The organism is uncultured Succinatimonas sp. (assembly GCF_905203285.1).
In the GTDB taxonomy this organism is placed as follows: Bacteria; Pseudomonadota; Gammaproteobacteria; order Enterobacterales; family Succinivibrionaceae; genus Succinatimonas.
In genome coordinates, this window is record NZ_CAJKVK010000006.1 from 1 (window position 1) to 45,261 (window position 45,261).

General features: G+C 42.0%; 41 protein-coding genes and 1 tRNA gene. 21 read left to right on the forward strand and 21 right to left on the reverse strand.

The genetic code is table 11. The annotated features are described in order from the left end of the window. The first annotated feature begins 62 nt into the window (after positions 1-62). A complete protein-coding gene (locus QZ019_RS01440) occupies positions 63-992 on the forward strand; it encodes a hypothetical protein (protein WP_295481816.1) in 930 nt (309 codons plus the stop codon). A 3-nt stretch (positions 993-995) separates the two neighbouring features. Here the strand turns inward: QZ019_RS01440 and QZ019_RS01445 are convergent, their stop codons facing one another. Next, positions 996-1,892 carry a site-specific tyrosine recombinase gene (locus QZ019_RS01445; protein WP_295481817.1) on the reverse strand — a complete coding sequence of 299 codons (897 nt, stop codon included), beginning with the start codon at positions 1,890-1,892 and terminating at the stop codon, positions 996-998. Further along, positions 1,892-2,389 carry a pullulanase gene (locus QZ019_RS01450; protein WP_294564545.1) on the reverse strand — a complete coding sequence of 166 codons (498 nt, stop codon included), beginning with the start codon at positions 2,387-2,389 and terminating at the stop codon, positions 1,892-1,894. The genes QZ019_RS01445 and QZ019_RS01450 overlap by 1 nt, the downstream gene beginning before the upstream one ends. Positions 2,390-2,603: 214 nt before the next feature. Here QZ019_RS01450 and coaE point away from each other — a divergent pair, with 214 nt between their 5' ends. From coaE to QZ019_RS01490, 8 genes are read left to right on the forward strand one after another with little or no spacing between them, the layout of a single operon-like run. Then, positions 2,604-3,239 (forward strand): dephospho-CoA kinase, encoded by a 636-nt coding sequence (gene coaE / locus QZ019_RS01455; RefSeq protein WP_295481820.1) that lies wholly within the window; start codon positions 2,604-2,606, stop codon positions 3,237-3,239. 4 nt (positions 3,240-3,243) lie between these two features. Further along, positions 3,244-3,990, forward strand: a complete 747-nt coding sequence (gene zapD / locus QZ019_RS01460) for a cell division protein ZapD (RefSeq protein ID WP_294564539.1) — start codon at positions 3,244-3,246, stop codon at positions 3,988-3,990. A gap of 38 nt (positions 3,991-4,028) precedes the next feature. Continuing rightward, complete coding sequence (gene yacG / locus QZ019_RS01465) at positions 4,029-4,295, forward strand: DNA gyrase inhibitor YacG (protein ID WP_294564985.1); 267 nt, start codon at positions 4,029-4,031, stop codon at positions 4,293-4,295. Between the two features lie 21 nt (positions 4,296-4,316). Beyond that, positions 4,317-6,905, forward strand: coding sequence for an LPS assembly protein LptD (locus tag QZ019_RS01470; protein WP_295481823.1), 2,589 nt, complete (start codon positions 4,317-4,319; stop codon positions 6,903-6,905). A 49-nt stretch (positions 6,906-6,954) separates the two neighbouring features. After that, the gene (locus QZ019_RS01475; protein ID WP_295481825.1) at positions 6,955-8,292 is read left to right on the forward strand and encodes a peptidylprolyl isomerase; all 1,338 of its coding nucleotides are present in this window, start codon (positions 6,955-6,957) and stop codon (positions 8,290-8,292) included. Then, positions 8,282-9,271, forward strand: coding sequence for a 4-hydroxythreonine-4-phosphate dehydrogenase PdxA (gene pdxA / locus QZ019_RS01480; protein WP_366936809.1), 990 nt, complete (start codon positions 8,282-8,284; stop codon positions 9,269-9,271). Before QZ019_RS01475 ends, pdxA begins: the two co-directional genes overlap by 11 nt. Continuing rightward, positions 9,271-10,080: a 16S rRNA (adenine(1518)-N(6)/adenine(1519)-N(6))-dimethyltransferase RsmA gene (rsmA, locus tag QZ019_RS01485; protein WP_295481829.1), complete on the forward strand. Its 810-nt coding sequence runs from the start codon at positions 9,271-9,273 to the stop codon at positions 10,078-10,080. The genes pdxA and rsmA overlap by 1 nt, the downstream gene beginning before the upstream one ends. A 3-nt stretch (positions 10,081-10,083) precedes the next feature. Continuing rightward, positions 10,084-11,145 (forward strand): methyltransferase, encoded by a 1,062-nt coding sequence (locus QZ019_RS01490; protein WP_295481831.1) that lies wholly within the window; start codon positions 10,084-10,086, stop codon positions 11,143-11,145. A 163-nt stretch (positions 11,146-11,308) separates the two neighbouring features. Here the strand turns inward: QZ019_RS01490 and QZ019_RS01495 are convergent, their stop codons facing one another. From QZ019_RS01495 to QZ019_RS01505, 3 genes are all read right to left on the reverse strand, one after another. Next, positions 11,309-12,622, reverse strand: coding sequence for a TRAP transporter large permease (locus QZ019_RS01495; RefSeq protein WP_295481833.1), 1,314 nt, complete (start codon positions 12,620-12,622; stop codon positions 11,309-11,311). 11 nt (positions 12,623-12,633) lie between these two features. Then, positions 12,634-13,143 carry a TRAP transporter small permease gene (locus QZ019_RS01500; protein WP_294564519.1) on the reverse strand — a complete coding sequence of 170 codons (510 nt, stop codon included), beginning with the start codon at positions 13,141-13,143 and terminating at the stop codon, positions 12,634-12,636. A 73-nt stretch (positions 13,144-13,216) separates the two neighbouring features. Continuing rightward, on the reverse strand, positions 13,217-14,203 hold the full coding sequence (locus QZ019_RS01505) for a TRAP transporter substrate-binding protein (protein WP_294564517.1): 987 nt from the start codon (positions 14,201-14,203) through the stop codon (positions 13,217-13,219). A gap of 634 nt (positions 14,204-14,837) precedes the next feature. Here QZ019_RS01505 and QZ019_RS01515 point away from each other — a divergent pair. The 3 genes from QZ019_RS01515 (at position 14,838) to glgA (ending at position 17,078) form a co-directional block, all read left to right on the forward strand. Beyond that, positions 14,838-14,948, forward strand: coding sequence for a hypothetical protein (locus QZ019_RS01515; RefSeq protein WP_294564514.1), 111 nt, complete (start codon positions 14,838-14,840; stop codon positions 14,946-14,948). A 325-nt stretch (positions 14,949-15,273) separates the two neighbouring features. Then, positions 15,274-15,552 (forward strand): hypothetical protein, encoded by a 279-nt coding sequence (locus QZ019_RS01520; RefSeq protein WP_295481836.1) that lies wholly within the window; start codon positions 15,274-15,276, stop codon positions 15,550-15,552. 71 nt (positions 15,553-15,623) lie between these two features. Then, a complete protein-coding gene (gene glgA / locus QZ019_RS01525) occupies positions 15,624-17,078 on the forward strand; it encodes a glycogen synthase GlgA (RefSeq protein WP_295481838.1) in 1,455 nt (484 codons plus the stop codon). 102 nt (positions 17,079-17,180) lie between these two features. On the opposite strand, the gene rplT is transcribed toward glgA, so the two are convergent. The 4 genes from rplT to thrS form a co-directional block, all read right to left on the reverse strand. After that, entirely contained in the window at positions 17,181-17,540 is a 360-nt protein-coding gene (rplT, locus tag QZ019_RS01530) for a 50S ribosomal protein L20 (RefSeq protein ID WP_009142873.1), read from the reverse strand. A 13-nt stretch (positions 17,541-17,553) separates the two neighbouring features. Next, positions 17,554-17,766, reverse strand: coding sequence for a 50S ribosomal protein L35 (gene rpmI / locus QZ019_RS01535; protein ID WP_009142872.1), 213 nt, complete (start codon positions 17,764-17,766; stop codon positions 17,554-17,556). Positions 17,767-17,833: 67 nt separating this feature from the next. Beyond that, on the reverse strand, positions 17,834-18,367 hold the full coding sequence (gene infC, locus QZ019_RS01540; protein ID WP_232196231.1) for a translation initiation factor IF-3: 534 nt from the start codon (positions 18,365-18,367) through the stop codon (positions 17,834-17,836). A gap of 109 nt (positions 18,368-18,476) precedes the next feature. Then, a complete protein-coding gene (gene thrS, locus QZ019_RS01545) occupies positions 18,477-20,411 on the reverse strand; it encodes a threonine--tRNA ligase (protein WP_295481839.1) in 1,935 nt (644 codons plus the stop codon). A 294-nt stretch (positions 20,412-20,705) separates the two neighbouring features. On the opposite strand from thrS, the gene QZ019_RS01550 reads away from it, so the two are divergent. Both QZ019_RS01550 and QZ019_RS01555 read left to right on the forward strand, forming a co-directional pair. Continuing rightward, a tRNA-Val gene (locus tag QZ019_RS01550) sits at positions 20,706-20,782 on the forward strand. Positions 20,783-20,947: 165 nt separating this feature from the next. Next, positions 20,948-22,165, forward strand: coding sequence for an MFS transporter (locus QZ019_RS01555; RefSeq protein WP_295481841.1), 1,218 nt, complete (start codon positions 20,948-20,950; stop codon positions 22,163-22,165). A gap of 56 nt (positions 22,166-22,221) precedes the next feature. Here QZ019_RS01555 and QZ019_RS01560 read toward each other — a convergent pair whose 3' ends face one another. The 11 genes from QZ019_RS01560 to QZ019_RS01610 form a co-directional block, all read right to left on the reverse strand. Beyond that, entirely contained in the window at positions 22,222-23,727 is a 1,506-nt protein-coding gene (locus tag QZ019_RS01560) for a tripartite tricarboxylate transporter permease (RefSeq protein ID WP_295481842.1), read from the reverse strand. A 10-nt stretch (positions 23,728-23,737) separates the two neighbouring features. Then, complete coding sequence (locus QZ019_RS01565) at positions 23,738-24,193, reverse strand: tripartite tricarboxylate transporter TctB family protein (protein ID WP_294564491.1); 456 nt, start codon at positions 24,191-24,193, stop codon at positions 23,738-23,740. Between the two features lie 46 nt (positions 24,194-24,239). Next, positions 24,240-25,217 carry a tripartite tricarboxylate transporter substrate binding protein gene (locus tag QZ019_RS01570; protein WP_295481844.1) on the reverse strand — a complete coding sequence of 326 codons (978 nt, stop codon included), beginning with the start codon at positions 25,215-25,217 and terminating at the stop codon, positions 24,240-24,242. A 911-nt stretch (positions 25,218-26,128) separates the two neighbouring features. Then, positions 26,129-27,640: an amidophosphoribosyltransferase gene (gene purF / locus QZ019_RS01575; protein ID WP_294567491.1), complete on the reverse strand. Its 1,512-nt coding sequence runs from the start codon at positions 27,638-27,640 to the stop codon at positions 26,129-26,131. A 1-nt stretch (position 27,641) separates the two neighbouring features. Further along, positions 27,642-28,142: a CvpA family protein gene (locus QZ019_RS01580; protein WP_009142683.1), complete on the reverse strand. Its 501-nt coding sequence runs from the start codon at positions 28,140-28,142 to the stop codon at positions 27,642-27,644. After that, positions 28,142-29,452, reverse strand: coding sequence for a serine--tRNA ligase (serS, locus tag QZ019_RS01585; protein ID WP_294567493.1), 1,311 nt, complete (start codon positions 29,450-29,452; stop codon positions 28,142-28,144). The genes QZ019_RS01580 and serS overlap by 1 nt, the downstream gene beginning before the upstream one ends. Positions 29,453-29,583: 131 nt before the next feature. Continuing rightward, positions 29,584-30,903 (reverse strand): HipA domain-containing protein, encoded by a 1,320-nt coding sequence (locus QZ019_RS01590; RefSeq protein ID WP_295481845.1) that lies wholly within the window; start codon positions 30,901-30,903, stop codon positions 29,584-29,586. Next, entirely contained in the window at positions 30,897-31,151 is a 255-nt protein-coding gene (locus QZ019_RS01595) for a helix-turn-helix domain-containing protein (RefSeq protein WP_294567497.1), read from the reverse strand. Before QZ019_RS01595 ends, QZ019_RS01590 begins: the two co-directional genes overlap by 7 nt. A 110-nt stretch (positions 31,152-31,261) precedes the next feature. After that, positions 31,262-32,611 (reverse strand): hypothetical protein, encoded by a 1,350-nt coding sequence (locus QZ019_RS01600; protein WP_294567499.1) that lies wholly within the window; start codon positions 32,609-32,611, stop codon positions 31,262-31,264. Then, positions 32,608-33,738 carry a bifunctional chorismate mutase/prephenate dehydrogenase gene (gene tyrA / locus QZ019_RS01605; RefSeq protein WP_294567501.1) on the reverse strand — a complete coding sequence of 377 codons (1,131 nt, stop codon included), beginning with the start codon at positions 33,736-33,738 and terminating at the stop codon, positions 32,608-32,610. The genes QZ019_RS01600 and tyrA overlap by 4 nt, the downstream gene beginning before the upstream one ends. A 3-nt stretch (positions 33,739-33,741) precedes the next feature. Continuing rightward, positions 33,742-34,551: a VacJ family lipoprotein gene (locus QZ019_RS01610; protein ID WP_295481848.1), complete on the reverse strand. Its 810-nt coding sequence runs from the start codon at positions 34,549-34,551 to the stop codon at positions 33,742-33,744. Positions 34,552-34,700: 149 nt separating this feature from the next. Between QZ019_RS01610 and QZ019_RS01615 the strand changes: the two genes are divergently transcribed. Further along, positions 34,701-37,184 carry a hypothetical protein gene (locus QZ019_RS01615; RefSeq protein ID WP_295481849.1) on the forward strand — a complete coding sequence of 828 codons (2,484 nt, stop codon included), beginning with the start codon at positions 34,701-34,703 and terminating at the stop codon, positions 37,182-37,184. A gap of 43 nt (positions 37,185-37,227) precedes the next feature. Here QZ019_RS01615 and mrcB read toward each other — a convergent pair whose 3' ends face one another. Next, positions 37,228-39,654, reverse strand: a complete 2,427-nt coding sequence (mrcB, locus tag QZ019_RS01620) for a penicillin-binding protein 1B (RefSeq protein WP_295481850.1) — start codon at positions 39,652-39,654, stop codon at positions 37,228-37,230. Positions 39,655-39,998: 344 nt separating this feature from the next. On the opposite strand from mrcB, the gene dksA reads away from it, so the two are divergent. The 6 genes from dksA (at position 39,999) to ychF (ending at position 45,219) form a co-directional block, all read left to right on the forward strand. Next, positions 39,999-40,430 (forward strand): RNA polymerase-binding protein DksA, encoded by a 432-nt coding sequence (gene dksA, locus QZ019_RS01625; protein ID WP_294567554.1) that lies wholly within the window; start codon positions 39,999-40,001, stop codon positions 40,428-40,430. Between the two features lie 35 nt (positions 40,431-40,465). Further along, complete coding sequence (gene gluQRS / locus QZ019_RS01630) at positions 40,466-41,335, forward strand: tRNA glutamyl-Q(34) synthetase GluQRS (RefSeq protein ID WP_295481852.1); 870 nt, start codon at positions 40,466-40,468, stop codon at positions 41,333-41,335. Positions 41,336-41,638: 303 nt separating this feature from the next. Then, on the forward strand, positions 41,639-43,030 hold the full coding sequence (pcnB, locus tag QZ019_RS01635; RefSeq protein ID WP_295481862.1) for a polynucleotide adenylyltransferase PcnB: 1,392 nt from the start codon (positions 41,639-41,641) through the stop codon (positions 43,028-43,030). Between the two features lie 4 nt (positions 43,031-43,034). Then, positions 43,035-43,532, forward strand: coding sequence for a 2-amino-4-hydroxy-6-hydroxymethyldihydropteridine diphosphokinase (folK, locus tag QZ019_RS01640; protein WP_295481854.1), 498 nt, complete (start codon positions 43,035-43,037; stop codon positions 43,530-43,532). Further along, positions 43,522-44,115, forward strand: a complete 594-nt coding sequence (gene pth, locus QZ019_RS01645) for an aminoacyl-tRNA hydrolase (RefSeq protein WP_295481856.1) — start codon at positions 43,522-43,524, stop codon at positions 44,113-44,115. The genes folK and pth overlap by 11 nt, the downstream gene beginning before the upstream one ends. Before the next feature lie 9 nt (positions 44,116-44,124). Then, positions 44,125-45,219: a redox-regulated ATPase YchF gene (ychF, locus tag QZ019_RS01650; RefSeq protein WP_295481857.1), complete on the forward strand. Its 1,095-nt coding sequence runs from the start codon at positions 44,125-44,127 to the stop codon at positions 45,217-45,219. The last annotated feature ends 42 nt before the right edge of the window (positions 45,220-45,261 follow it).

The following is a 45,261-nucleotide window of genomic DNA, read 5'->3' on the forward strand; positions in this document are numbered from 1 at the left end:
TAAAAATTAAGAGCTTTTTTCAGGTAAAAAAGAAGGTGACTTTTTAGTCACCCTCTTGCTTTGTGTTTCAAAATTCTCTTACAATACGCCTGAAATTCACCAACTTAAAACATCTTCGGCTTTTTATGGTTTTAATCGGCATCATTGCCAGTATTTTTGCGGCAATAGGACAGGCACTAAATTACGCTCTAACTAAAGACTGTCAGGAAAAGCACCGTATCTACGGTTTCAGGATGCTGATAGGAGCACATATCGGCATGGGCTTTATCATGCTGTGGCCATTTTTATTCTGCTCTTATTACACCTACTTTGAGTGGGAACATTTAATCGATTTATTTAAAATCAACCTGCCTTTTTTGTTTGCCCAATATTGTATGATGCAGTCCATAAGAGTCAGTGACGCTTCAATCGTCTCGCCTCTTTTGGTTCTCAAAATACCGGTACTTGCCGCAATTTCCATCGTTTTATTTAAAGACAGTTATGCTGTTCACCAATATCTTGCCATTGCTGCTATTCTGCTTTTATCCTGGTATTTTTCATCTTTATCAGGACAGATAAAATTAAAAGCCCTGATGTTTGTTTTCCTTGCAAGCTTCTGCTACGTACTTTCGGATATCGCCATTACCGGTTACGCTAAAAAATTTGCAGCTCACCCTATTGAGCAGGTAATGATAGCCAACAGTTTTAACTATATAGCAGGTGCCATTTTCTTCCTTCCCTGCGCTTTTATGAAAAAAGTAACGGCTAAAGACATCTACAACTGTAAATATGTAGCGTTATCTTGGATCATTGCCGTAACCCTCATTGTGATAGGCTTTAATTTAAGCGGTTTAGTGTCAGGTACAATCATTCAGTCGCTGCGCGGAGCCTTCGGCATTATCATTGCCCTTATCTTCTTTCGCAATGAAATAATGGATCACGGAGCAAGATGGCAGCTTAAAGTTGCAATCTCAATTTTAATGACTCTTTCGGTTGCGTCTTTTTATCTTTAAGCTTTAAGCACGCCGATGCGCCTTCTTGTAAATCTCGTGCATGCGCGCTGTAGCCACGTGAGTGTAGATCTGTGTCGTGGTAAGTGAGCTATGGCCCAGCAAAAGCTGTACCGAACGCAAATCAGCGTCATGATTTAAAAGATGAGTTGCAAAAGCGTGACGGAAAGTATGGGGAGAAGGAGCCTTTGCCATACCGATTTTAAGCGCATAATATTTAACCCGATACCAAAAGCCCTCACGGGTCAGCGGGCCTATTCCCTTTCCAGACAAAAAAACATAAGGACACTGTTTTTTCGGATCTTTTCTTTCCCTGCCTTCCGTCAAATAACGGTTTATCCACCATACCGCATTATCACCAAGCGGCACCAGGCGTTCCTTATCCCCTTTTCCGCAAATAATGAGATAACCGTCAACGAGATTTAAAGACCCAAAAGTAAGATTTACAAGTTCGCTTACCCGCAATCCGCAAGAATAGACGGTTTCAAACATAGCCCGGTCTCTAAGACCGACATCGGTATCCGTATCTATGGCATTTATAAAAGCATCAACCGTTTTTTCACTCATTATCTTAGGCAGACTTTGAGGAAGCTTGGGATTATCTATAAGCGCCAAAGGATCATCATCCCGATAATTTTCAAGCTTTAAAAAGGCTGAAAACGCACGCATGGAACATAAAAAGCGTGCGGTTGAACGCGGTGACAACCTTTCTTTTGCTGAAGCTAAAAAACCTTCGATGTCATTACTTGAAAAGTAAGCAGGATTTTTTACGCCCACGGAATCTAAATAACACAAGAACTGATGCAAATCCCTTAAATAAGCATCAATTGATTTAGGTAAAAGACCGCGCTCTAACAAAAGATAATCGTTAAAATCCCGGCGCAGCCTTTCATCTTCAGACATTAACGCTCCTCAAGACGTCTGAAAAAGTCATTGAAGAAACCTACTTCTTTATCTGAGGCTTTTTCCACAGTGGCAAAATACTCATTGCCGTTTTGAACTATGCAGAATTGATAAACGGCATCTTCTTTAGGGAAATAACGCAGCTCTTCAAACTGAGAATTAGGATTTAACTTCATGGGCGCAGATCCGGCACGCATTACCCCGGGAGGGTATGCATAGCCAAAATTACTGCCCTGCGACCAGTTGTCATCGGCAAATTTAAAGCGATAAGGCGTCCAATCCGATCTTAACGCAGCAAGAGTACAGTACATTCCTTCATCGCGCTTAATAAGACGATTTGACGAAATCGCGGCATAATCATTCATTTCACCGCGCAGATAAATATCTTTTCCGTCAATCTTCATGGCATTGACGGAAATTAAATCCGGTACCGAACTGCAGGCAGACAAAGCTACGGCAGCCGCGGCAAAAAGCGAAGCTAGAACAGTAGTTTTCACATTTTTCTCCTTTGTCTCAATTATAGGGCAAAAGTAAGTCAATGTGGACAATAGAGCTTAACAACTTAAAGTTTAATCTTAGGCAAAACCAAAGATCATCGTACTTTAGCTTTCCCGTATAAGCGATAAAGACGGGGTTTTAGCCGCTGATCTTTTTTGATAATATCGGCATTAATTTAGAAAACTACTAACGATAATTGGCGCTTAACAGAAAATGTCTTCAAACACCGTACAAAATCATATACCGCTGCGTATCGGAGTCACCGGAGGGATAGCCTGCGGCAAAACCGCAGCATCAAACGTATTCAGATCTCTTGGCATCACCGTTATTGATGCCGATATCATCGCGCGCCAAGTCGTTGAACCGGGATCTAAGCTTTTACCTAAACTCGTCGAAGTTTTCGGAAGTGAGATTTTAAATAAAGACGGATCTTTAAACCGCAAACACCTTCGTGAAATAGTTTTTTCAGATAAAAAAGCGCTTGCTGCCCTAAATGCCATGATCCATCCCGCGATTCATGCGGAGCTTGAACGGCAGGCAAATCTCGCAACTTCCGCTTATACGGTTTTAGTTATTCCTTTGCTTTTTGAACATCATCTTGAAAGTTTCGTCGACAGGATTTTAGTGCTTGACGTTAAAGAGGAAACCCAAATCAAACGGGTTATGGAACGCGACGGTTCATCACGAGAAATTGCCAAAGAAATTCTTAAAAATCAAATAAGTCGCGAAAAAAGACGTGAGCTTGCTGACGATCTTATCGAAACGGACGGACTTTTACTTAGTGAATTAAAAGAGCTCGTGTTAAACTTACATAAAAAATACTTACAATTAGCCGCGAAGAGAAACTGATTTTATGTTGACTTATGATTTTCCCCTAAGCTCAAAATCACGTATTTATTTAAAATTCGAAACGTTGTTTAAGCGTATTGAAAACTGTAAGAATCTTGATTCTGAAGCTGAGCTTTTCTGCATTACCCGCGGCGTTATTGATTTTATGGATATGCTTGACGGATCCGGCACCATTAAAATCGAAATTCTAAAAGATATCGACAGAATGGACGGCAAATTCAAGCAGTGGGAACAGGATCCTGAGGTAAATACCGCTTTAATTAAAGATCTGCGCAAACAGCTTGCCGCTGCGCGCAGTACTATTGACCAATTTACCCGTCAGCGTACCGTCCTTAAAGACGATCTTATCTTAGAAAGTATCAAGCCGCGCTTTTTGACTCCGTGCGGAGTTAATAATTTCGATACTCCGCTTTTTCTGTTTTGGCAAAATCTTCCTAAAACCGAAAAACTTGAAACCATCAGCAAATGGCTTCATGAACTTGATATTCTGCGTACGCCTATAAGTACTATTTTAAAAATGTGGCGTCTTTGCTCCGAGCCGCAAAAACGCATCGCCAAAAACGGGTTTATGCAGGAATCAGGGGATAACTGCGAATTCATTGAAATAAAATATCCTAAAACCGTACGCGCCTATCCCGTGGTAAGCGGTTTCCAATCAAGTATTAATGTCCGCTTTATTCCTTACGATAAAGGACAGCGCTGCGGCGATATCGAATTTGAACTTACTTTCATTAAAGGAGCACTTTTGTGAGCTTAAAAGATTTACTGCCGCCGGGCACCTTTGATGAAATAGAATCCGAGGTCAAGCACCATAAAGAAACAGCCCGTTTTGACGGCAATACTTTAAAAGTAAAATGCCCAATCTGCGGGAAAGAAATTATCTATTCAAAAGATAATCCGTTCCGTCCTTTTTGTTCCGAACGGTGTAAACTAATTGATTTAGGAGCTTGGGCAAATGAAGAGCGTACCGTAGCAGGACGCGCGGTTAACGAAGACGAAGATGCCGATCTGCTAAACGATCCTAATTTGCCTAAACGTTTTGATAAAGAAGACTAGAAACTCTTTTAAGGATTAACCTTGGCACGCATCGAAAAGAAATCAGTCGTTTTAAGTGCTGTCGCATTAGCGGTAGCTCTTGCGCTATATGCGCCGTGCCACTCTTTTGCAAACGACGATACCGAAAGTTTTAACGTAAAAACCGAAGTTAAAGAAACTACGGCACAAAGACATCTGCGTCTTACAAGCAGTCTTGCTACCGATACCGTAATAGTTATGCAGGAAGACAGCTCTCAAAAATACCTGCAAAATCCCCATTTTGGCGACAGCGCCACTTTCCCGCTGCGCTTATTTGCAAAACTTGAAAAAAATCCTTGGCATCCGGCTCCTTTCATGCCGATTTTAGAACGGGATTTAGGCTGCTTTTACGGTGTTCCTCCATATAGAGTTCCACAGGATTATGACGTCAACACCACACCGATCAACGTCACTGCCGATACCCTGCAGGGAACTATCGATCAAAATCTTCTTTATAAAGGCAACGTCGTAATCACTCAGGCGGATGTAACTTTAAACGCAGACTCTACCGAGTATGACCAAAGCAACACGACCTTAACGTCTAAAGGCAACGTTCTATATAAGGCCCCTACTTACACTCTTTCAACGAAAGAACAGGTGGAGTCAAACCTGTCATCCAATATCACCACGGTACAAAATGCCGCGTACATTCTCAACGGTTCGGTCGGCAGCGGCACAGCCGAACATTTGAAAATAGACGATGCCAACAAAACGGCAAATATTGACGGATTTACTTTTACCGGCTGCCCTCCTGACGATAAAGTGTGGGAAATTACGGCAGGAGATGTCGAACTCATTCAAGGCGAAGCCTTCGGTGAAGCGCATGATGCGACATTAAGAGTCAAAGGAGTTCCCGTTTTCTGGACTCCTTATATTAACTTCCCGATTTCAAATAAGCGTAAAACCGGTCTTTTGTACCCGAGTATGTCTTATTCCTCTTCAAAGGGATTTGATTACGCTCAGCCTATTTACTTTAATATTGCGCCTAACTATGACTACACTTTCACTCCTCGAGTCATGGGATTTCGCGGCGCCATGCTGCAAAATGAGTTCCGCTACATGCCGTTTGCCGGAACCCGCGGTGCAATAACTTTTGATTTCCTGCCAAACGACAGGCGCTGGGATTTAGCAGGAGACAATCATCAGCGCTGGATGTTCGGTATTAAGCATTTTTCCGGTTTTTTAAATAACGATTTAACTTTTAATATCGACTTTAAGCGCGTTAAGCCTCATGACTATGATTATCTTTCCGATATCGGCTCCGATAATGCCCATGTCACCGATAATCATTTAGTGCAGACATTCCGCAGTGCCTACAATAAAGAAAAATACGATGTCTCGCTGGAACTGCGCAAATATCAAAGCCTCTTGCCCGATTACGCTTCCGTAATCAAACCTTTTTCCATGCTGCCGCAGCTTAAAGCGTCTTATTACGATACCTACGGTAATTTGTTTTTTAGGACCGACGGAGAATTTACCTACTTTAATGCGCCAAATGAAAACCAATACCACAATTTCAGTTCGTCCCGCTTTCATTTAGAGCCGTCGGCAAAATATCTTATTTACAATAACCGCGGTACCGAATTGTCCGCAGGCGGACGTTTGTTCCTTACTCATTATGAGCAAGGAGATCTTAATGATTTGCCAAGCCGCTACCGCAATCAATTAGGCTTTACATCTTTTGATGACTCGGTCAATCGTGCCTTATACCTCATTGAAATGCGCGGAAAAACCACTTTTGAGCGCAAGGTATTTGATTTAAGGCATACCCAGACTTTTGAGCCGGAAATCCAATATCGTTATATTCCTTATAAAAATCAAGATCACATCGGTCTTTACGATACTACCGACCGTCTTGAAGACTATTACTCAAACTTCTCTTTCCGTCACTTTGCAGGTATCGACCGTATTGCTGATACCAATGCCGTCACCGTCGGCGTAACCAGCCGTATTCTTGATCCGCACGATCGTGAAATGTATCGCGTAGCTTTAAGCCAAACCTACAGCTTCGTGCCGACAAGAGTCACTTTAAATCCGAGCGATCCGATAAACCGTTATCCGAGCTCACCATTGTCCGCAAGCTTTGATGCAAGTCCAATCGAACCTTTAACCATGCACGCCATGGCTTCTTACGATAATGAAACTAACGAGGTTACCGCTTGGAACGCAATGAGCGAATATGCTACCCGTGACGGATTTAAAGCCCAGATAAGCTATCGCTTTGCCAAAGACGGCAACCGCACTCTTGACAGTCGTTATGTCGATTTAAAGCAAATCGGGCTGCAGCTTGTTTATCCGATAACTCCTGACTTTAAGATTATCGGAGCCATGTACCGGGACCTTGAGCAGGAAGAAAATATCGATCGTAAAATCGCCCTGCGCTACGAGGACTGCTGTTATGCACTTACTTTCATGTACGAAGATTACAACACTCCTGACTGGAGCGATTTGACGCGCGAACATGAAAAGCGCTTCGGCATCCAAATTGAATTAAAAGGGTTAGCGACCATCAACGTAAGCGGAGATGATAATCCTGCAAGTACCGACACGTACTTAATCGATCCGTTTAATCCGACTAACCTTAATCGTTAAACTTAGGATTTTGATGGTATATTTAGAAAAAAGCAAAAAAGGATTCAACATGTTCGGCAAAAGAATAGCTCTTGCGTTAACCGCCGCTTTAGGAATTGTCTTTAACGCTAATGCTCAAACCTTAGACACGACCGCCGCTGTCGTCAATAACGATATTATTCTGACAAGCGAACTTGATGCCATGCAAAAAGAAATGGCGAGAAATTTCGCTTCCCGCGGCCAAAAAGTCAGCCCTGTCACCGCAAGAAAAGCAGCTCTTGAGCAACTTATCACCAAAAGTCTTATTCTGCAGCAGGCAAAATCTCACGGCTTGAATCTTAACGACATGCAGCTTGATCAAGCTCTTGCACAGTTTGCCGCCCGTAACGGAGTCAGCGTCAAAACTCTCTTAAATCAGATGGGCCCGGGTCTTAACGAAGCTGCCCAACGTGAAAGATTCCGCGAAGATTTGATTATCGGTGAAGTCCGCCGCAATCAGGTAAGAAACCGCATAAAAATCTCAGACAGTGAAGTAAAGCTTCTTGCCAAAAACCTTAAAGAATTGGGCTCGGTAGAACCAAGCTATCATCTGTCGCAGCTTATTGTCCCTCTTTCTGCCAAAGCGACTCCCGCCCAAATCCAAAGAGCGGTAAATACCGTCGATAAAATTAAAGCGGATTTAAGAAAAGGAGCTGATTTTAACGATTTGGCCGCACGCTATACCCAAGGCTCGCTTGCCGCCCAAGGAGGAGATCTCGGATTTATTCCCGAAAGCCGCGTGCCGGTTCCTTTTTTACCGTCTCTTTTAAAATCAAAGCCCGGCGCAATCATCGGACCGATTCGCTCTCCATACGGATTGCATCTTATTAAATATGTCGGAGTAACCGACGGAGCCGTTAAAACAATCACGATGTACGACGCAAGCCATATTCTGCTTACCACGTCTATCGTCTATCCTGATGCGACGGCCGTTAAAGAACTTAATCTTTTACGCGATGAAATTTTAAAAGGTTCAATAAGTTTTGCCGATGCCGCCAAAAACTTCTCTGAAGATCCGGGTTCGGCAATTAACGGCGGAGATTTAGGCTATGCCACACCGGACAGATACGATCCGGCATTTGCCGCCGCCATGGTGCGCCTAAAACCGGGTGAAATCAGTGAACCTATCCGTTCATCATTTGGCTATCACTTAATCAAGTTAAACGATATCAAAACCGATCTTGATTCTGACGCTTCTTATGAAGATCAGGCACGCAATCTCATTTTCGAACGCCTGTTCAGAGAAGAATCAGTAGCTTGGGAAAGAGAACTGCGCGATACCGCCTATATTCATGTCTCCGATCCGGCACTGTTAAACGCCGGCATCAATATCGATCAGGAACAGAACAATCCTTCAAATAATGGTTAATCGTATTGTTGTTACTCCGGGCGAGCCTGCAGGCGTAGGTCCGGAGCTTATGTATCATCTTGCAAAAAAAGACTTTGATGATGAGCTTGTCATTATCGGCTCAAAGTCTTTGCTAAAAGAACGCTTTGATGCACTTAACCTTAACGTCACTTTTAAAGACTTTGATAAATACGCAAACCCCGTCCCCTCTAAAAAAGGCGAACTTACCGTCTTAAACGTGGATCTGGCAGTTTCTTCGGCTCCGGGAAAACTTGATCCTAAAAACGGACCTTATGTTTTAAAGTGCCTTGATATCGCGCACGAGCTCTGCATATCCGATAATGCGCAGGCCCTTGTAACAGGCCCCGTTTCCAAAGCCGTTTTGGATTCAGGCTCTTTGCACTTTACCGGACATACTGAATATCTGCAGCAAAAATCAGGGGTAAAAAAAGTCGTTATGCTCCTTGGCAGCCGTGAACTGCGCGTTGCTTTGGCTACCACTCATTTACCTTTAAACGAAGTCAGCAAAGCCATCACCAAAGAGTCGCTTACCGATGTTATTTCTATTTTGCATCACGACCTTAAAGAAAAATTCGGCTTTGCCGATCCTACAATTTATGTTGCAGGACTAAATCCGCACGCCGGAGAAAACGGACATCTTGGAAGTGAAGAAATCACCACCATCATTCCTGTTTTAAATAAATTGCGCAAGCTTGGAATGAAACTTGAAGGTCCTTATCCTGCCGATACTATTTTCCAGCCTAAATATTTAAATAATGCCGCTGCGTTTTTAACCATGTACCACGATCAGGGATTGCCGGTTTTAAAATACGCGGCATTCGATCATGGCTATAACACCACTTTAGGCTTACCCTACATAAGAACTTCTGTCGATCATGGAACCGCTTTAGATTTAGCCGGTTCCGGCAAGGCAGATCCCGGCTCGCTTTATGCTGCAGTGGATCTTGCTTCTTTCATGGCAAAAGCTCGGAGAAAATAATGGCTTTACCACCGCCCCATCTTAAGGCCCGCAAACGCTTCGGGCAAAATTTTCTTGTCGACGATTTCATAATAGGAGCTATCGTCGACGCCATCAACCCTAAAGAAGGCGACTATCTTGTTGAAATTGGACCAGGTCATGCCGCATTGACCCGTCCGGTGCTGGAACGAGCCAAAGCGCTTACCGCCATTGAGCTTGACAGGGATTTAGCCGCAATTTTACGCTCCGACCCTTTTTTAAAAGGTCTTACGTTAATTGAAGCCGACGCTTTAAAAGTAAATTTCGAAGCATTGCCCGGTGCCGGCAATCTGCGGGTTTTCGGTAACCTGCCCTATAACATTACTTCCCCTATAATTTTCCACCTGCTGTCACAGCGCGGAATAAAAGACATGCACTTCATGCTGCAAAAAGAAGTAGTGGACAGATTATGCGCAGGCCCTCATTGCCGTGACTACGGACGTCTTACGGTTATGGTTCAATATCATGCTCAGGTTATTCCGGTATTGGACGTCCCGCCCGAAGCATTTCGTCCGCGCCCTAAAGTAAATTCCGCCGTAGTAAGACTCAAACCCAAAGCATTAACCGATGATGAACGCGCATTAGCTCCTTTTCTTAATACCGTAGCATTAAATGCATTTAATACGCGTAGAAAGACTCTGCGTAATTCTTTATCGACATTATTCAGCGCAGAGGAAATGCAAAATCTCGGCATTGACATCACTTTACGTGCAGAAGATTTAAATCTTGAGTCTTTCATCGTTTTAGCAACGGCTTTGCGTGATAAAAAGCAAAATGAGGCAACGATATAATTAATGGCAAATATTAATCATCCGCTTACCGAGCTTTATTTAAGAAATCACGATCTTCTGCAGGGCAAAGACGTTGTTTTTGCAGGAGACATTGACTCAATGCAGGTTCTGCATCTTGCTAAAGGCTGTAAAAGCGCAATATTCATCATCGATAATTACGCCGTTGCCTGTCAATGTGCGGCAGCTTTAGGCAAAAAACTCAGCCATGAAATAAATCAAAGCGTAACCGTAGGTTTTATTACCGTAATTTTTGCGCCCCTTGCCTTGGCTGTAGAAAAAATTACAAAATTTTCCTGTCTTACGCTGTTTTTAAGTAAAGCCAAGCAAAAAAGCGCTGAAATTTTAAGAACGCTGGCGCCTAAACTTGAACAAGACGCCCTCATTCTCATAGCAGGAAGCAACGACGGCGGCGGTAAAAGCGCTGACGGACTCTTAAAAGAATGCGGCAATCCCTATAAGGTTGATACCGCCCGCAAATGCACGCTCTTTGCAGTAAAACCTGAAAAAGCTTTCTCTTCCATAAAAAACTGCTCTGATATTGCCTATGAAAATTTACAGTTAAAACAAAAGTTCGGAGTATTCTCGCAAGGCAGAGTTGACCAAGGGACTGCTCTTTTACTTAAAAATCTGCCTCAAGATTTAACCGGTCAAAAAGCTCTTGATTTAGGCTGCGGCTGCGGCATTATCGGTCTTTTCCTTGCTAAAAAAGCAGCTTTCGTCACTTTAAATGATATAAGCGCCGAAGCCTTATATTTGGCAAAAAACAATGCCGACATTAATCAGCTTTCTGAAAATTGTGAGTTTAAAGCTGCTTTTATGCTTAATGACGCTGAAAAATTTGACATAATCGCCACCAATCCGCCATTTCATGAAGGCATCAAAAAAGCTGAAAAAATCACTATAGAAATGATAAAAGAAGCCCCGAATCATCTTAACGCGGGCGGTGCTTTATATTTAGTCGGCAACAGCTTTTTAAATTACGGACCGACGCTTGAAGAAGCGTTTAAAAAAGTTACCGTACTTGAAAGCAATAAACGCTTTACGGTATTTAAAGCCGAAAATTAAATAAGATCCTAGAAAACTTGAATTGCCGAAACGGCGTTTTAGCTTTCCTTCAAATCTGTAAAGCTAAAAAACCTCGTATGAAAAACCCCGCCAGTAGTGTTTACCAAACGGGGTACAGTTCAATACGAGGTTTTTTATTATTTACCTACACTCAAAGTAAATATTACTCTACCGGACTTATAAGTCCTGCCGACTCAGGCAGATAGAGGGAGAACCACGGTACCAGAGTAACTATTACCAATGCTACGATAAGAGCAAAGAAGAACGGCAGTAATCTGGTGAATACTGATTCGATGGTTTCACCCGCCACACGACATCCTGTAAACAAAATCGGTCCTACAGGCGGAGTGATGGCACCTAATGAGAGGTTAAATACCATCATTACACCGAAATGAACCGGATGTACGCCAAGCTGCATGGCAACAGGCAGGAAGATCGGAGTAAAGATGAGCACTGCAGGGGCAGGATCCATGACGCAGCCGACAAGCAGCATAATAACCATCATACCAAGCAGAATTACTGACGGGGTATCGGCAAAATTAATAAGGGCGGTTGCAATCATGTTCGGGATCTTAGCGTAAGCCAAAACCCAGCCTAAAATTGCGGAAACACCGATAAGGAACACGATTAAAGCAGTGGTCTTTGCGGTGTTAAGCAGCATTGCAGGAACGTCCTTCCAATGGAAAGAACGATAGAAACCTGACAAAATAGCCGAGTACACTACAGCGACGCAGGATGCTTCCGTCGGGGTAAACCAACCTGAAATAATACCGCCGATAATGATGATAATAAGCAATATTGCAGGAATAGCTTCAATCAATATCTGCAGACGAGTTCCCCAACCGCTAATCGGCTGTGCCTTATACTTTAATTTCCAGGCATAGTAAGCAGTTACGATAATAACGGCAAGTCCCCACAAGATACCGGGCAGGTAACCTGCAACGAACAATGCGGCAACTGAAACACCGCCGGAGGCCAATGAATAAATAATGAAGATGTTTGACGGCGGAATAATCATGCCTGACGGAGCAGATGCAATATTAACTGCGGCAGACAAACGCGGCTCGTAGCCTTCCTTCTTTTCAATAGGAAGCATTACGGATCCGATAGCTGCAGCTGCTGCTACGCCTGAACCTGAAATGGCGCCGAACATCATATTTGCTACGGTGTTGGTATGGGCTAAAGCTCCCGGAATAAAGCCGATGAAAACTTTAGCAAGATTAATCAGCTTTTGCGCTATACCGCCGGTATTCATGATCACGCCGGCTAAAACGAAGAACGGAATAGCGATAAGAGCAAAGCTGTTCATACCGGAATAAATACGGGTTGCAGAAACCAATGTCGCGTTCATGCCTAAAATGGCACCCATCGACAATACAGAACCCACACAAATACTGGTACCGATTGGACATCCGATGATTAATAAAATCGGAGTAAGTACCAAAAGATAAATAAAAATATCTGCTGTTGCGAACATATTCTTACTCCTTACTGAGCTTTCACGGCATCTTTTCCGGCAAGCAATACTTTAATTGAAGTCAGGATGTTGTAAATTGCATAGAAAACAATGAAAGCACCTGCAATAGGAACAACTGAATAAATCTGACCTATCTTAAGCCACAGCATGGCGGCATTGGTCTGGGACATAGCGTTCTGAGCGATATGATAGCCGCCGTAAGTCAAAACCAGCAAAGCCATGCCTAAAGTAAACAGTTCACTTACGATAGTAAGAATATTTGACCAGTAAGGACCTAATTTCTCAGGAATGAAATTAATATTCATGTGGCCCTTTTCGCCATAAAGCAAGGCTGAGCCGAGCATTGCGGTCCAGACGAAGCAAATATTTGCAAGCTCTTCGGAAATTGCACTTGGATCCTGCAAAACAAAGCGAGAAATAACCTGCCAGGAAACCAAAACAACCATCGCACCGCATAAAAAAATGCACAGGACCTTTAAGATATTGTCAAAAATACCTTTTATCTTGGTTAAAAATTCCATAATTTTTATCCTTGATGAATTCACAACAAAAAAGGGGCTTTCGACCCCTTTTTAAGTCATTCACAGTTCAAAATTAAAGGTCGCGAGACTTCTGAACTGCCTCATAGAGTTTCTTAGCGGAATCGGTTGATACCTTCTCATCGATAAGAGGCTGTACGGCTTTCTTGAATGCGTCTTTATCAGCTTCGATAACCTTGGTGCCTTCTTTCTTTGCCTTCTCTAAGGACTTAGATACTTCAGCCTGGAACATATCAAACTCGGTATCTACCAAAGCATCGATGTTGTCGGCAAAGAACTGCTTGACATTGTCAGGCAAACCGTTGAAGAAAGCGGTATTGGTAACAATGTAGTCAGGCATCATCAAGTGACCGGTAAGGTTGTAAATAGGGCCTACTTCGTGCTGTTTTAATGCATAGTAGGTAACTTCGTTATTTTCAGCGCCGTCCAAAACACCGGTCTGAATAGCGGTATAAACTTCACCCTGACCCATAGGAGTACCGGTACCGCCCATGTAGTTCAACATCTTAACCATGGTATCGGACTGCATTACGCGGATCTTAAGGCCTTTAAGATCTTCAGGAGTTCTTACTTCCTTGTTCTTGGTATAAACGTTACGGGTTCCTGAGTACATGGCGCACAAAACGGTAATGCCCTGATTCTCAAGAGACTTAAAGAGGTCACCGACAACGGCCTTATCCTTAACTACGCGCTGTAAATGCTTGTAGTCTTTGAATACGTACGGGAGATTGAATACGGCAAAATCAGGGTTCCAGTTCTCAAGCAAAGAACCTGCGACAAGAGAGAAAGGAAGAGCGCCGTTCTGAACCATTTCAATGGTTTCTTTCTGGGAGCCTAATAACTCATTAGGGAAAATCTCAATTGACCATTCGCCGCCGGTTGCTTCTTTGAGCTTATCGGAGAATTGGGCGATGGAACGGTATTCAGGGTGATCTTCAGGCTGATTGAAAGCAAGATTCATAACATCAGCTGATGCAGGAGCGGTTGCAAATAATGCAGCGGTTGCAACGGCAGTTGCTGCTAAAACACCAAATTTTTTCATAAATAATAGCCTCCAAAATTTAGGATGGAAAAATTATGGGTGATCAGATCTGTTGTCTCAAGCTATTTCTCATCAATATTTCGAACATTTCACAGTTTTAAAGAAAAACTTCCGTAAACGTTTACGCAGATCAAATTTATGAGCAAAAAGGTTCTGTATAATAGAACGTTTTTGCCCTTTTATTTTCAAAAAACAGAAACAAAACCAAGGATAATTTTCGTTAAGTAATTTCACTTAAATATTAAGTGAATTTATTAACGAGGTGAAATCATATCCGGTGTTTTAGCTATGCTCCCGGACAGCTTAAAGGCAGTCGCCTTATATCCTTAACCAAATCACGCAGCAACCCCTCGCTTCCCCTTATTGATTTTGTTTTAAATAATTTCGTCAACTCCGGTATCATTCGTATTTACCTCATTACTCGATATAAATCTCAATCGTTACATCTACACCTTAAAAACAGTTATGCGGTATCAGGCATCCCCAACTGTTTTATCGAACCGATCCCCGCGCACATGCGTACCGTAAAATCTGGGCTAAAGGAACAACTGACGCTGTTTAGCAGAATCTAACCTTAATAGAAAAAGCAATTCCCGATGATGTCTGCGTATTCGATTCTGATCATATCTATAAAATGGATATAAGACAGATGCTGCGTTTTCAGGCGGACAAACAATCGGATCTTACGGTTGCCATTATCCGTATGCCGACACAAGATGCTGCAGTGGGCTTTGGCGTCATTTAAATCGATAAATAAGGAAAAATAGATTGGCTTTGAGGAAAAGCCCTTGCACCCTAAAGAAATTCCGGGATATCGAGATTTAGTCTTATATAGATGGGAAACTATGTTTTTAGAGTAAAGTGCTAAGTGATGAGCTAAAAAAAGACGTCAAAAACGAAAAGTCATCACATGACTTTAAAAAGACATCTTTTCCCGAATGACTTCTTAAGGAAAAATTTTTGTCTACTTTCCTTCAGACAATAAGATAAGCGATGAAGAGCACGGTGCATGCCGGTATGCTGTGGGAATATCGATACATATTGGAATGCGCATATGGATTTACTTGACGATGATCCTGAATTTTCCCAACTCAACCTTAATTAGATGCTTTGCAGACGACCGTAGCAAAATAAACCAAAGCGTCTTAATCAATGATGTCTCTATCGGGAAAAACTGCAAAATTAATCGTGCCATAATCGATTGTGACGTTGAAATAGCTGACGGATTTACTTTAGAAAATAAAAAAGAAGAATATAAAAAGCTTATAAATCCTAAAGATAATAGAGGATCTACTCTTTTTCCCGAAGGAATAATCGTGATTCCTAAAGGAATGAGACTGGTGTTTTAATTTATTGATATAGATTTTGTTACAATTTGACATATGCGCAGTTAGCGCCATTGGATTTAAGAGGAAATATTTTGAAAGTACTATTCTTAGCTTCCGAAGTTGCCGGTTTAATTAAAACCGGAGGTCTTGCCGATGTGGCAAAATCACTTCCGGCGCAACTTAAGGCCAATGGACACGATGTCCGTATCGTTATGCCGTGCTACAGCGTCGTCAAAGGTGCCTTTGATAAAAAAATCATCGGTACCGGTACGTTAAATCCCGGCTCATCTTTACAGATGGATTACGCTATCCGCCAGACCTTTACCTCTGACGGAGTCGAAGTTTGGATGCTTGATTACCGCCGCTATTACGAGCGTACCAGCATCTACGGAGACAATAATCAGGCGTACTGGGATAACGGTGAACGCTTTGCTTTCTTAGCTTCAGCCGCCTTAGATGCAGCTAAGGTCTTAAACTTCTCTCCTGACATCGTTCACTGCAATGACTGGCACACAGCTCTTGCTCCGATGATCTTGAGAATAAAATACGGTGCAGACAAATTCTTTGACAAAACCCGTTCCGTTATCACTATTCACAACGGTGCATTCCAAGGCGCATTTGATCGCAACCAGATAAGATACATCCCTGAAATTTTCCATGTCTACAACGACATGATTGTCAACGGATCTTATATAAACTTCTTAAAATGCGGCGTTTTCTACGCAGATAAAATCAATACCGTAAGTCCGGGATATGCTTCAGAACTGACCACTTACTTAGGCGGTCACGGTATGGCCCAAAACTACCAGGCAAGAGCTGCCGATCTGTGCGGTATCGTTAACGGCTGCGATTACGGAGATTGGGATCCTAAAGTTGATCCCCACATTACCGTACGCTATGACGTTAATACCATGGAAGAAAAAATTCTCGGTAAATATTTGCTGCAGCGCAAAGTCGGACTGCAGATGGGAGACATTCCTTTGTACGGCATGGTTGCACGTCTTACCGATCAAAAAGGCGTCGGCATCTTAATTCCGATTTTAGATAAATTCTTATGCCACAACGTTCAAGTCATCATCGAAGGAACCGGTGATCCTAACTTTGAACGCCAGATGAATGAAATTGCCGCAAGACATCCTAACAAAATGGTATTTAAAGGAGTCTATGACAACGAGCTTGCCCATCAAATCGAGGCAGGTGCCGACTTCTTCTTGATGCCGTCAATTTTCGAGCCCTGCGGCTTAAATCAGATCTACTCTTTAGCTTACGGCACTCTGCCTATCGTACGCGGTGTCGGCGGTCTTAAAGATACGGTTGTCGATTATGATTCAGACAATCAGAACGGAACCGGATTTATCTTTGTAGATCCTACCCCTGAAGAACTTCTGTCATGCTTAAGACGTACTTTGATTTTCTATTATGAGGATCAAAACGAAATGCAGCGTATTAAGCGTAACGCCATGAATGTTCGTTTCAGCTGGGCTGATTCATGCAAGAAATACGAAGCTCTCTATGCCGATGCGGCACAAAAGCCCAAATGGTGGTAATTTAATGGATCATGCCGCTTTATGCGGCATATTTTAGGTAAAAAGAAAGCGCGAATTTTTTAAGATCCGCGCTTTTTTATTGCAAACTTTAAGCTTTATCTATTAAGCATTTAAAGCTGCACGAGCCTGATCAGCGATTGCCTTGAATGCTGCCTTATCATTGATTGCAAGCTCGGAAAGAACCTTACGGTCAATTTCGATATTGGCTTTCTTCAAACCGTTCATGAACTGGCTGTAGCTCAAATCGTGCTGACGGGCAGCAGCGTTGATACGGACAATCCATAACTCACGGAACTGACGCTTCTTCTGACGACGGTCACGATATGCATACTGACCGGCCTTAGTAACAGCCTGGACAGCAACACGATAAGTACGTGAACGAGCACCGTAATAGCCTTTAGCGGCCTTCAGAACCTTCTTATGACGGGCACGTGCGGTTACACCGCGCTTAACTCTAGCCATTTGTCAAATCCTCCTAAGCGTAAGGTAACTGGCGCACGATTGCGCGAATGTTTGAAGAATGAACATAAGTCATCTTGCGTAATGCACGCTTGCGCTTACGGGTCTTCTTGGTGAGGATGTGACGCAAGTTCTGGTGACGGCACTTAAAGTGTCCGCTACCGGTTTTCTTGAAGCGCTTTGCAACGCCTCTATCGGTCTTCATTTTGACCTTGACTTTACCAGCCATTTAAATACTCCGCATTATTGAGTTAAATGAAGCGGCAGGAACTCTTTCGAGATTTTATACCCTGCAACTATTTCTTTTTAGGGGCCAGAACCATCGTAGCCTGACGGCCTTCTACTCGAGAAGCCGACTCTACGGTAGCCAGACCGCGTTCAGTGCAGAGATCATTCTCCACACGCTTGAGAACATCAAGACCTAAATGCTGATGCGCCAATTCACGTCCGCGAAAACGCAATGTTACTTTAGCCTTGTTGCCGTCCTCAAGGAAGCGAATCAGGTTGCGTAGTTTAACCTGATAATCGCCTTCATCGGTGCCCGGACGGAATTTAATTTCCTTAACCTGGACAACCTTTTGCTTCTTCTTTTTCTGATCTTTGCTCTTTTCGTAGAGGTACTTACCGTACTCGATCAAGCGGCATACAGGAGGATCTGCATTTGGGCTGATTTCAACCAGATCTACGCCGGCATCTTCGGCCATACGCAGAGCTTCAACCGTGGGCATAACCCCGATCACTTCATTCTCCTGGTTCAAGAGACGCACTTCACGGCATCTGATGTCACCGTTAACCCGGTTCTTAAGCTGAGGCTTACCGGTCTTCTTGATGTTGTTTATAGCATTATCCTCTTACTAAAGAAATCAAAAAAAGAACCACAATAAAGTCCGAATAAAACCGGACTTTACTAAAAAACCAAATAGATTAAGTGATTCTTACCTATTCTTTACCCTCAGAGGGCATAAGATTGCGCGATATGATATCTGATTTAATCATTTTTATCAAGTCATCAAGCTTCATCGCACCTAAATCTTGTCCCTTTCTTGTGCGGACGGCAACCATACCGGACTCAGCCTCACGATCACCGCAAACCAGCATGTAAGGAACATGCATTAAAGTATGCTCGCGGATCTTAAAGCCGACCTTGTCGTTGCGCAAATCCGATTTAACGCGAATACCTGCTTCATCAAGCTTTTGAGCTACCTGCTTGACGTAATCGACCTGACCGTCGGTAATATTCATTACCACAGCCTGAATCGGAGCAAGCCAAGTCGGGAAGCTGCCGGCAAATTCTTCAGTTAAAACACCCAAGAAACGTTCGATGGAACCGAGCATGGCGCGGTGAATCATAACCGGAGTGTGCTCCTGATTGTCTTCACCGATATAGTGAGCGTCCAAACGTGCAGGCAAAGAGAAATCAAGCTGAACGGTTCCGCACTGCCATGCTCTGTCTAATGAATCATGGAGAGTAAACTCAATCTTAGGTCCGTAGAATGCGCCTTCGCCCGGCTGCAGCTCATACTCAAGATTGTTGAGCTTTAAGGCCTCAACCAAATCAGCTTCTGCTTTATCCCAAATTTCGTCAGAACCGATGCGCTTTTCAGGACGTGTTGATAACTTAACGTCAACCTTAGTAAACCCGAAATTGCTGTAAGTATCGTAAACCATGCGAATGCAGTCGCTTACTTCGGTCATGATCTGGTCTTCGGTACAGAAAATATGCGCATCATCCTGCTCAAAGGCGCGGACACGCAATAAACCGTGCAAAGAACCTGACGGCTCATTACGGTGGCAGTTACCGAACTCAGCCATGCGAATAGGCAAATCGCGATAAGAACGGGTACGTGAATTGAAGATCTGAATGGCACCCGGGCAGTTCATCGGCTTAATCGCGTAATCACGGTTTTCAGATGAAGTCGTGAACATATTTTCAGCGTACTTATCCCAATGGCCGGATCTCTCCCATAAGACTCTGTCCATGATCTGCGGGGTCTTAACTTCAATGTAATGATACTTATGCAGCATTTCGCGCATAAAGTTTTCAATAACACGATAAATGGTCCAGCCGTCGTTATGCCAGAACACCATGCCCGGAGCTTCCTGCTGGAAGTGGAATAGATCAAGTTTCTTTCCTAAAACACGATGATCACGCTTTGCGGCTTCTTCACGCTTTTTAAGATACGCCTTAAGCTCATCTTTAGTAGCCCATGCGGTACCGTAAATACGCTGCAGCATCTTGTTCTTTGAGTTACCGCGCCAATAAGCACCTGCAAAGTGGGTCAATTTGAAATTCTGGCAAAAGCCCATGCGCGGAACATGAGGTCCGCGGCACATATCGGTATATTCAAGGTGATGATATAAAGCAGGATGATCCGCCTTATCGATATTTTCTTCCAGAATTAATTTCTTATAAGGCTCATTACGCTCATCAAATACCTTATAAGCTGTATCCCAATCAACAACTTCTTTAACTACTTTATAATCGGTCTTGGCAAGCTCATGCATCTTGGCATCAAGAGTTTCCAAATCCTCTGCCGTAAGCTTGTGCTCTAAATCGACGTCATAGTAAAAACCGTTATCAATGACAGGACCGATAGCCATCTTGGTATCAGGCCACAATTCCTTAATAGCGTGACCGAGCAAATGAGCACAAGAGTGACGGATAATCTCAATGCCGTCTTTATCTTTCGGAGTAACAATCTCAACTTTTGCATCATGATCAATTAAATCACAAGCATCGTGCAAAACTCCGTCAATACGGCCTGCTACACAATTACGTGCTAAACCGGGACCGATACTTGAAGCAACATCTGCAACGGAAACTGCGTGATCGAATTCTTTGATCGCGCCATCAGGAAGGGTAATCTTAATCATAATTTAAAACCAACGGTGCTTACGACACACCTTAAGGTCTCCATAAAAGTAACAATCGTGCAGAATTTAAGCAACAGAATGCCAACTAACCCGTTGGGTCTTTTGTACCTTATTCTGCAATTTAAGAACGCAGATAGTATACTCTTACTTACGTTGATGGACACAAAATAGTGCATTTCTTTTTCTTTGCTTTCTTTTTTTTGAGTTTGGTTTCCACGAAAAAAAAATTAAAAAAATTTAAAAATTTCTTGCTTTAAATATTTTTGTTGCTATAATGCTCATCACTTTCTTGACGCGCCCTTAGCTCAGTTGGTTAGAGCATCACCTTGACATGGTGGGGGTCGGTGGTTCGAGTCCACTAGGGCGCACCATTCAGTTTGGGCCGTAAAGGCCTTTTTTAATCAGTATCTAGTTAGTCACAGCTAACTTTTTCTTTGATTTAGAAAATAACTCCTCCTCAAAATTTGCAGCTTAATCATAAAACGCCTTAAAGATCTATAATGCAGTCTCAAAAATATCCCTTAAGGCGTATTTCCATGGATAAAGAAAGTACCGCACAATATTCGACAAAAAGTATTTTTAATCGTAATTTCAATGTAGTAACGCTCGTTAACTTTATCGTGATGATTGCGTACTACCAAATTTTCGTAACCTCTGCTTTTTATGCGCAAGAACATTTTGACGTATCTTTAAGTACCGCAGGATCTACCGCCGGTATCATGGTCATAGGCTGTTTAATCGGACGCTTTTTTACCGGAAATCTTTTATCCCGCTTCGGATGCAAAAGCGTCCTGATTGTCGGAACTCTTCTTTATCTAGCCGTTGCCTTAAGCTCATTAATTACCGGATCTTTATTACTTTTATTCATTCAGCGCTTTTTCACAGGCTTCGGTGTCGGAGTTATCGGCACTGCAACAGGAACTATTATGGCTTATTGCGTTCCTTACGCAGTGCAAGGTCTTGGAGTCAGTATTTTCTCTTTAAGTACGGCTCTTGCCCTTGCCTTAGGTCCTTTTTTAGGTATAAGCATTACGCACTTTCTCGGTTACGATATCCTTAAAATGGATATTATTGCAGCAAGCTCCCTAGCCTTAATATGCGCATTTTTACTTAAAAATCCGCCAGAAATAAAAACAGCGAGCAAATCATTTTTAAAACTATCTAACTTCATAGACGTCCGTGTCCTTAAATTTGCCGTTGTCGTATTCCTGATGCCGTTAAGCTACGGCTGCATCAGTGCATACATCTCAAATCTTGCCGCAGATCGCGGAATAGAGGGAGCTGCGAGCCTGTTCTTCCTGTTTGCTGCCGGCACGACTATCGCAACCAGGCCGATATCCGGAAGATTATTTGATAAATACGGAGAAAACCTCATTATTTATCCGTGCATCATTTTATCTGCCATCGCCATGCTGCTTATCGCCTATACCCACTCTTCCGTTATTTTGCTGCTTGCAGGCGTCATTAACGGTATCGGATTTGGAAACTTCCAATCTGCAGGTCAGGCTATAGCTTTACGTTTAGTTAAAAAATACCGCTTTCCTCAAGCTACATCCACTTTCTTTATCGCGTTTGACTTCGGTATCGGCGTCGGACCTTATCTTTTCGGATTCATTGCCGTAAGCTACGGCTTTACCGGAATGTTCCTCGCCTTAAGCGCGGTAACCTTTATAACCGCATTCTTATACTACCTGCTTCACGGCAAAAATCATCCGCTAAAGCGTCCGCTTTTAAGACGCAGTATCTCAAGATAGAAAAAGCCCCAAGGAATTTTCCTTGAGGCTAAAATTCGACTATTGATAAGCCTTAATTAAGCAATTCTTTTAGCAATTGCTTTCTTAATCACCTTCATAAAGAGCGGAGACAACCACAAAGCAAAGGTAATAATACCTAAGGTTGCGGAAATCGGGCGGTCGAAGAACGCGGTTAAATCCCATTCGGATTTAAGCATAGACTGCATGAAGGTATTTTCAAGCATCTTTCCAAGCACCAGTCCCAATATCGCAGGCGCCACCGGGAAGCCGTTTGCAATCATAAAGTATGCTAAAACGCCAAAGCCTAACATTGCCATAACGTCAAAGTTGGTGTTGTTGATAGCAAAAGCGCCGACAACACAGAAACCGACGATAATAGGATGCAGCAAATTGGTCGGGACATACATGACTTTAGTTGCAAGACGAATTGCAAGATAGCCTAAAGGCAGCATCAACAGATTGGCGATAATAAATACCATATAAATGGCGAAGAGAAACTCAGGAGAGTTCTGGAACAAATTAGGTCCGGGCTCTAAGCCCTTCATAAAGAGCACACCGATTACGATAGCGGTAATTGAGTCACCAGGAATACCGAATACCAAGGCAGGAATGAACGCACCGCTTAATGCTGCGTTATTTGCCGCGGCAGAGTTGGCAATACCCTCAAGAGAGCCTTTACCATATTCCTCAGGATGCTTAGAGAACTTTTTGGCAATACCGTAACAGATCCAGGCGGCAATATCGGCACCGGCGCCAGGCAAAACACCGACCAAAGTACCGACGATACCTGAACGAACAATCTGCTTCCACCAGCCACGGATTCTGCCGAGCATACCTGAGAAAATGTTCATGCTCTGAATCGTTACTTTTTCAAGCACTGATTGCTTTTCTGAAACATTTTTGAAAATCTCGGCCATACCGAACATACCGATCATGGCAGGAATAAACGAAAATCCTTCAAAAAGCTCAGGACGATCAAAAGTAAAACGCGGGAAGCCTAAAGTAATATCAAGACCGATGCAGGTAATAAGCAAACCTACAAGCAACGAAATAAATCCTTTAAGCGGTGATGCTGCCGAAATCAATACCGCACACGACAAACCGATGCACACAAGCCAGAAGAACTCAAATGATGAGAACTGCATCGCGACTTCGGCAAGGATCGGTGCCATGGATGTAAGAATTAAAGATCCGCACAAGCCGCCTAATACTGATAAAGTAACGTTAGTACCTAAAACGACAGCTGCTTTACCCTTTTTGGCTAAAGAATATGAATCATCACAATAAGCAGCCGATGACGGAGTTCCCGGAATATGCACTAAAGTACCGGGGATATCTCCTGCGAAAATTGCCATCGCCGACATCGTAATGATGGATGCAATTGCCGGGATTGGCGGCATATAGAAGGTAATAGGGATCAGCAAAGCTACTGCCATGGTAGCGGTAAGTCCCGGCATGGCACCGATAAACAAACCGTATAAGCTTGAGCAAATCATAACTATAACAACTTGCCAATCAAGCAGTAGATCAAGACCTGCCGATACTACGGAAGAATCAAACATATTTATCTCCTTAGAAGGCAAACAGTCCTATCGGTAAAGGAACCAGCAGACCCTTGGCGAAAATCAGATAAATTACAATCGTCGCACAAACTGAAACGATTAGGGCTTTTACAAAAGTAGTCTTAAGCATCAGCATTAAAGCCAATAAAACAACTTCCATGCACAATAAAAATCCTAAAGTTTCAACGGCCAAGCCATAGAAAATAATTAAAGCGATAACGATAAGGATATTAATCAAACCGCCTAAAGAAAGATTCCTTACAAATAAATTCGAGGCACTTATCGTCTTGAAATTTTTAACAAAAAGAATAGCTCCGCAAATTGAAAACAAACCTGACAAAACCATCGGGAACAAAGCAGGTCCCGGACTTCCGTCCATTTGCGAAGGGAACGAAGAAGCGGTAATGCAGATGCAAATACCGCCTATAAAAATAATAAGTCCTATAAGGCTGTCATGGACTCGCATGGCATTATCCTTAAGGCCCCTTACGGGGCCCTTTTTACATTACGGATTATTTACGGGCAAGACCCAAAGCTTCAATTGATGCGCCTAAATCAGCATCTGATTTTTCCATAAACTTATAGAAGTCCTGGCCTTCAAGATACTGAATGCCAAAACCGCGATCATTCATGAACTGAACGAACTGAGGATCATTAACGGCTTTCTTGATTGCGGCATTGATTTTGTCTTTAACGTCCTGAGGAGTTCCCTTAGGAACACAGAAACCGCGCCAAGTACCGATAGAGACATCAATTCCCTTTTCTTTTAAGGTCGGAACGTCAGGATACTTAGGATCGCGTTCATCAGCCATTACGGCAACAGGAATTGCCTTACCGGCCTGATACATGGTTGAACCTTCGGAAAGCTGATTAAAGCCAGCGTCAATACCGCCAGCGGCCATTTCTTTATAGGTTTCGCCGGCACCTGAAGTCGGGATCCACTTAATGGCATTTACCGGCAAGCCAAGTCCGGTAAGCCACTGTCCCATAGCGATATGCCAAATACCGCCGACAGCGGTAGCGGAAGCTCTTACTTTACCCGGATTTGCCTTAATATATTCGACAAATTCATCATAAGTCTTAAAAGGAGCCGTAGCACTGATGGTTACGCTTGCAGGGTCAACATTAACCAAAGCAAGAGGTTCAAAATCTTTATAAGTGATCTGAACTGCAGGATTCTGCCAATGATTCATGGCAAGCTCAGCAGTAACCTGTCCTATGGTATATCCGTCAGGTTTTGCTCTTGAGAGGCTGGAGAATGCGATGGTGCCGCCGCCACCGGTCTGATTTACAACTTTAATCGGCTGGCCTAAATCTTTTTCCATCAAACCGGCAATCATTCTGGCAACAGCGTCAGAACCGCCACCTGCACCCCATGCGCAAATCATAGTGATTGAGCGTGAAGGATATTCATCTGCCTGAGCAGCTCCGACACTCATGACGCTCACAGTGGCTAAAGCAAGTCCGGCAATAAGTCCTTTTATTTTCATGGGAAAACTCCTTTTTTAAACCAATAAAGAGTAGTCTTATCAGAAAAAAGCCCCAAACAGGGTATAACTACTGATTGTATTTAAGCGCAATTTATTGTTTAAAAACGAGATTAAATTCTAAGTTTTAAAGAGCCTTTTATCTTTTAAAATAAGAATATGTAAATGTTTTGATAACTATCATCTTTTTACTGGTACTTGACTTTCATATGTGTCAAATCACTATCAAGATCTTAAGAAATTTCTAAAGTCATCTATATATCTAAAAAAGGCCTTAAAGAAGTTAACAAAGTTATTTTGCTTGATGCATGATAAAAAGCAACGCTCCTATAAACATCAAAAAAAACGATAAGCCCATCAATATATCAATCAACATTTTTTGCCCCCTTTTTACATTTTATCAACCATGAGGACGCTCTCAATATACTTGCAGATGACTGATTACAAAATTTAATTCTTATCAATAAAAAAGGCACCATTTTTGCGGTGCCCTTTTCCCTAAAAGTTGCGGATCTAGATAAGTAACTCCAAAAAAACTCTCTAAACGGCTTATTTAAGCCGTTTTCTCTTAATTATCTATTGCTTATCTATTTCGAACTTGTTATGTCAGATTTTTTAGTCAGACTATTAAAAATCTTGCCAAAATCTATAACAAACTCGATGTTTCTCTACCTGAAAATGCACCAAAAATTACAGCAACAAGAGAATTTGAGAAAAGGATGCAGAGATCATGGAAAGAGATGCTGAACCTGACGACGATATTGATGCTATGACCGGATAAATTAAAGCCCCTATCTTAAAACAGAGGCTTACAAAAGATTTCCTTCGGTTATCCAATCTATTGTCTAATATATTAGACAATAGATCAGTAAAAACTCGCAACTTTTAGGCTTTTCACAACTTTAATTTAAAAATTAAATATTATAAATTTCCAAATCCTCATTTGCTTCGTTCCATGCTTTATCCGCTTTGGCATCATCGGAACGCTGCTTATCAAGATAATCAAAATACTCTTTATCAATACCCGGAGTTATATAAGTACCGGTAAAGACCGAAGTTTCAAATTCCTTAAGCTCAGGATTTTCCTCGCGAACGGCAGCTTCCAAGTCTTCTAATGACTGATAAATAAGAGCATCGGCATGGATCTTCTTGCAAATCTCATCCTTGGTTCTGCCATAGGCGATAAGCTCTTTTGCCGTAGGCATATCGATACCGTAAACATTAGGATAACGAATTTCAGGGGCAGCTGACGCAAAGTAAACTGCTTTTGCGCCTGCCTCATGAGCCATATCCACGATTTGCTCTGAAGTTGTACCGCGAACAATTGAATCATCAACAAGCAGAACTTTCTTACCGGCAAATTCTGCAGGAATAGGATTTAGTTTATTGCGAACCGACTTCTTACGCTGCTTTTGACCAGGCATAATAAAGGTTCTGCCGATATAACGGTTTTTAACGAAGCCCTGACGATAAGGCTTGCCTAAAATACGAGCCATCTGCACGGCGATATCGCATGATGTTTCAGGGATCGGAATAATAACGTCAATATCCAAATCGGCATAATCGCGCTTTATTTGCTCGGCAAGCTTAGTTCCCATACGAACGCGGGAAGCGTATACGGAAACTCCGTTCATGACGGAATCGGGGCGGGCAAAATAAACATATTCAAAAATGCACGGCTGAAGCTTAGCGTTTTTGGCACAAATCTTTGAGTGTAAATTGCAGTCCTCGTCAATAAAGATAGCCTCACCCGGAGCGACGTCGCGAATAAGCTTAAAGCCCGCAACATCCAAAGCAACGCTTTCAGACGCGACCATGTACTCAGTCTTGCCGTCTTCATCAATACGTGAACCGAGAACCAAAGGACGAATACCGAAAGGATCGCGGAAAGCTACAAGTCCCGCACCGATGATAAGGGACAAAACAGCGTAGCCGCCGTTAATAAGATCATTAACACCGGAAACCGCCTCAAACACCTCATCAGGAGTCGGAATATCCTTTGCTACGTTTGACAATTGCCAGGCAAAGATATTAAGCAAAATTTCGGAATCGGATGTCGTATTGACATGACGATGAACCTGCTCGCATTTAACTTTAAGCTCTCTGGCGTTAGTCAAATTGCCGTTATGGGCAAGTGCAATACCGAAAGGAGAATTGACATAAAAAGGCTGAGCCTCTGCGGCAGATGAAGAGCCTGCGGTCGGATATCTGACGTGACCGATACCGATATTGCCTCTTAAGCGACGCATATGTTTCTGCTGGAAAACATCGCTGACAAGACCGTTTGCCTTACGCTGTCTGAAATTTCCTTCATCAAGTGTTACGATACCGGCGGCATCCTGTCCGCGATGCTGCAAAACCGTCAGAGCGTCATACAATGACAAATTAACCGGTGAATGACTTACGATTCCGACCACTCCGCACATGTTATGCTCCTGTTATTGGGGTTCCCAAGTAAATAAAAAACCAATTCACGATACGCTGCAATTCAGGAATAAAGACTGAGTTCTGCCACCATGAGGTTGACAAAATAAAGCTTAGAATATGCAGCTTAAAGAAAATTTGCAGTAAAGCTAAAATCGCACATACTACTAAAATTCCGCGCAGTACGCCAAAAACGATACCGAGCAGCCTATCCGTACCTGACAAGCCCGCTTTTTTCATTAGTGAGCGAATAATGTTGCCGCACATTCCGATAATCAGCAAAGTCGCAACGAATAAACCGATAATTGCAAGAATGTTACGGGTCAGCTCATCATTGAAATACGTAAGCTTATCGGCAAGAGGTGAATAAAAGTTGCCGGTAACGACAAAGGCGCCTACCCAGGCGCCTAAGGATATAGCTTCACGGACAAAACCGCGAAGCACTGACAATAAAGCAGATACTGCTATAACGGCGACGATTGCCCAATCGGCAGCTGTCAGCATTACATGCTCTCTTTAGTTATTACTTCAAGATCGTCTAGGTATGGTCTTAAAACCTTCGGTACGGTAATAGAGCCATCCTCGTTCTGATAATTTTCCATTACGGCAACCAAGGTTCTGCCTACTGCAAGACCTGAGCCGTTTAAAGTATGAACAAGCTCGATCTTTCCGTCCTTACGGCGAACGCGTGCCTGCATGCGGCGTGCCTGGAAGTCAGTGCAGTTAGAGCATGAAGAAATCTCACGATAAGTATTTTGAGCCGGGAGCCAAACTTCCAAATCGTAAGTCTTAGCCGAGCTGAATCCGATATCTCCGGTGCTTAAAGTCATTACGCGATAAGGAAGCTCCAATCCCTGCAAAACGGCTTCAGCATCGTGAGTTAAAACTTCCAAAGCTTCCCATGAATCCTCAGGACGGACAATCTGCACCATTTCAACCTTATCAAACTGATGCATACGGATTAAACCGCGGGTGTCACGGCCTGCAGAGCCGGCTTCAGATCTGAAGCACGGGGTATGGGCAGTAACTTTAATCGGCAATTTATCTTCAGGAATGATCTCACCGCGAACCATGTTGGTTAAAGGAACTTCAGCGGTCGGAATCAAGCAGAAATGACGATTGACGTCATCACCGTCGGCATCGCCGTTTAATGAAGTGTGGAACAAATCCTCACCGAATTTAGGCATCTGACCGGTACCGTATAAAGAATCAAGATTTACAAGGTACGGAACGTAAACTTCTGTGTAACCCTGATGCTTGCAGTGCAAGTCAAGCATGTAATGAACCAAGGCGCGGTGCAGTGCGCAGATGGGGCCGGTCATCACGGCAAAGCGTGCACCTGAAATCTTACGGGCATTAGCAAAATCAAGCATGCCGAGGCCTTCGCCCAAAGCTACATGATCTTTAATCGGGAAATCAAACTGACGCGGGGTTCCGACACGGCGAATTTCAACATTAGCGCTGTCATCAGGACCTACAGGCAAAGAAGCATCAGGAAGATTCGGAACGGTAAGAGCGATTTCATTGATTTGAGCTAAAACCTTATCTTGTTCGGCTTTTACGACATCAAGCTCATCACCGATTTTGGCAACTTCATTCTTGATTTCTGTAATGTCTTTGCCTTCTCTTTTAGCCTGACCGATTGATTTTGACATTGAGTTGCGTTTGGCTTGAAGATCTTGGGTACGAACCATCAGATCTTTACGCATCTCTTCTAATTTGGTTAACTTTTCAACGTCTAATTTGTAATTACGGGTTGCAAGACGCTCTGCGGTTTCTTTAAGTTCAGAGCGCAAATATTTAGAATCAAGCATGGATAACTGCCGCTTATTACTAAGAAAAAAGAAATCTTAACGTGAGAAAACTCACAACGTGCAAATTTTACCATGAAGAAAGGACTATTGGTACAAAATAGCTACCTATCTTAAGCCTACTTTAGACGTTATTATTTAATACTCCCTTCAACGAAACTTTTTAGCTCTTTAGCCTTTTGCATAAGATTTTGCAAAATAGGTTCAGATATATCTTTAGGAAAATCGTTATTTAAATTATCTTTTGCAAAATCGGCAAGCTTCTCACTTTTTCCAACAATTTCATTGAAAATCTTAATAATTTCTTTCTTAGGGATTCTGCAAAGCTTCCCTGTTTCCCAAAAATGCCGAGCTTTGATTTCAGATAATTTGTAATGGCGATTTTTCCCAATAACTGCCATTGCCATTTTTACTTTCTTTAAAGACAAATTCCCTTTGGCAACTAATGGCCACACAGACATTACGTCGTAAAACGGAGCTAAAGAAAAGGTTCCGCCTTTATGAATAAATATGCTGAAGTTTTTAGCATGTCCGTCAATTGCTCCTAACATCCAAAACAAAACCTGAACTTTAAAAAAGTTCATACGATCGTCGTATGCTTTTACGGAAGCTTTTAAAAAGTTCATTATGCTTTCAATTCCGATTTTTCCTTCAGTCTCATATTTTTTATCAGGAGACAAAGCGAAAACCTGACACAAATCCTCTGTCGGCAAGCGTATAAGTCTGTTGTTTTTTGCCCAAGCCCTGTCAAACCTTTCTACAATCAATACCTTTTGTCCGTCAAAACAATCAAGAGCAGCACTAACGACCGGAACATCAAAAAAATCGAGTAATCTAAGGCATAACCATTCATTTTCGCAGCTATCGGATAAATCAATTCCGCTATACTCTATTTTTCCGATAGGAAGTTTGAAAATATGCGTTGACGGAGTTGTTTTAAGAGGAATAGCCCATTTATTTTGAAAACGAAGAAAAGCAGTCTTTTCCTGGACTCCGGCAAGAGATATTCTAAAATCAAGATCGTTTGTCATTCCAAGCGGTCTTGTTTGGTAGTTACGTAAAATTTCTCCTAATTCTTTCTCTTTAAGAAATTTATTTTTGATTTTAAAAAAATCATCATCTGAAATTTTTTCTCTTTGTAATGATAGAGCACCGACGCAATCTGCGCCTATTTCCTTCAATATGGCAAAAGGATGAGAAGATACGATAAATAATCTTTTTCTTAACCGACCTAAAATAGAATCCGAGTCAGGCAAAAGATTTTGAAAAAAGTTGTATACCTTTTCTCCGGTATAAGTATCATGCGTTAAAGGTAATGACAAAGAAATGGGTCGTGAGTTTTCGTCGGACAACCAAGAGCTTGCATAAGAAAAATGAAGATTACCTTTGTCATCTAATGATAACTTACCTACTCTTTTGTTATTCAAGCACACAGTTAAATTATCAACTACCATTCCTCTTCCCACCCTTTAGCAGCATCTGCAGAACGTTTAGACAAAGTAATTTCAAGGCCTAAAGAAGATAAGATGTTAAACAAAGTCTCTATCTTGCAATTTTCAGGATGGTTTTCAAATGCCGAAACGGTAGCCTGCTTAATACCGATTCTTTCAGCTACGTCTTGCTGTGTCATTTTGGCAAGTCGTCGTTTTTCTCTTATTTCATGAGCAAGAAGCTTGGCGCTGGTAATTCTTGCGACATACATATTATCCTCCTGCAGGGATAATAATACATTTATCCCTTTACAAGGATAAGTTGGGATTTATCCCTTGTCAAGGATAAGACAGCATTTATCCCTTGTAAGGGATACAGTTTCTATTCTTCGTCATCGGCATCAGCTTTAAACGGTACGCCGTTTAATGTAACGTCACCGTTTTGCATCTTAAACTTAGTAACGTAATAAGGATCTTCAAAAGTAATTTTACCTTCGGCAAGAGACGATGAAATCAGATCACTATGTTCTTTGCGCACCAGATAATCAGTAAATTCTTTACCGCTTTTTACGTCAAAATCAGCATGAATGTCTTTTACTTTGAGCTTTTCCTTGTCTATTAAAGCTCCCGCTGTTCCTTTAATAACAAAACCGTCTTTTTTATAAGAAGATGATAAATTATTAAGTTTAAATTGAACGTTATTACCGACAGCCTTAAGCGCCTGAATCATAGCTTCATTTTCAGGAACGTTCATAGCTTTAATAAGCTCTTTTAAATTAACCTTTCCCAAGGAAAAATTATATTTAAAATCATTAAATCTGGTAACTTCCCGGCGCTCACCATATTCGACAAACGGGAAGGCAAAAGCAAAATTACCGCTACCGTCGCTTGTCACTTCACTAAAACCGTCTTTGTCAGGATCTTCAATTTCAAGAACCGCGCCTACCCTTTGCATGGAAACATACTCCCGCAAAGACGGATCGTGAACGTCATCTTCAGGGGAAAATCCAATTGCATAAATTGTGGAAAAGTCAGCATTAAAATCGGCAAGACCAAAAGTAAGAGAACGAAGACCTGCAGTTTTATTTATATAAGTGGGATTTGCTTTAACATTAAGACCTTCAAGCTTAACGGTATAAGCGCTTTGACCTGCGTACTCCAAATCACTTTTACAATTAAAACCTGCAGCATTAAATTCAAGATCGACACTATTAAACGAAGAAGCCGAAGCATAAAGAGCCGACTGACCTACAGAACATTTACCGTCCTCAAGGCCTAACGCCAAATTATCCGTCTTGACCGCTAAATTTACTTCAGGAGGCAAAACCGTAACTTTAAACGCGCCTTGATAAGCAAATCCTGAAATTAAGTTTTGTTCTAGCAAAGCATCAATCGTTCCGCCCTTTTCACCGTGAAACTCACCGTTAACCCAAAAAGGAGAGAACACAACCTTTAACAAAGTATTTCCGGACAACTCATCAAGATTAAAGACATTGCCTTCACTTAAAGGAAAAGACCAATGGACAATGCCCTCACGGGAAAACAAACCTGAAGAAGTTTCTTCATAAGAAAGATTAAGTCCCGGTACTTTTTTTTCTATAAGATTAAGAACATTGGGAAGTTTGGCATCATAGACCATGGGCCCTACAATCATAAAACCTGCGATAACAACAACCGCAAGGCCTCCAACCGTACCTAATGATGCAATTAACAACTTCTTTTTATTAATCATGAACGGTCATCCTGCATTTTTGCAAGCAGCTTAGCGCTTTCTTTTAAAAAGCTTTGGGCATAATCACCAAAATAACTGCGCGCAAAATAAAATCTTTTTATAAACTCTTCTTTATCTTGACTTAACACTATATCAAGCTCGGATTTTAAGCTTGAAACATAATCTTTGATTAAATCGGCATTATCCTGTGACGACATGATGATATCGGCATAAAGATGAGGATCCTGGGCAAACAATCTGCCGACCATCTCAATTTCCAAGCGATAAATAGGAGAGCTTAAATTTAAAATATTTTGTAAATCGGGATTAAGTTTTGCCAAAAAAACGCCGTAACAGTATGTAGTAAAATGCCGCAAAGCCTGAATAATACTCATGGCACTGTCATGCTCCACGGCTTTACAGCTACAAATATTAGCTCCCCAAATCTTAAATTGATTTACCAAAAACTCACACTTTTGCGGCATTCTGCCGTCAACGCACACCACAACCTGCTTAACAAAGCTGCGCGTATCCGGACCGAACATCGGATGCAATCCGATAACCGGGCCTTTATGAGCACTTAGCATAGCATTAACAGGGCCCGTCTTTACCGAGGTAACATCAGCAAGAACCGTATCTTCGGTAAGATACTGACTTATTTTTTTAATCGTCTTATCAGTCACGTCAATGGGTACGCTGACAATTACCGTACCTACACCTGAAAATAAAGCTTCAGCCTTATCCCAATCATTCTTGTCTAAAATTCTTACTTCATAACCGGAATTTTTAAAAAAAGCGCCTAAAAGCTTTCCCATTCCGCCGTTTCCGCCGACGATAAGTACGGGTTTTGCTTCTTTTTGAGCGCAGGGAAACACCCCTATTCCGCCTTGACGGTAAGATTCACGCAAAAGCCTTTTTAAAATATCTTCAATAAGGCCATCAGGTAAATCATACATTGCCGCAAGATCGTGTCTTGATTCAAGCAAAAATCGCTCACGCTCAGGATTAAATGTTCCGGAGCCAAGATCTTTTTTTACCTCAGCCGCTTCTTTGACTAATTTTAATCTTAAGGCAATAAGCTCAATAAGATTTTTATCTACATCATCGATTTGCTCACGCAAGGCATCAAGTTTATGAGCGTTTTCCATAAATTAACCGTCTATTTCATCCAAGAACGATTCGTCAACCGACGGTTCTTCATTTTGCATTGAGGCACTAGGATCTACTTTCCCTTGATTGTGCATCAGATAAAAATCACGGGTCTGCACATAAGGATCGATAGCGTTATCGACAACGCCTTCCTGATCGATAAGCTGTGCTCTGTTATGGATCCCCTCAACTGCCCAAGCGCCGATTCCTACATACCAAGGGAAGAAGAAATAAGGCCAATTATCGGCAGTATCACCATGGGCCGCTCTTGCCGTGGTGGGTCCGTAAATCGGAACCATTAAAAAAGGACCTGAATCCATGCCGGCCTTTCCCAATACGGTATCCATTTCCATAGGCTTATTATCAAGACCCATCTGACTTGCGACATCAATAAAGCCTAAAAAGCCCATAGTACTGTTTACTATAAAACGGGTAAGACTGATGCCTGAATTTTTTACTTCACCGATAAAAAGATTGTTTACGGTGTTATTTAATTCAGCGATATTAGAGAAAAAATTTCCGACGCCAAGCTGCACGGGCTGCGGCAATGCCGCATAGCCGTGAGCTACGGGACGCAATAAATATCTGTCGAAAATTTCGTAATTTAAAGTCCAGCCTACGACACGGTTGGGGACTTCCAAAGTATCGATAGCGTTGCCTGACAAAATAGAATAACCGTAAGTGTAATCATTTTGCGCGGATTCAATCTTCAATTGTCTGGGCACCATAGGGTTATAAGTCGATCTTGCAGCTTGAGCCGCACTTACTCCAAAGATCAGGATACAGGCTATTGCGCATATTTTATTTAACATAAACAAAAACTTGCTCATTAATCATCACAACGACTTAAGTCTTACATTTACGGTAATTTTTAAGAAAAATACCGTGTTTTTGGCAAAAAACAGCTTTAAATTAGTATTATAGAGCCTAATGAATAATATTAGGTAAAAAGCTCTTAATAATGGCAGATTTAAGTGTTAATTTTTCTGATGTAAAGCAAAACTCAGACGAACTTTCAGCATCTTTACATACTGCTCTAAAGCGTTATTCTCTGACGCTTGCAGCCGATTTTTTTGACAATGCCGAAACTGTTTCCGATTTTTCAGTCCTCTATCGGGCCCTTATCGGAAACAGCGACGAGATCCTGACTATAGTTGAAGATTGCCTTGGCCCTGAGTGTTTTGAAAAACGAGCGGATAAAGTAATTGAAGAACGCCTTTTAACGCTTAAAGAAAAATTAAACGGCAATGATTTTTACATGTACCGTCAATGTCTTTTAACCGCTTTTGCAGGTCTTGGACAAAACATAAACTCAGCGCTTAAAAACAAAATTGCGTTGAATTTAAAAGTTAATGCTGATTTACCTGAAAATGACTTAAAAGATCTGCTTGTTTTTTTACTCGGCTTTATTAAAGATCCTGTAAAAAAAGCTAAACTCCCTATTCCTGACTTTAAGGCAAACGAGAGCACACAAGAACCGCTTATTAAAGAAGAACAAGAATCTAATGCGGAAAATGATGAAATCATCATGTCAAAAATCCGCAATCTGCTCTCAGAAGCGGCTGAAAAAGCCAAAGCGGCAAATTTAGTACCTCAAGACACCAATACCGCTTTACATTCTCATAAAATCAAAAAAACAGAAACACAAAGCGTAAAGCCCCTTCAAGAAAAAAGTATTAAAGAAGATACGGATCTTCTTTTAGATAATGATGAAAAACAGGATGAGAATGTCTCTTTTGGCGAATTATCGCTAAAAGATTTGGCAAAACGCGCCGCAAAGCTTCAAGAAGAATTCCGCAATGAAAGAATTAAGCTTGCAAAAGAAGGCAAACTGCCCAATCCGGCCAAGCTTCCGCAAAACTTTCCGCCCAAAATCAAAAAAGACGATACGGCACACAATACCGAACTTACAAGTCCTCTTGAACTTTTTGAAGAAAGAAATAAAGTAAGAGTCAATAAAGAAGCATCGGCTTTAAAAGAAGAAGCTTTAAAAACAGCACGCGTAACTGATGATGACAACTTTATGCAAGCAGCTGAAAAAGAGGAAGAGGCCAAAGCACAAGAAGCCGTACCGAATCTTGCAGAAAAGATTCAAGAAAAAGATAACAATCTTAACCAAGCTGAGAGCCCGGAAAGGTTTATCGCTTCTTTTGATAATGAAAATACTAAAGCAAAGCAAAATTCAGACTTTAAAGAAACAATTGAAGATGGCTTTAAGCCGGTTACTTTTTATCATGACGCAAAAGTCGTTCAAGAAATTAAAGTTGCCAAAGTTCAAGAAATAAAGCCCAAACAACACGCGAAAACAAAAGTTTCTTGGTTAAAGCGCATCTTTAACTATCTGTTCAAACGCCATGAAGATACGGTTCTTTTACCTTACAGCATAGAAAAAAGACCGTCAGCTTCTTTTATCGATGCAGACACCTTACCGCAGTCTTTAAGAGAAAAAATACTAAAAGAACAGGACTTAAATGAGTTCAAGCACTTTTTAACAGAACAACTCATAAGTCATAATCTGCCCCAATCTCTTGAAAAGCTTATTGATGATTTTCTTAAAAGCTTTTATGAACTGCAGCAAAATCCTCAGTATGAAGATGATTTCATAGCTTTTATCAAAGCGCCTTTATCTTCTCAGCTTAATGTCAGCGACAAATTTAATTCTTTGTTATTCGTGCTTCTTATTCTTGAAGCCGATCGCCAAGGCTATGACATTGCCTATCTTTTTGTCGGGCACCCGCAAATAAAAGAACGATATGACGCTGTTTTTTCAGATAAAGAGTACGACTCATTGACACTTGAGCGCCAAAAAGCCGCATCGTTTATTCTTACAGCACTCTTATCAGAAATTTATCGCCTGCAAAATTACTGTCTTGACAATGAAGGAAGCCTTAGAGCTCTTATCACCGAAAATCCTTACGCTAAAGAAGAAAGTTCTCTTCTTATTGATGTGGAAGAAAACGTCATGGGACATACGGTACGAATTAAGAGCTTTGTTCCTCATGACAAAAACCAGGGTATTTTGATTAAATGCAGTGATGATAAAAGAGTTTTACGGCTTAATTTAATCTGTTCAAATCTGCCGCTGCTTAAAAAAGCGCAAACTCTTAAAGAAAAACTCAAGCCCGCTTTTGAATATTTAGGTTATGAAGATCCGCAAATTCATATCCGTCTTGGCAGTAACTTAAAAGTATTTTTAAATAAGCAGCCTTTCTTTAAAGACGGACTTATATGCCTGCGAGATGAAACTGCAGCCGATCCGGTATTAAGGCATAAACTTCAATTAAATCAATACGAACTTATTGAGTGTCTTTTAAAATTGCTAAGAGATCTGAATTTATGCCAATGCGATAAACTAGGCTCTTCTTTAAATGAGGACGATCTTAATCTCAAACTCCGTCCGATTTTAGCCGTCCGCCACCTTATCTTAAAACTAAGCGGCAATTAGACATGAGGCCGGGAAACCGGCCTCATCAAAGACAAAATAAATATTAATTATTTAATAAAAAATCCTCAAAAGCGTCAAACACACTGCCGCTTTGACGTTCAGGCGCAGCAGGTTTTGGTGCCGCGGGAGCTGGAGCCGGAACATAAGGCTTAACCTCAAACCCGTCGGAATTTACCGGAGCATTTAGTTGAGAGCATTTTTTTACATATGAAATTTTGTCTGCACGAACCGGATAAACAGTAAGCCCCGGAGCATTACAGCCGTCTTCAACAATACTGCCGTCTTTTGCAAAGTTCACGAATTTAATTCCCTCAGGACGCTTTAATTCCAAAGAGTTAATTCCGCGTTCTCTTAAATAGGCGGCATAGACACGCTGGGCTCCCGATGCTCCGTACAATCCCGTTGAACGGTTATTATCAAATCCGACCCAGGTCGTAACAAGCTCTTCTGCGTCAAAGCCGGTTGACCAGGTATCACGATTATCATTGGTCGTTCCGGTCTTGGTTGCCAAAATCGCATCGGGGAACTCACTGCCCAGTCTTCGTCCGGTACCGATACGGGTAGCTTCAGTCATACCGTATAAAGTCAAATAGGTGTCGCGAGGATCCAAAGTACGCTTACCGCGTCCGCTGCTTCTTTCATAAACAATCTCACCGTCCTTGACTACCGTTCTTAAAGTCGTGAGATTCTGGTATACGCCGTCCGTTGCCATTGAGGCATACATGGAATTTAACTCGTAAGGCGTAAGCTCGGTAGTTCCCAATAAAATTGACGGATAAAGCGGAATATCCTGCTTGATACCGACTTTGTGCATGGTATCGCGGACATTGTTGATCCCTACTCTCATACCGATACGCACCGTAGGAATATTCAAAGAACGGGCCATCGCTTCAACCACGCGAATAGTACCGCGATATTTACGATCGTCATTACGCGGCTGCCATAACTTTCCGTCGGCAAGCTTTACGGTAAGAGGCTGATCTTTTACCAGATTGCCCAAATGGACGCCGTTATTAAACGCAGTCAAATAAACAAGCGGTTTAATTTGCGATCCGATTTGACGCCTTCCTTCAATAACACGGTTAAAACCGTCATACTTAGGAGTACGGCTGCCGACGACGGCCGAAATTTCAGCGGTACGCCATGAGCTTACGACCATTGCCGCCTCAAGACCTTTTTTACCGCTGCGCTTTTCTATAGCGTCAAGCTCACTTGCCACTGCTTTTTCAGCGGCAGCCTGTGCTTGAGGGTCAAGACTTGTAAAAATCTTGATCCCGTTGCCTGACAGAAAATCAGGCCCGAACTGCGAAGATATCTCATGCTTTAAAACACCCATAAACGCAGGAGTTTTGGTGTAATTCATCGATCCTCTGGCAATGACATTTAAAGGACGGGAAGAATACTGGGTAAACTGCGCATCGGTGAGTTTTCCGCGGTTTCTTAATACGGCAAGTACGGTATTACGACGCTCCAAGGCTTTTTCGGGATGACGCCACGGATCATAATATGACGGACCTTTAATTAAACCTACTAAAAGTGCCATCTGATCTTGCGTAAGCTCAGAAACAGGAACTCCGAAATAAAAATATGAAGCAAGTCCGAATCCGTAAATTCCGGCATTACCGTTTTGTCCTAAATAAATCTCATTCATATACGCTTCTAAGATCTGATCTTTGGTATAGCGATGATCCATGATAAGCGCCATGATGATTTCTTTAAATTTACGGCTGTAGCTGCGCTCATTAGTTAAAAAATAATTTTTAACAAGCTGCTGGGTAATGGTACTGCCGCCCTCAACCGCGTGTCCTGCCATAAAGTTCTTAATAAAGGCACGAACAATAGAAATAGGATTTATACCCAAATGTGAATAAAAAGATCGATCTTCGATTTCAAGCAAAGTCGTAATCAGCTCTTTAGGCACTTCTTCTAAGGTAATGAAAATACGATCTTCTTTAGGATCGATACGGTTGATTCTGTCAATTAATACCGGATCCATGCGCACATAGCTTAATTCCTGCTTGGTATCGGCATTTATGATCTGATTGACGCGCTTATCGGCAAAAGAAATCAGCAGCGCCGTCCTGTCTTCATAGGCATCAGGAAAAGCAAACGGACGCTTTATCACCACAATACGCGAATTTTTATAATTGACGGCATATTCACCAGGATCTTTAGGGTTTGCGACCTCACGGTACTTAAGCAGATTAAGTTCATACACCATCTGTTTTAAAGAAAGTCGCTGATCAGGATAAAGCTCCAAAGGCCTTGAATAAACCACTGCAGGCAGCACCCATTTATCATCAACTTCGAATTTTGACAAAACCACGGAATCAAAGTAGATAAATAGGATAACAAGTACGCCTAAAAGCGCTACGCCTGCTTTAAGACTGAATATCGTAAATTTTTTTGAAACTTTTTTAATGAAGGGCTTTTTTAAAGCCTCTTTTTTCGGTTCTTGAGACTCGTTCACACTCAATCCTGCACAAAATTTCACAACACTTGAAAAAGGAATTATAGCAAAGGATCATAGTTTGAATTTACAAAAAATTTTATTGATTTTATATTTAAAATTTCACGATAAATCACATAATTAAAATAGATTCTTGTATCATTGCAAATTATCAGCGATAATCAAAACTTAAAAATAAGCCTTTAGGATTAAAATCTGAAAAGCTATTTTTAAAACAAAGAAATAAAAGCTAAAATTCATCGATAATATAGGTACTTACTATGGCTACCGCAACTGACACAAAGACTGCTGAGACTGTTAAAAAGGCTAAGAAAGCAGCAAAGAAAACCGTTGTAGCAAATGACATGGAATCAATGGGTCCTCTTGCTATTGCCGGAGTTCAGCCTTATCAGGTAAAACCCGGTGAGGAATACATGAATGATGCGCAAAAAGAGCACTTCCGTAAAATTCTCACCGCATGGCGTGATCAATTGCGTTCCGAAGTTGATCGTACCGTAGGTCACATGAAGAGCGAAGCCGCCAACTTCCCTGATCCTGTAGACCGCGCTTCTCAGGAAGAAGAATTTTCCTTGGAACTGCGTGCCCGTGACCGCGAACGCAAACTCATCAAAAAAATCGAAAAGACTTTGGTTAAATTAAATAATGACGAATTCGGCTACTGCGAACAGTGCGGTGAAGAAATCGGCATTAAGCGTCTCGAAGCCCGCCCTACCGCAGATTTATGCGTCGACTGCAAAGCCTTGGCTGAGATTAAAGAAAAGCAGCTTGAAGGTTAATTAAAGAACCTGCCTTAGGCAGGTTTTCTTTTTTTATGACTTATATAGGACGTTTTGCCCCTTCTCCGTCAGGTCGCCTGCATTTTGGCTCAGTAGTCGCTGCCGTCGGTTCTTACCTGCGCGCCAAAAGTCAGGACGGAAAATGGCTTATCCGTATTGAAGATTTGGATACCCCGCGCTGTCCTATAGGAACTGCTGAAATTATCCTTCAAGAACTTGATGCTCTAGGTCTTAAAAGCGACGGGGAAATCTTGATTCAAAGTCAAAGAAAAAAGATTTATGAAAAAGCCTTAAATACGCTTTTAGATGAAAAACAGGCTTTTTTCTGTACCTGCACCCGCGCAGAGCTTTCGCAAAGACCGTGTTCTTGCTACCTTGATGCAAAAAGCAATTTTCCTCACGCAAGCGTACGCTTTAAGCCTCTAAACGGTTATAAACCTTCATTTCATGATGAACTTAAAGGAGATATCAAAGTAAATCTTCCCGATAAATTCATCACCTTAAAAAGAAGTGACGGGATTATCGCCTATAACCTTGCCTGCGTTATTGATGACGCGCTTTGCCATGTAACGGAAATTGTCCGCGGCAGTGACTTAATTGACGTAACTCCGATACAAATAAGCTTATTTAATGCCCTGCATTATAAAGTTCCTTATTTTCTGCATTTACCGCTTGCTCTTGAACAAAACGGCAGCAAACTGTCAAAACAAAACCATGCCAAGGCTATTTTTGATGTACTGACAGTTCAGGAAATTCTTATCGCGGTTTTACAGTTTTTAGGACAAAACACAAATCAATTAAATAAAAGCATGGATGTAAACTCAATATTAAGTTTTGCAGTTGAAAACTTCAGATTAGATAAAATCCCTGCAGCATCAAGCGTCATACCTGACAATCTTTTCTGAAATTTCTTACTTTTTTTATTGTTTTCTAAAATAAAGTATTTACCCGTGTCTTGGCTTTTTTTATGAGTTTTTAGACTTCATAAGGTATAATGTGCACTTTGAAAATGATGGAATCGTGCTTTTGCGTGCACTATATAAAAATAATGACAGCGTTTCCTTTATATATAAATCTTCCATGAAACGCATATTATCAATAACTCATAAAAGAGGTATTTTAAAATTTCCGCTCTGTTAAATGGCCTTAGCGATATTCTTAAGAAAAATAAAGGCCTCGTAAAAAAACACGGTTTTGCCAAATTAGTAATTGAACGCAGCCGGCATAATATTTCACGGCAAAACATTTCAAAAAATGCATTAAATACTTTATATCGCCTCCGTCAAGGCGGTTATCAGGCATATCTGGTCGGCGGATGCATACGTGATATGCTGCTTGGAAAAGTCCCTAAAGATTTTGATATCTCAACCAACGCCACCCCGGAGCAGGTTCATCGACTGTTCCGCAATTCACGCATCATCGGACGTCGTTTTAAAATAGTTCACGTGGTTTTCGGACAGGAAATCATTGAAGTAACCACATTTAGAAGTGCCGTTAACGGTAATCTCGGCCGCAATCAAATCCAAAACGATGACGGCATGCTTATTCGTGACAACAGCTACGGCAAAACGCTTGAAGAAGATGCGACGCGCCGTGATTTTACGATTAATGCCATTTACTATGACATTTCAAACTTTACCCTAATTGATTTTCACGGCGGACTTTACGATTTAAATAACGGAATTATCGATATTATCGGCGATCCGCATACTCGCTATCAGGAAGATCCGGTGCGCATGATACGTGCCGTACGCTTTAGCGCCAAACTCGGCTTTAAGATTTCAAAGCGTACTGCAGATCCGATTAAAACCCACTCGGCACTACTGCTTAACGTGTCAAATGCCCGTATGTTTGATGAGGTCAATAAGCTGTTTTTAACCGGCCACGGTCTGCAAAGCTTCCACAAACTCAGGGATTTCGGACTTTTTAACCTGCTTTTCCCGGGTCTTGACGGTTTTATCGAAAACAAAGATTACCAAGCATTCGTCGAATACGCCTTGGCAAGTTCCGACCAGCGTTTTGCCCAGCAAAAACGCAATATGCCGCATTTCTTATATACGATTATGTTCCTGCATAAATTCAGGTCGCAGATGATAAAGCACTATGAATTAAATGAATCAAGAATTCATCAAGTTGCAGATGACGTAATCGCTGACGAAATATGTCAAGAAATGCTTATGGAACAAAATGCGGTCACCGCTTTACCGTGGCAGGTCTCGGCGGATATCAGGAAATTGCTTAAAAGTCAGAATGAACTTTTGAATATCCATGACCAAAATGCCGTAGCGGCTATGGCTGAATCTAATATCCTGCGAGCCTCTTTTGACATTTTTAAACTCAGAGCCAAATTCGAGCCGTATTTAAGCCCGTATATCCGCTTCTGGCAGCCCTACTATGACAGAAGCAGCCAAAAAGCAGAGCAAAAACGAGCTTTATTAAACAAAAAAGAAGAGCAAAATTTCACTAACGCCAAAAATAAACAAAAGAAAAATAAGCTGCCTGAGAAAAACGGCGGCTATAAGCGTGAAAAAGCTACTTCTCGCGCCGAACGTCTGGCAAAAGCCCGTGCTTGGCGTGCCGCTATGCATTTAGATCCTTAAATTTATGAACAGAGCATTAATTTCTTTAGGTTCAAATTTAGGTGACAGCAAAGCTACTTTAAAAAACGCTCTTGCTTTACTTGAACAAACACCGGGAATTAAGGTAGATAAGATATCGTCGTTTTATAGGACCCCTCCTGTAGGAGGAGTATTGCAAGATGACTTTATCAATGCCTGCGCTTTATTAAGTGTCACTCTTAATGCGCATGATTTGATGCAAACTCTCTTAAATATAGAAAAAGAGTTTAAACGGGAGCGGATCATAAGATGGGGACCTAGAACGTTAGATCTTGATCTTATAGATTTTAACGGTGAAAGAAGTGACGATCCTTTTATCACGCTTCCGCACCCGCGAGCTCATCAAAGAGCTTTCGTGCTTATTCCGGCAAATGAAATCGCTCCTGATCTTTTGCTTGGCGGTAAATATTCAGTACAACACTATTTAAAAAAGTTGTCGGAAAACGACATCAAAGGAATTACTAAATTAAGCTATGCCCAATAACGTAAATCTAAAACTTATTGTAGGTCTTGGCAATATCGGCCCTAAATATGAACATACGCGGCATAATATGGGCTGCGATTTGTTATTTAATATTGCAGATAAGTACCGTATAAGCTTAAATCCTGAAAGCAAATTCTCAGGTCTTGTCGGTCGCGGCAACATTGAAGGGCAGGAAGTGCGCCTCGTTTTTCCGACCACTTTTATGAATGAAAGCGGCAGAAGCGTCGGTGCGTTATGCAACTTTTTCCGCATCGCACCTGAAGAAATTCTCGTGCTGCATGATGATTTGGATCTTCCGCCCGGTACCATCAGATTTAAATTCGGTGGCGGGCTTGCAGGACACAACGGACTTAAAAGCATAACGGCTTGTCTGTCAGGGGCCCAAAATTATTATCGCCTGCGCATCGGCATCGGACATCCTGAACGCTCTGACGTAATAAATTGGGTGTTAAACCGTCCCTCACCGCAAGATCGCGATAAAATTGATGCGGCTTTAGATGCCGCCCTTTTAGGGATCGGAACTTTATTTAAAGAGGGGGTGAATAAAGCCACCTCCTTTATTAACGGATTTAAACCTCTTTAGGAGAAAGACATGGGATTTAATTGTGGAATCGTCGGTTTGCCTAACGTCGGCAAATCAACTCTTTTTAACGCTCTGACTAAAGCCGGCATCGCAGCTGAAAATTTCCCGTTCTGCACCATTGAGCCCAATACCGGCATCGTCCCGGTCCCCGATGAGCGCCTTGATAAAATCGCCGCTATCGTGAACCCGCAGAAAATCGTCCCTACCGCAATGGAATTCGTGGATATCGCAGGTCTTGTCAAAGGAGCCTCCAAAGGTGAAGGTCTTGGCAACCAATTTTTAATGAATATTCGCGAAACCGATGCTATCGCTCATGTCGTACGCTGCTTTGACGATCCGAACGTAATTCACGTCAACGGCAAAGTTGATCCGATTTCCGACGTTGAAATTATCAATACCGAGCTTGCTCTTGCCGATTTGGATGTCTGCGACAAAGCCCTGCAGCGTCTTGAAAAACGCGCCCGCACCGGCGGCGACAAAGAAGCATTAGCTCAAGTCGTGGCTCTTGAAAAATGCAAGCCCGCTCTTGAGGAAGGTAAAATGCTGCGTCAAATCTCTTTTACCAAGGAAGATCTGCATGCATTGCGCGGCTTCAACTTCCTTACCTTAAAGCCGGTTATGTACATAGCCAACGTCTCGGAAGACGGTTTTACCGATAATCCTTATTTATCTCAATTAGAGGATTATGCCGCAAAGGAAAACTCCATAGTCGTTCCCGTGTCTGCTGCAATTGAAGCAGATTTAGCCTCCATGGAGCCTGAAGACAGAAAAGAATTCATGGACAGTCTCGGCATCAGCGAGCCGGGACTTAACCGCGTCATTCGCGCAGGATATAAACTTTTAGGTCTGCAGACTTTCTTTACCGCAGGACCTAAGGAAGTCAGAGCCTGGACCGTCAAAGTAGGCGCCACCGCCCCGCAGGCAGCCGGTAAGATCCATTCTGACTTTGAAAGAGGATTCATCCGTGCAGAGGTTGTATCTTATGATGATCTGATCGCATGCGGAAGTCACACAGCAGCCAAAGAAAAGGGTCTGATCCGTCTGGAGGGAAAAGACTATGTGGTAAAAGACGGAGACATCATGCTGTTCCGTTTCAATGTATAAGCATACTAAGCATGCTGAAAACACATAAGAAAATGTATAAAT

Bases quoted from the DNA above. Each gene is read 5' to 3' on its own strand.
- QZ019_RS01445 (WP_295481817.1), bottom strand. From the start codon at position 1,892: ATGTCTGAAGATGAAAGGCTGCGCCGGGATTTTAACGATTATCTTTTG.
- coaE (WP_295481820.1), top strand. From the start codon at position 2,604: ATGTCTTCAAACACCGTACAAAATCATATACCGCTGCGTATCGGAGTC.
- zapD (WP_294564539.1), top strand. From the start codon at position 3,244: ATGTTGACTTATGATTTTCCCCTAAGCTCAAAATCACGTATTTATTTA.
- QZ019_RS01475 (WP_295481825.1), top strand. From the start codon at position 6,955: ATGTTCGGCAAAAGAATAGCTCTTGCGTTAACCGCCGCTTTAGGAATT.
- rsmA (WP_295481829.1), top strand. From the start codon at position 9,271: ATGGCTTTACCACCGCCCCATCTTAAGGCCCGCAAACGCTTCGGGCAA.
- QZ019_RS01490 (WP_295481831.1), top strand. From the start codon at position 10,084: ATGGCAAATATTAATCATCCGCTTACCGAGCTTTATTTAAGAAATCAC.
- QZ019_RS01495 (WP_295481833.1), bottom strand. From the start codon at position 12,622: ATGTTCGCAACAGCAGATATTTTTATTTATCTTTTGGTACTTACTCCG.
- QZ019_RS01500 (WP_294564519.1), bottom strand. From the start codon at position 13,143: ATGGAATTTTTAACCAAGATAAAAGGTATTTTTGACAATATCTTAAAG.
- QZ019_RS01505 (WP_294564517.1), bottom strand. From the start codon at position 14,203: ATGAAAAAATTTGGTGTTTTAGCAGCAACTGCCGTTGCAACCGCTGCA.
- QZ019_RS01515 (WP_294564514.1), top strand. From the start codon at position 14,838: ATGGATATAAGACAGATGCTGCGTTTTCAGGCGGACAAACAATCGGAT.
- QZ019_RS01520 (WP_295481836.1), top strand. From the start codon at position 15,274: ATGATCCTGAATTTTCCCAACTCAACCTTAATTAGATGCTTTGCAGAC.
- rplT (WP_009142873.1), bottom strand. From the start codon at position 17,540: ATGGCTAGAGTTAAGCGCGGTGTAACCGCACGTGCCCGTCATAAGAAG.
- rpmI (WP_009142872.1), bottom strand. From the start codon at position 17,766: ATGGCTGGTAAAGTCAAGGTCAAAATGAAGACCGATAGAGGCGTTGCA.
- thrS (WP_295481839.1), bottom strand. From the start codon at position 20,411: ATGATTAAGATTACCCTTCCTGATGGCGCGATCAAAGAATTCGATCAC.
- QZ019_RS01555 (WP_295481841.1), top strand. From the start codon at position 20,948: ATGGATAAAGAAAGTACCGCACAATATTCGACAAAAAGTATTTTTAAT.
- QZ019_RS01560 (WP_295481842.1), bottom strand. From the start codon at position 23,727: ATGTTTGATTCTTCCGTAGTATCGGCAGGTCTTGATCTACTGCTTGAT.
- QZ019_RS01565 (WP_294564491.1), bottom strand. From the start codon at position 24,193: ATGCGAGTCCATGACAGCCTTATAGGACTTATTATTTTTATAGGCGGT.
- QZ019_RS01570 (WP_295481844.1), bottom strand. From the start codon at position 25,217: ATGAAAATAAAAGGACTTATTGCCGGACTTGCTTTAGCCACTGTGAGC.
- purF (WP_294567491.1), bottom strand. From the start codon at position 27,640: ATGTGCGGAGTGGTCGGAATCGTAAGTCATTCACCGGTTAATTTGTCA.
- QZ019_RS01580 (WP_009142683.1), bottom strand. From the start codon at position 28,142: ATGCTGACAGCTGCCGATTGGGCAATCGTCGCCGTTATAGCAGTATCT.
- serS (WP_294567493.1), bottom strand. From the start codon at position 29,452: ATGCTTGATTCTAAATATTTGCGCTCTGAACTTAAAGAAACCGCAGAG.
- QZ019_RS01590 (WP_295481845.1), bottom strand. From the start codon at position 30,903: ATGGTAGTTGATAATTTAACTGTGTGCTTGAATAACAAAAGAGTAGGT.
- QZ019_RS01595 (WP_294567497.1), bottom strand. From the start codon at position 31,151: ATGTATGTCGCAAGAATTACCAGCGCCAAGCTTCTTGCTCATGAAATA.
- QZ019_RS01600 (WP_294567499.1), bottom strand. From the start codon at position 32,611: ATGATTAATAAAAAGAAGTTGTTAATTGCATCATTAGGTACGGTTGGA.
- tyrA (WP_294567501.1), bottom strand. From the start codon at position 33,738: ATGGAAAACGCTCATAAACTTGATGCCTTGCGTGAGCAAATCGATGAT.
- QZ019_RS01610 (WP_295481848.1), bottom strand. From the start codon at position 34,551: ATGTTAAATAAAATATGCGCAATAGCCTGTATCCTGATCTTTGGAGTA.
- QZ019_RS01615 (WP_295481849.1), top strand. From the start codon at position 34,701: ATGGCAGATTTAAGTGTTAATTTTTCTGATGTAAAGCAAAACTCAGAC.
- dksA (WP_294567554.1), top strand. From the start codon at position 39,999: ATGGAATCAATGGGTCCTCTTGCTATTGCCGGAGTTCAGCCTTATCAG.
- gluQRS (WP_295481852.1), top strand. From the start codon at position 40,466: ATGACTTATATAGGACGTTTTGCCCCTTCTCCGTCAGGTCGCCTGCAT.
- folK (WP_295481854.1), top strand. From the start codon at position 43,035: ATGAACAGAGCATTAATTTCTTTAGGTTCAAATTTAGGTGACAGCAAA.
- pth (WP_295481856.1), top strand. From the start codon at position 43,522: ATGCCCAATAACGTAAATCTAAAACTTATTGTAGGTCTTGGCAATATC.
- ychF (WP_295481857.1), top strand. From the start codon at position 44,125: ATGGGATTTAATTGTGGAATCGTCGGTTTGCCTAACGTCGGCAAATCA.